54 protein-coding genes, 3 tRNA genes and 1 pseudogene (1 of these 58 cut by a window edge) are annotated in these 55,291 nt (G+C 67.1%); 28 read left to right on the top strand and 30 right to left on the bottom strand.

All coding sequences use genetic code 11. The features are described 5' to 3' along the window. The 3 genes from ACODSL_RS19285 to ACODSL_RS19275 form a co-directional block, all read left to right on the top strand. Nucleotides 1–789, top strand: partial view of an AbgT family transporter gene (locus ACODSL_RS19285; protein ID WP_488902357.1) — the 3' portion only. 744 nt of this gene lie to the left of the window's left edge; only the last 789 of its 1,533 coding nucleotides appear in the window; its start codon lies off the left edge, out of view; it ends in the stop codon at nt 787–789. Between the two features lie 62 nt (nt 790–851). Continuing rightward, nucleotides 852–928 (top strand) — tRNA-Asp (locus ACODSL_RS19280). A gap of 115 nt (nt 929–1,043) precedes the next feature. Continuing rightward, a complete protein-coding gene (locus tag ACODSL_RS19275) occupies nt 1,044–1,544 on the top strand; it encodes an NUDIX hydrolase (RefSeq protein ID WP_488902356.1) in 501 nt (166 codons plus the stop codon). A 2-nt stretch (nt 1,545–1,546) separates the two neighbouring features. Here the strand turns inward: ACODSL_RS19275 and ACODSL_RS19270 are convergent, their stop codons facing one another. Next, nucleotides 1,547–1,720, bottom strand: coding sequence for a type II toxin-antitoxin system antitoxin (locus ACODSL_RS19270; RefSeq protein WP_488902355.1), 174 nt, complete (start codon nt 1,718–1,720; stop codon nt 1,547–1,549). A gap of 3 nt (nt 1,721–1,723) precedes the next feature. Continuing rightward, the gene (locus tag ACODSL_RS19265) at nt 1,724–2,617 is read right to left on the bottom strand and encodes an SPFH domain-containing protein (RefSeq protein WP_488902354.1); all 894 of its coding nucleotides are present in this window, start codon (nt 2,615–2,617) and stop codon (nt 1,724–1,726) included. A gap of 106 nt (nt 2,618–2,723) precedes the next feature. On the opposite strand from ACODSL_RS19265, the gene ACODSL_RS19260 reads away from it, so the two are divergent. After that, nucleotides 2,724–3,983, top strand: coding sequence for a glycosyltransferase (locus ACODSL_RS19260; protein WP_488902353.1), 1,260 nt, complete (start codon nt 2,724–2,726; stop codon nt 3,981–3,983). Here ACODSL_RS19260 and ACODSL_RS19255 read toward each other — a convergent pair. From ACODSL_RS19255 to ACODSL_RS19230, 6 genes are all read right to left on the bottom strand, one after another. Further along, nucleotides 3,980–5,002 (bottom strand): SAM-dependent methyltransferase, encoded by a 1,023-nt coding sequence (locus ACODSL_RS19255; RefSeq protein WP_488902352.1) that lies wholly within the window; start codon nt 5,000–5,002, stop codon nt 3,980–3,982. The genes ACODSL_RS19260 and ACODSL_RS19255 overlap by 4 nt on opposite strands. Beyond that, entirely contained in the window at nt 4,999–5,796 is a 798-nt protein-coding gene (locus ACODSL_RS19250) for a DUF1295 domain-containing protein (RefSeq protein WP_488902351.1), read from the bottom strand. The genes ACODSL_RS19255 and ACODSL_RS19250 overlap by 4 nt, the downstream gene beginning before the upstream one ends. Nucleotides 5,797–5,935: 139 nt before the next feature. Then, nucleotides 5,936–6,012: transfer RNA gene (locus tag ACODSL_RS19245), tRNA-Val, on the bottom strand. A 100-nt stretch (nt 6,013–6,112) separates the two neighbouring features. Then, nucleotides 6,113–6,388, bottom strand: a complete 276-nt coding sequence (locus ACODSL_RS19240; RefSeq protein WP_488902350.1) for an HU family DNA-binding protein — start codon at nt 6,386–6,388, stop codon at nt 6,113–6,115. Nucleotides 6,389–6,542: 154 nt separating this feature from the next. Then, the gene (lon, locus tag ACODSL_RS19235) at nt 6,543–8,942 is read right to left on the bottom strand and encodes an endopeptidase La (protein WP_488902349.1); all 2,400 of its coding nucleotides are present in this window, start codon (nt 8,940–8,942) and stop codon (nt 6,543–6,545) included. Between the two features lie 177 nt (nt 8,943–9,119). Beyond that, nucleotides 9,120–9,302, bottom strand: a complete 183-nt coding sequence (locus ACODSL_RS19230; protein ID WP_488902348.1) for a DUF3606 domain-containing protein — start codon at nt 9,300–9,302, stop codon at nt 9,120–9,122. Nucleotides 9,303–9,517: 215 nt separating this feature from the next. On the opposite strand from ACODSL_RS19230, the gene ACODSL_RS19225 reads away from it, so the two are divergent. Then, on the top strand, nt 9,518–9,940 hold the full coding sequence (locus ACODSL_RS19225; RefSeq protein ID WP_488902347.1) for a hypothetical protein: 423 nt from the start codon (nt 9,518–9,520) through the stop codon (nt 9,938–9,940). Between the two features lie 177 nt (nt 9,941–10,117). Further along, complete coding sequence (locus ACODSL_RS19220) at nt 10,118–11,155, top strand: fatty acid desaturase (RefSeq protein ID WP_488902346.1); 1,038 nt, start codon at nt 10,118–10,120, stop codon at nt 11,153–11,155. Nucleotides 11,156–11,219: 64 nt separating this feature from the next. On the opposite strand, the gene ACODSL_RS19215 is transcribed toward ACODSL_RS19220, so the two are convergent. Continuing rightward, nucleotides 11,220–12,752, bottom strand: coding sequence for a YMGG-like glycine zipper-containing protein (locus tag ACODSL_RS19215; RefSeq protein WP_488902345.1), 1,533 nt, complete (start codon nt 12,750–12,752; stop codon nt 11,220–11,222). A 168-nt stretch (nt 12,753–12,920) separates the two neighbouring features. Here ACODSL_RS19215 and ACODSL_RS19210 point away from each other — a divergent pair, with 168 nt between their 5' ends. The 6 genes from ACODSL_RS19210 (at nt 12,921) to ACODSL_RS19185 (ending at nt 16,848) form a co-directional block, all read left to right on the top strand. Continuing rightward, on the top strand, nt 12,921–13,286 hold the full coding sequence (locus ACODSL_RS19210) for a YciI family protein (RefSeq protein ID WP_488902344.1): 366 nt from the start codon (nt 12,921–12,923) through the stop codon (nt 13,284–13,286). Beyond that, a complete protein-coding gene (locus tag ACODSL_RS19205; protein WP_488902343.1) occupies nt 13,283–14,533 on the top strand; it encodes an RNA polymerase sigma factor in 1,251 nt (416 codons plus the stop codon). Before ACODSL_RS19210 ends, ACODSL_RS19205 begins: the two co-directional genes overlap by 4 nt. 79 nt (nt 14,534–14,612) lie before the next feature. Continuing rightward, nucleotides 14,613–15,074 carry an SRPBCC family protein gene (locus ACODSL_RS19200; RefSeq protein ID WP_488902342.1) on the top strand — a complete coding sequence of 154 codons (462 nt, stop codon included), beginning with the start codon at nt 14,613–14,615 and terminating at the stop codon, nt 15,072–15,074. A 23-nt stretch (nt 15,075–15,097) separates the two neighbouring features. Then, nucleotides 15,098–15,502, top strand: a complete 405-nt coding sequence (locus tag ACODSL_RS19195) for a VOC family protein (protein ID WP_488902341.1) — start codon at nt 15,098–15,100, stop codon at nt 15,500–15,502. A 13-nt stretch (nt 15,503–15,515) separates the two neighbouring features. Beyond that, entirely contained in the window at nt 15,516–16,055 is a 540-nt protein-coding gene (locus ACODSL_RS19190; RefSeq protein ID WP_488902340.1) for an SRPBCC family protein, read from the top strand. A gap of 31 nt (nt 16,056–16,086) precedes the next feature. Then, entirely contained in the window at nt 16,087–16,848 is a 762-nt protein-coding gene (locus ACODSL_RS19185) for a pseudouridine synthase (protein ID WP_488902339.1), read from the top strand. Between the two features lie 117 nt (nt 16,849–16,965). On the opposite strand, the gene ACODSL_RS19180 is transcribed toward ACODSL_RS19185, so the two are convergent. The 5 genes from ACODSL_RS19180 to ACODSL_RS19160 form a co-directional block, all read right to left on the bottom strand. Beyond that, entirely contained in the window at nt 16,966–18,354 is a 1,389-nt protein-coding gene (locus ACODSL_RS19180; protein WP_488902338.1) for an amidase family protein, read from the bottom strand. A 741-nt stretch (nt 18,355–19,095) separates the two neighbouring features. Beyond that, complete coding sequence (locus ACODSL_RS19175; RefSeq protein ID WP_488902337.1) at nt 19,096–19,683, bottom strand: 2-hydroxychromene-2-carboxylate isomerase; 588 nt, start codon at nt 19,681–19,683, stop codon at nt 19,096–19,098. Beyond that, nucleotides 19,683–20,408, bottom strand: a complete 726-nt coding sequence (locus tag ACODSL_RS19170; RefSeq protein WP_488902336.1) for an SDR family oxidoreductase — start codon at nt 20,406–20,408, stop codon at nt 19,683–19,685. Before ACODSL_RS19170 ends, ACODSL_RS19175 begins: the two co-directional genes overlap by 1 nt. Before the next feature lie 34 nt (nt 20,409–20,442). Further along, nucleotides 20,443–21,957: a malonate--CoA ligase gene (locus tag ACODSL_RS19165; RefSeq protein WP_488902335.1), complete on the bottom strand. Its 1,515-nt coding sequence runs from the start codon at nt 21,955–21,957 to the stop codon at nt 20,443–20,445. A 135-nt stretch (nt 21,958–22,092) separates the two neighbouring features. Next, complete coding sequence (locus ACODSL_RS19160; RefSeq protein WP_488902334.1) at nt 22,093–22,758, bottom strand: Crp/Fnr family transcriptional regulator; 666 nt, start codon at nt 22,756–22,758, stop codon at nt 22,093–22,095. Between the two features lie 76 nt (nt 22,759–22,834). Between ACODSL_RS19160 and ACODSL_RS19155 the strand changes: the two genes are divergently transcribed. After that, nucleotides 22,835–23,677: a TauD/TfdA dioxygenase family protein gene (locus tag ACODSL_RS19155; protein WP_488902333.1), complete on the top strand. Its 843-nt coding sequence runs from the start codon at nt 22,835–22,837 to the stop codon at nt 23,675–23,677. A gap of 87 nt (nt 23,678–23,764) precedes the next feature. Here ACODSL_RS19155 and ACODSL_RS19150 read toward each other — a convergent pair whose 3' ends face one another. The 4 genes from ACODSL_RS19150 to clpX all read right to left on the bottom strand — a co-directional run bounded on the left by ACODSL_RS19150 (nt 23,765) and on the right by clpX (nt 26,758). Next, nucleotides 23,765–24,343: a 3-keto-disaccharide hydrolase gene (locus ACODSL_RS19150; protein ID WP_488902332.1), complete on the bottom strand. Its 579-nt coding sequence runs from the start codon at nt 24,341–24,343 to the stop codon at nt 23,765–23,767. 50 nt (nt 24,344–24,393) lie between these two features. Further along, nucleotides 24,394–24,699: a hypothetical protein gene (locus ACODSL_RS19145; protein WP_488902331.1), complete on the bottom strand. Its 306-nt coding sequence runs from the start codon at nt 24,697–24,699 to the stop codon at nt 24,394–24,396. Nucleotides 24,700–24,931: 232 nt separating this feature from the next. After that, nucleotides 24,932–25,372: a hypothetical protein gene (locus ACODSL_RS19140; RefSeq protein WP_488902330.1), complete on the bottom strand. Its 441-nt coding sequence runs from the start codon at nt 25,370–25,372 to the stop codon at nt 24,932–24,934. Nucleotides 25,373–25,495: 123 nt separating this feature from the next. Then, a complete protein-coding gene (gene clpX, locus ACODSL_RS19135) occupies nt 25,496–26,758 on the bottom strand; it encodes an ATP-dependent Clp protease ATP-binding subunit ClpX (protein WP_488902329.1) in 1,263 nt (420 codons plus the stop codon). A 354-nt stretch (nt 26,759–27,112) separates the two neighbouring features. Here clpX and ACODSL_RS19130 point away from each other — a divergent pair, with 354 nt between their 5' ends. Next, nucleotides 27,113–27,781 carry an HAD-IB family hydrolase gene (locus ACODSL_RS19130; RefSeq protein WP_488902328.1) on the top strand — a complete coding sequence of 223 codons (669 nt, stop codon included), beginning with the start codon at nt 27,113–27,115 and terminating at the stop codon, nt 27,779–27,781. 14 nt (nt 27,782–27,795) lie between these two features. Further along, nucleotides 27,796–28,047 (top strand): hypothetical protein, encoded by a 252-nt coding sequence (locus ACODSL_RS19125; protein ID WP_488902327.1) that lies wholly within the window; start codon nt 27,796–27,798, stop codon nt 28,045–28,047. A gap of 57 nt (nt 28,048–28,104) precedes the next feature. Here the strand turns inward: ACODSL_RS19125 and ACODSL_RS19120 are convergent, their stop codons facing one another. Next, complete coding sequence (locus ACODSL_RS19120; protein WP_488902411.1) at nt 28,105–28,740, bottom strand: ATP-dependent Clp protease proteolytic subunit; 636 nt, start codon at nt 28,738–28,740, stop codon at nt 28,105–28,107. Nucleotides 28,741–29,693: 953 nt separating this feature from the next. Here ACODSL_RS19120 and ACODSL_RS19115 point away from each other — a divergent pair. Further along, nucleotides 29,694–29,768, top strand: a pseudogene (locus tag ACODSL_RS19115) (hypothetical protein); the annotation flags it as partial. A 156-nt stretch (nt 29,769–29,924) separates the two neighbouring features. Here ACODSL_RS19115 and tig read toward each other — a convergent pair. The 3 genes from tig to ACODSL_RS19100 form a co-directional block, all read right to left on the bottom strand. After that, nucleotides 29,925–31,277, bottom strand: coding sequence for a trigger factor (gene tig, locus ACODSL_RS19110; protein WP_488902410.1), 1,353 nt, complete (start codon nt 31,275–31,277; stop codon nt 29,925–29,927). 246 nt (nt 31,278–31,523) lie between these two features. Then, nucleotides 31,524–31,608 (bottom strand) — tRNA-Leu (locus tag ACODSL_RS19105). 16 nt (nt 31,609–31,624) lie between these two features. After that, the gene (locus ACODSL_RS19100; protein WP_488902326.1) at nt 31,625–32,551 is read right to left on the bottom strand and encodes a LysR family transcriptional regulator; all 927 of its coding nucleotides are present in this window, start codon (nt 32,549–32,551) and stop codon (nt 31,625–31,627) included. Between the two features lie 131 nt (nt 32,552–32,682). Between ACODSL_RS19100 and ACODSL_RS19095 the strand changes: the two genes are divergently transcribed. Both ACODSL_RS19095 and ACODSL_RS19090 read left to right on the top strand, forming a co-directional pair. After that, nucleotides 32,683–33,228 carry a hypothetical protein gene (locus tag ACODSL_RS19095; protein ID WP_488902325.1) on the top strand — a complete coding sequence of 182 codons (546 nt, stop codon included), beginning with the start codon at nt 32,683–32,685 and terminating at the stop codon, nt 33,226–33,228. Beyond that, the gene (locus ACODSL_RS19090) at nt 33,225–34,613 is read left to right on the top strand and encodes an MFS transporter (protein ID WP_488902324.1); all 1,389 of its coding nucleotides are present in this window, start codon (nt 33,225–33,227) and stop codon (nt 34,611–34,613) included. Before ACODSL_RS19095 ends, ACODSL_RS19090 begins: the two co-directional genes overlap by 4 nt. Here the strand turns inward: ACODSL_RS19090 and ACODSL_RS19085 are convergent. Continuing rightward, nucleotides 34,610–35,212: a hypothetical protein gene (locus tag ACODSL_RS19085; protein WP_488902323.1), complete on the bottom strand. Its 603-nt coding sequence runs from the start codon at nt 35,210–35,212 to the stop codon at nt 34,610–34,612. The genes ACODSL_RS19090 and ACODSL_RS19085 overlap by 4 nt on opposite strands. Before the next feature lie 187 nt (nt 35,213–35,399). Here ACODSL_RS19085 and ACODSL_RS19080 point away from each other — a divergent pair, with 187 nt between their 5' ends. Beyond that, a complete protein-coding gene (locus tag ACODSL_RS19080) occupies nt 35,400–36,446 on the top strand; it encodes an amidohydrolase family protein (RefSeq protein WP_488902322.1) in 1,047 nt (348 codons plus the stop codon). Between the two features lie 106 nt (nt 36,447–36,552). Next, the gene (locus tag ACODSL_RS19075) at nt 36,553–36,855 is read left to right on the top strand and encodes a PadR family transcriptional regulator (protein ID WP_488902321.1); all 303 of its coding nucleotides are present in this window, start codon (nt 36,553–36,555) and stop codon (nt 36,853–36,855) included. A gap of 565 nt (nt 36,856–37,420) precedes the next feature. On the opposite strand, the gene ACODSL_RS19070 is transcribed toward ACODSL_RS19075, so the two are convergent. The 3 genes from ACODSL_RS19070 to ACODSL_RS19060 form a co-directional block, all read right to left on the bottom strand. Continuing rightward, nucleotides 37,421–38,839 (bottom strand): NAD(P)H-hydrate dehydratase, encoded by a 1,419-nt coding sequence (locus ACODSL_RS19070; protein WP_488902409.1) that lies wholly within the window; start codon nt 38,837–38,839, stop codon nt 37,421–37,423. 46 nt (nt 38,840–38,885) lie between these two features. Next, nucleotides 38,886–39,452: a histidine phosphatase family protein gene (locus ACODSL_RS19065; RefSeq protein WP_488902320.1), complete on the bottom strand. Its 567-nt coding sequence runs from the start codon at nt 39,450–39,452 to the stop codon at nt 38,886–38,888. A 144-nt stretch (nt 39,453–39,596) separates the two neighbouring features. Then, the gene (locus ACODSL_RS19060) at nt 39,597–41,141 is read right to left on the bottom strand and encodes an acetyl-CoA acetyltransferase (protein ID WP_488902319.1); all 1,545 of its coding nucleotides are present in this window, start codon (nt 41,139–41,141) and stop codon (nt 39,597–39,599) included. A 217-nt stretch (nt 41,142–41,358) separates the two neighbouring features. Here ACODSL_RS19060 and ACODSL_RS19055 point away from each other — a divergent pair, with 217 nt between their 5' ends. From ACODSL_RS19055 to ACODSL_RS19045, 3 genes are all read left to right on the top strand, one after another. Then, entirely contained in the window at nt 41,359–41,697 is a 339-nt protein-coding gene (locus tag ACODSL_RS19055; RefSeq protein ID WP_488902318.1) for a P-II family nitrogen regulator, read from the top strand. Nucleotides 41,698–41,747: 50 nt separating this feature from the next. After that, complete coding sequence (gene glnA, locus ACODSL_RS19050; protein ID WP_488902317.1) at nt 41,748–43,157, top strand: type I glutamate--ammonia ligase; 1,410 nt, start codon at nt 41,748–41,750, stop codon at nt 43,155–43,157. A 160-nt stretch (nt 43,158–43,317) separates the two neighbouring features. Further along, on the top strand, nt 43,318–44,133 hold the full coding sequence (locus ACODSL_RS19045; protein ID WP_488902316.1) for a hypothetical protein: 816 nt from the start codon (nt 43,318–43,320) through the stop codon (nt 44,131–44,133). A gap of 17 nt (nt 44,134–44,150) precedes the next feature. Here ACODSL_RS19045 and ACODSL_RS19040 read toward each other — a convergent pair whose 3' ends face one another. After that, nucleotides 44,151–45,254 (bottom strand): SEL1-like repeat protein, encoded by a 1,104-nt coding sequence (locus tag ACODSL_RS19040; RefSeq protein WP_488902315.1) that lies wholly within the window; start codon nt 45,252–45,254, stop codon nt 44,151–44,153. Nucleotides 45,255–45,308: 54 nt separating this feature from the next. After that, nucleotides 45,309–45,671 (bottom strand): Kazal-type serine protease inhibitor family protein, encoded by a 363-nt coding sequence (locus ACODSL_RS19035; protein ID WP_488902314.1) that lies wholly within the window; start codon nt 45,669–45,671, stop codon nt 45,309–45,311. Nucleotides 45,672–45,802: 131 nt separating this feature from the next. Between ACODSL_RS19035 and ACODSL_RS19030 the strand changes: the two genes are divergently transcribed. The 4 genes from ACODSL_RS19030 to parE all read left to right on the top strand — a co-directional run bounded on the left by ACODSL_RS19030 (nt 45,803) and on the right by parE (nt 52,271). Then, nucleotides 45,803–47,266, top strand: a complete 1,464-nt coding sequence (locus tag ACODSL_RS19030) for an amidohydrolase (protein ID WP_488902313.1) — start codon at nt 45,803–45,805, stop codon at nt 47,264–47,266. Next, complete coding sequence (locus tag ACODSL_RS19025) at nt 47,263–48,606, top strand: amidohydrolase family protein (RefSeq protein WP_488902312.1); 1,344 nt, start codon at nt 47,263–47,265, stop codon at nt 48,604–48,606. The genes ACODSL_RS19030 and ACODSL_RS19025 overlap by 4 nt, the downstream gene beginning before the upstream one ends. 117 nt (nt 48,607–48,723) lie before the next feature. Further along, nucleotides 48,724–50,130, top strand: a complete 1,407-nt coding sequence (locus ACODSL_RS19020) for a peptide MFS transporter (RefSeq protein WP_488902311.1) — start codon at nt 48,724–48,726, stop codon at nt 50,128–50,130. Nucleotides 50,131–50,198: 68 nt separating this feature from the next. Further along, nucleotides 50,199–52,271, top strand: a complete 2,073-nt coding sequence (gene parE / locus ACODSL_RS19015; protein WP_488902310.1) for a DNA topoisomerase IV subunit B — start codon at nt 50,199–50,201, stop codon at nt 52,269–52,271. 132 nt (nt 52,272–52,403) lie between these two features. Here parE and ACODSL_RS19010 read toward each other — a convergent pair whose 3' ends face one another. After that, nucleotides 52,404–52,760, bottom strand: a complete 357-nt coding sequence (locus ACODSL_RS19010; RefSeq protein WP_488902309.1) for a hypothetical protein — start codon at nt 52,758–52,760, stop codon at nt 52,404–52,406. An 82-nt stretch (nt 52,761–52,842) separates the two neighbouring features. After that, nucleotides 52,843–53,208, bottom strand: a complete 366-nt coding sequence (locus ACODSL_RS19005; RefSeq protein ID WP_488902308.1) for a hypothetical protein — start codon at nt 53,206–53,208, stop codon at nt 52,843–52,845. Between the two features lie 229 nt (nt 53,209–53,437). On the opposite strand from ACODSL_RS19005, the gene ACODSL_RS19000 reads away from it, so the two are divergent. Further along, nucleotides 53,438–55,240: a DEAD/DEAH box helicase gene (locus tag ACODSL_RS19000; protein ID WP_488902307.1), complete on the top strand. Its 1,803-nt coding sequence runs from the start codon at nt 53,438–53,440 to the stop codon at nt 55,238–55,240. The last annotated feature ends 51 nt before the right edge of the window (nt 55,241–55,291 follow it).

Genomic DNA, 55,291 nt, shown 5'->3' with positions numbered 1-55,291 from the left:
AGCGCTCCGCCGCCCGCCGCTCCGCGCGGCGCGCTCCTGTGGTCTGGCCTGGCGGCGCTGGCGGTCATTCTGCTCTGGGCGACGCTGGCGCTGGCGCCGGGCGCGCCGCTGCAGGACATGACCGCCGAAGGTCCCGCCCGCTGGACGCCGTTCTTCCGTTCGCTGGTCGCCGGCTTCTTCCTGCTGTTCCTGCTCAGCGGCTGTGTCTACGGCTTCAGGACCGGCCTGATCCGCAGGGACAGCGACGTGGTCCGCTACATGGGCGAGTCGATCGCGGCGATGGCGCCCTACATCGTGCTGGCCTTCGTCGCCTCGCACTTCATCGCCATGTTCAACTGGTCGAACCTCGGGGCCATCTCCGCCATCGGCGGAGCAGACGCGCTCAAGTCCGCCGGCCTGCCGCTGGCGCTGATCCTGATGGGGGTGACGATTCTCGGCGCCGGGCTGGACATGTTCATCGCCTCGGCGTCCGCCAAGTGGGCGGCGCTCGGGCCGGTGCTGGTGCCGATGCTCATGCTGCTGGGCGTCAGCCCGTGGATGACAACCGCCGCCTATCGGATGGGCGATTCGAGCCTCGTCATCATGTCGCCGATGAACCCCTATTTTATTCTGGTGCTGGGATTTGCCCAGCGCTGGCGGCCGGGCCTTGGCGTGGGGGGCCTGCTGTCGACCCTCCTCCCCTACGCTATCGCCTTCTTCGTCGCGGGCCTCGCGATTACGGGGATCTGGGGCGCGCTCGGCCTCGCCACCGGACCGGCGGCTCCGTTTCACTATCTGATCCCGTCCTGACCGGTTGACAGGTCCAAGGGACGCACCTATCAGACGCCCCTCGCCGCGAGGCGGGCATCTATGCGGATGTAGCTCAGTTGGTTAGAGCGCCGGCCTGTCACGCCGGAGGTCGCGGGTTCGAGTCCCGTCATTCGCGCCATTTCCCTCCGAAATTGCCATCCCGCACGCCCGCGCCCGCGGCTCTGTCATCTATGGACCAACGACGAAGCGGGGCCGATCCTTGCCGGCTAACGTGTTGATTCGAAGGAAATCGATTGCTCCAGACCCTCCGGTCCCGTGTGCGACAGGGACGCACCTTCTTCGGGCGCGTTCGTCAGCGGCTGCGTGGACTGGACTGGGTCGGTCACCGCCAGCAGTACGCCGCCCTGCCCTGGCGACAGGGCAAGGACGGCCTCGAGATACTGCTGATCACCTCGCGGGAGACGCGGCGCTGGGTCATCCCGAAGGGCTGGCCGATGATCACCCTGGCCGCCCATGACGCCGCCGCCCAGGAGGCGTGGGAAGAGGCCGGGGTTCGGGGCGCGGTGCTGGACACCCCGATCGGCGCGTTCCGTTATCACAAGCGCATGAAATCCGGCCCGCCGCAGCGTTGCCGGGTCGACGTCTACCCGCTGGCTGTCGAGGACGAGTCCAAAGACTGGCCAGAGCGTCGGCAGCGCCAGCGTCGCTGGGTTCCCGCCCTCGAAGCCGCGCGCATGGTTGAGGAGCCGGGTCTGCGCCTGTTGATCGACCGGTTCGCCGAGACCCGCGGCTAGACTCAGCGCGGCTCAGGATCCTTGCGAACGCCGCCGCGCCGGGCCAGAGCCTCGCGCAACAGCACTTCGAGCTGCGCATTGACGCTGCGCAGCTCGGCCGCCGCGAGGCGCTCGACCGCGTCGAGCACCTCGGGCTTCACCCGCAAAAGAAAGTTACGCTTGCCGGGACTGGCCACGCGTCACCCGTAGAGCGTGCCGGTATTGACCACGGGCTGGGCGTCGCGGTCCCCGCAGAGCACGACCAGCAGGTTGGAGACCATGGTCGCCTTGCGCTCGTCATCCAGATGCACGACGCCGCGCTCACTCAGCTGCTGCAGCGCGCTCTCGACCATGCTGACCGCGCCCATGACGATGGTGCGCCGCGCCGACAGAACGGCTTCCGCCTGCTGGCGCCGCAGCATGGCCCCGGCGATCTCCGGCGCGTAGGCCAGGTGCATCAGGTGGGTCTCGTCGACCGCGATGCCGGCGACCGACACGCGGGCCTGCAGATCTTCCCTGAGCTTGTCGCCGACGATCTCGGCGTCCGCCCGCAGGGTCGGCTCGTCGTCCTCGGCGTGGTCGTAGGCGTAGTGCCGGGCCGTCTCGCGCAGGGCCGTCTCGATCTGGATATTGATGAAGGCGGCATAGTCGTCGACGTCGAACAGCGCTTGGGCGGAGTCCTCGACCCGCCAGACGACGTTGGCGGCGATCTCGATCGGGTTGCCGCGCTTGTCGTTCACCTTGAGCATCTCGCTGGTGACGTTGCGCACCCGCAGGCTGATCTTCTTGCGGCCGAACCACGGAAGGACCCAGCGCAGGCCGGTGGTCCGGTCGGTGCCCTTGTAGCTGCCGAACAGGGTAATGGCCGCGCCCTCGTTGGGCTGCAGCGAATAGAAGCCGGCGAAGCCGAACGCAGCCAGGCCGACGGTGATGATGCCGAGCACGCCCAGCGGCGCGCCGCCGTCCTGTTCAATGTGGCTGAGAAGCCAGACGCCGAGCGCCAGCAGACCCAGCATGGCGAGCAGGATCAGCCCGCCGTTGACGCCGCCGCCGACCCGTTCGCCGGTGCGATTGATGCTTCCATGTTCGGCCATCGGCCCCTCCAGAGTTGGTATCAAAGTGATATCACTTTTCGGAACTCCGTCAACGGCCTTGCCGAAGCCCCGCCTGACCCGCTAGGCCAGAGACAGCGAGGGACCCATGGCGCGATATCTGTTCACCACCTGGGAAGGCGGCGGCCACGTCCAGCCGATGATGCTGGTCGCGCGCGGCCTGCAAGATCGTGGACATCAGGTGCTGCTGATCAGCGACTCGTGCAACGCGTCGGAGGCCGAAGCGTTCGGTCTGCCATTCCGGCCGTGGCGACACGCGCCCTCCCGCGCCGACAAGACGGCCGCCAGCGATCTTTTGCGCGATTGGGAGGCCGATAATCCGGCCGCCGGCATCCAGAACCTCTGCGGCCGGTTGATCGCCGGTCCTGCGGCCCTCTATGCCCGGGATGTGCTCGAGGCCCTCGACTCGGCGGCTTTCGATGCGGTGGTGACGCAGGAGCTTCTGTTCGGCGCGATGATGGCGGCCGAGGCGAGCGGTGTTCCCCTGGCCCTGTTCTGCGCCAATGTCTGGCCCTTCCCCACCCTGCCCGGCCTGCCGCCGTTCGGGGCCGGCATGGCGCCCGCCGCGGGCGATCAGGACGTCATGCTGCACCAGATGGTCACCCAGACCACGCGCATGCTCTTCCAGGCCGGGCTGCCCGACCTCAACGCCGCGCGCGACGGGCTCGGCCTGCCGCCGCTGGCCGACCTGTTCGACCAGATCGGTGTGGCCCGGCGTATCCTGCTGGGGACAAGTCGGGCGTTCGACTTCGCGCCCGAGCCGTTGGCCGAGCCGTTCCGCTATGTCGGTCCCTATGTCGGCGATCCCGTCCATGCCGGAACGTGGGAGTCACCCTGGTCTGACTACGATGCGCGTCCGCTGGTCGTGGTCACCTCATCCGGCCTTTACGAAGCCCAGGAAGGCCTGCTGGGCCGGATCATCGAGGCCCTTGGGACGCTGAGTGTGCGCGCCCTAGTGACCGTCGGCCCCGCGTTGGATCCCGCGGATTTTCCAGCGCCGGATAACGTCCATGTGGTTACTCACGCGCCGCATGGAGCATTGTTCGACAAGGCGGCGCTGTTCATCACCCACGGCGGCCACGGTTCGGTGATCCGGCCCCTGATGGCAGGACTGCCGCTGCTGGTGACGCCGGGTCTGCGCGACCAGCGTGACAACGCCCAGCGGGTGACAGCCAGAGGGGCCGGCCTGATGCTCGAACGCGATGCGAAGCCGGAGAAGATCGCCGAAGCCGTGACGCGACTGCTGGCCGAACCGGCCTTCCGCGACGCAGCCACCCAGCTGGGGGCGGCGATCAGCGCCGACATGGCCAGCCGCTCCGCCGAAGCCGAAGTGGAAGCGATGCTCTAGGCGGGTTTGAGCCGATAGTGGCTGACACCCCATTCTTCTCCGCCGCGATGGCCGAACAGGCCGGCCGTCGCGAGGAAGAACAGACGCCAGCGCCGCCGCCACAGGTCGGCGTCCTCGCCATAGACGTCGCGCATGATGCGGCGGATCTCGAGATCGTGGCGATCCATGTTGGCCAGCCAGTCCAGAGCAGTCTTCTCGTAGTGGCGACCGTTCCAGCGCCAGTCCGCCTCGACGGTGAAGATGTCGCCGAAATCACGGATCAGGTCATGACTGGGCATGAAGCCGCCGGTGAAGAAGTATTTCCCGATCCAGTCCGACGGATCCTCATGCGTGAAGCGATAGGGCGCGGTCTGGCTGGAGAAGACATGCAGGAACAGCCGCCCCTCCGGCTCCAGCCAGGTCCGGGCCCGACCCAGGAGCTGGTCCCAGTTGGCCATGTGCTCGAACATCTCCACCGAGACGATACGGTCGAACTTCCCGGCCGGCTCAAACAGGTTGGCGTCACAGGTGATGACCGTGAGGTTGGTCAGGCCACGCTCCCGGGCCTGGGCCTCGATGTGGCGGCGTTGACCGTGGGAATTGGATACGGCCGTGATCGTGGCCTGCGGATAGCGCTCCGCCATCCACAGACTTAGCGAGCCCCAGCCGCAGCCCAGTTCGAGAATCCGGTGGCCGTCCGCGATATCGGCGTGCGCGCAGGTTTCCGCCAGACCGATCTCTTCTGCTTCGGCGAGGGTGGAGCCCGTGCGGTACAGGCAGCTCGAATATTTCAGGCGCGGCCCCAGAACGAGGCGGAAGAACGCCGGCGGCAGTTCGTAGTGCTGGTCGTTGGCGGCCTCGACGTGTTCTGCGATCGGCCGGGCCCGCATGTCGCGCGCAAAGTCGGCGGCCGCGCCCTCCGGGAGCGCCAGCAGCTCGCGTCGCTGCCCCTCGACCAGCCAGGAGATAGCCGCGCGACGCAGGGCGTCAGGCGCAGGCAGCCCTTCAGCGGCGTGAATGGCGGCGGACAGCAGGCTCATGGACGATCCCTTTTCGGTGGCAACGGGACGAAGGCGGAAACGCGCCGCCGGTAGTCGCGCCAGGCATCGCCGCGGGAGCGCAGCATGGCGGCTTCCAGAGGCGGCAGACCCGACACCTTCAGAAGCAACAGCAGAATGAACGCGGGGCCGATCAGCGCGCTCCAGCCCCAGGGGTGACCCGGCGCGATAGCGATCAGCGGCCAGGCCAGCCAGACGAGCCATTCGAAGAAGTAGTTGGGATGCCGAGACCAGCTCCACAGGCCGTCCTCGCAGATGCCGCCCCGGTTGGCCGGGTCGCGTTTCCAGCGGGCCAGCTGTGCGTCGGCGAGGGTCTCCCCGAGGATGCCCAGCAACATCAGCCCGGCCCCGGCGGCGTCCTGCCAGCCAAGACCCGGAGAGGGGTTCCGCGCGGCGGCCAGCACGGCCAGCGCCAGAAGCGCGCCGGCGACCGCCTGGGTCTGCAGGAAGCTGAACATCCGCGCCTGGAAGCGTGGACCCCAGTCCTTGCGGAACCGGACGTAACGGGCGTCCTCGTGCGGGGATCCGCCCACCCGGCGAGCGAGATGGATGCCGAGGCGCAGCGACCAGAGCGCGATCAGGCCCGCGCAAAGCATCTGTCGGGACGAGACGACGCCATCCAGCGGCCATAGCGCGTAGGCGACGCCCGCGGCCCCGGTGACGAAGGTCCAGCCCACGTCGGTCCAGCCGCCGTTGTTGACGGCCCGCTGGAAGGCCCAGACGAGCATCATGGCCACCGACAGGCCGAGCGAAACGAGAAGGATCAGCGCGATCATGGGAGAAATACGCGCGGGCGCCGCGATTGGATCGCCGTGACGCGGAGACAGTCCCCTTTCGCCAGGGCTTCGGGCGACACGCCTTCGCCCAGGATGCGGTTCCCGGTGGTTTGCCGCCCGAAGCCCGCAGGGCGAAGGGTGGTGGGCGGCGAGGGGTTCGAACCCCCGACCCTCTCGGTGTAAACGAGATGCTCTGACCAGCTGAGCTAGCCGCCCTCAGGGGCCTTCTAAACGCACTCGGCGATCCGGAAAAGCAAAGAGGCGGCCGCCATGTCGGCGACCGCCTCTCGCGATCTTCAGGACCTTGAAGCGGCGGTTAGCCGTTCAGGGTGGTCTTCAGGCCTTCGCCGACCTGGAAACGGGCGGTCTTGGAGGCCGGACGCGAGACGGTCTCGCCGGTGCGCGGGTTACGCGCGGTGCCGGCGGCCCGGTTCACGGCCTTGAAGGTGCCGAAGCCCACCAGGCGAACGTCGTCGCCCTTCTTGAGCGATGCGGTCACCGAGTCGACGAACGCCTGCAGCGCCGCGGCGGCCTGCGTTTTATTGAGACCCGCGCCATCGGCGATAGCGGCGACCAGTTCGGCCTTGGTCATTGATTTCTCCCAGCCATGTGTTGTGCGGCGCGGCGTTCCCCCCAAGGGTGAGCCGTTCGCCTGCAAGGGATTATGGCGGATGGCGCCCCTGCGTCAAACGAAAGGCCGCCCGGGATTCACCCGGGCGGCCCACATTATCGTTGATAACTCAGTTTCAGTGGGTGATCACGGCGTCGTCGGCGGCCTCATCGACCTTCGCAGGTGCAGCAATCGATTCGTCCGCATCCGTCCATTCTATCGGCGTGAGCGGGCCAATCAGGGCCAGCGCAAGCACCTGATCGATCGTAGAGACCGGGATGATTTCCAGATCCCGCTTCACGTTTTCGGGGACGTCGGCCAGGTCCTTCTCGTTCTCCTGGGGGATCAGCACCGTCTTCACGCCCGACCGCAGCGCGGCCAGCAGCTTTTCCTTCAGCCCGCCGATGGCCGTCACGCGGCCGCGCAGGGTGATCTCGCCGGTCATGGCGATCTCCTTGCGGATCGGAATGCCGGTCAGGACCGAGACCATGGCCGTGGCCATGGCCGCACCGGCAGACGGACCGTCCTTGGGTGTGGCGCCGTCCGGAACGTGGACGTGGATATCGGTCTTCTCGAACACCGAAGGCTTGATGCCGAACGCCGGGGCCCGTGAGCGAACATAGCTGTTCGCCGCCGAGATCGACTCCTTCATCACGTCCTTGAGGTTGCCGGTGATCGACATCCGTCCCTTGCCGGCCATGCGGATGGCTTCGATGGTCAGGATGTCGCCGCCGAACTCGGTCCAGGCCAGTCCGGTGACGATGCCGACCTGGTCCTCCTCGTCCGTCTCGCCGTAGCGGTACTTCTTGACCCCGGCGTACTTCGCCAGGCGCTCGTCATCGATGGTGATCGACTCGACGCCCTCGCGCGCGAGATCGCGGACGACCTTGCGGGCCAGGTTGCCCAGTTCCCGCTCCAGCGACCGCACGCCGGCTTCCCGGGTGTAGTAACGGATAAGGTCCTTGATCGCGTCCTCGGGCACCACGAATTCGGCCGGCGTCAGACCGTGGTCCTTCGTCAGCTTCGGCAGGACGTGACGCAGGGCGATCTGGACCTTCTCATCCTCAGTGTAGCCGGGGATACGGATGATCTCCATCCGGTCCATCAGCGGCTGAGGCATGTTCAGGCTGTTGGCCGTGGTGACGAACATCGTCTGGCTCAGGTCGTAATCCACCTCCAGATAATGGTCGGCAAAGGTCGAGTTCTGCGCCGGGTCGAGCACTTCCAGCAGGGCCGAGGACGGGTCGCCGCGATAGTCGCTGCCCATCTTGTCGATCTCGTCGAGCAGGAAGAACGGATCGACCGCCTTGGCCTTCTTCATCGACTGAATGACCTTGCCGGGCATCGAGCCGATGTAGGTGCGGCGGTGACCGCGGATCTCGGCCTCATCGCGCACGCCGCCGAGCGACAGGCGCACGAATTCACGCCCGGTCGCCTTGGCGATCGACTTTCCGAGCGAGGTCTTGCCGACGCCCGGAGGGCCGACGAGACAGAGGATCGGGCCCTTGAGCGAGTTGGTCCGGGCCTGAACGGCCAGATACTCGAGGATGCGCTCCTTCACCTTCTCCAGACCGTAGTGATCCTCTTCCAGGATCGCTTCGGCGCGGGCGAGGTCGATCTTTTTCGGCTTGGCCTTGCCCCACGGGATGGACAGCAGCCAGTCGAGGTAGTTGCGCACCACCGTGCTCTCGGCCGACATCGGGCTCATGTTGCGCAGCTTCTTCAGCTCCGCCTCGGCCTTGACGCGGGCTTCCTTGCTCAGACGCGTCTTCTTGATGCGCTTTTCGAGCTCGATGAGTTCGTCGCGACCGTCGTCCTGGTCGCCCAGCTCGCGCTGGATCGCCTTCATCTGCTCGTTGAGATAATATTCGCGCTGGGTCTTCTCCATCTGGCGCTTCACGCGCGAGCGGATCTTCTTCTCGACCTGCAGGACGGAAATCTCGCCCTCCATAAGGGCGAAAACCTTCTCCAGGCGCTTCACGACATTGAAGATTTCCAGCAGCTGCTGCTTGTCGCCGATCTTGACGGACAGGTGCGCGGAGATGCTGTCGGCCAGCTTGCCGGGCTCGGTGATCTGCGGGATCGACGCGAGGGCTTCAGGCGGAATCTTCTTGTTTAGCTTGACGTAGTTCTCGAACTGCTCGGCCACGGCGCGCGACAGGGCTTCCGCCTCGTGCTCCTCGCCGCCGTCCTCTTCGATGAGAGCGGTTTCGGCCTCGTAGTAGTCCTCGCGATCGGTGAAGCGGATCACCGCGGCGCGATGCTTGCCCTCGACCAGGACCTTGACGGTGCCGTCCGGCAGCTTGAGCAGCTGGAGCACGGTGGCCACCACGCCGACATCGTAGATGTCATCCGTGACGGGATCGTCGTCAGCCGAGTTCTTCTGGGTGGCCAGCAGGATCTGCTTGTCGCCGCGCATCACCTCTTCGAGGGCGCGCACCGACTTGTCGCGCCCGACGAACAGGGGAACGACCATGTGGGGAAACACCACGATGTCCCGAAGCGGCAACACCGGAAGCGTACGGATGTCGGTCATACCATTCTCCTCAGCGCGGCCCTGCAACAGTGGCGCCGCGCAGGACGCCCTACACTGGGCGGCCTTTGTGAATGATATGTGGCCGCTTCGCCGCGCCGTTCAAGCGCAAGGGCCGTCGCGCGTCCGAGGGACGCAGGGAAATAGCGGGTTTTCCCCAGCAAACGCCCTCTGATCGCCCTATCGCTTCTTTCCCAGATGGGCGGCGATGTCCTTGGTCATGCGGCCGGCGGCGCGGTGGGCGGCGGTGATCTGCTCCCGGGTCACGCCCCAGCGCTTCATCCAGTATTCGACGGCCTGACGCTCGGAGAGGTCCAGCCGGTCCTTGTCGATGAAACCGCGTTTGTCTTTCAGGCCGGCCATGGGCGCCTCCGGGGGGTATGCGGGCTCTGGATACCGGCAAATCGCCGGGAGCGACAGGGTTGCATCCTTCGAGACGTGATCCTGATGGATCGCTCCTCGGGATGACGGGCAGTGTATGATCGTACCTCTGTTCGTCATGGTGAAGAGCGAGCCTCAAGCGAGCGTCTCCAACCACGCACATTGGCGACGCCCGCCTCGACCGCTACCCTGCCCGCATGACCCAGCCCTTGCGCCGCCTGATCGACCTGCCTGGCATCGCCGACCTCGAGACCCGCGCCCTGATGAAGCCGTCGCTGGCCGAACCAGATGCCCGCGCCGGAATCCCCGAGATCGACGAGACCTGTCGCGCGAATTTCGGCCTGACCGTCGACGAAGCCGAAGCGACCGATCTGCCCGCGGACTGGGACGGCATCGATCGGAAGCCGCCGGCGCAGCAGGTATTCGCCTTCGAGGACGCGGGCTGGGACGTGACGGACAAGCGCCGGCCGCTACGGATGCTGGGCCACTACGCCCTGCCCCTGTGGCTGGCGATCCGGGGCGTCGCGGGAAGTCTGCCGTTCGAGGCTCCGCCCGCCGAGGCGAGTGACGACTGGGCCGCCGGCATGGCGGCCGACGCCAAGGCCTTCCGCAAACGCTAAGGCGCCCGGAATAAGCCGCACTCGCGGCGTATCCGGAAGGCCACACAGCCCTCGGTCCGCAGGCGCGCGTCACAACGGCGCCTCGCGCGACTCGATACGCGGGCTTAAACATCTCCGTCGCATTGTCGGGCTAGATCGTTCGCACAAGAAACGGTCGGCGCGAGTCGGGAAGAAACAGTGACCTCTACGCCCTCCGAACCGCGCCGCTGGCGCAAGATCCTCGCGGCTTATCAGCAGCCCAGCCACGGTCGCTCGATCCTCGAGATCGTGCTGAGCGCCGCGCCGCTGGCGGCCATCTGGACCGTCGCCTGGGTGGCGGCGATCTTCGGCCTCTGGTGGCTGGCCCTGCTGCTGTCGATCCCGGCGGCGGCCTTCCTCGTGCGACTGTTCATGGTCCAGCACGACTGCAGCCATCAATCCTTCTTCCGCAGCCCGGCCGCCAACGACTGGACCGGACGGCTGATCGGCGTGCTGACCATGACGCCGTATCACTGCTGGCGCCGGTCGCACGCGATCCACCACGCCACGTCCGGGGACCTCGACCGCCGCGGACTGGGCGACATCGCGACCCTGACCGTCGCCGAGTACCGCGCCCTGCCCTTTCTCAAGCGTGTCGGCTACCGCCTGTACCGCAATCCGATCGTGCTGTTCGTCATTGGCCCGGCCTGGGTGTTCGTGATCGAGCAGCGCATGCCGATGGGACTGATGAAGGAAGGCTGGAAGCCCTGGCTCAGCGCCATGGGCACCAACGTGACGATCGCGGTGATCGTCACGGCGGTCGTCTTGCTGGGCGGCTGGAAGGGACTCCTGCTGATCCATCTGCCGACCATCCTGCTGGCGGCCTCGATCGGAGTCTGGCTGTTCTACGTTCAGCACCAGTTCGAGGGGGCCTACTGGGCCCGCAAGGGTGAGTGGGAACAGACGGAAGCGGCGCTGCACGGCAGCTCGCACTACGACCTTCCCGCCCCGCTGCGCTGGATGACCGCCAACATCGGCGTCCACCACGTGCATCACGTGAACAGCCGCATTCCCTACTACCGCCTGACCAAGGTGCTGAAGGACCACCCGGAGCTTCGGGACGTCAGCCGGCTGGGTCTGCTGGAGAGCTTCAAGACGGTGTCCCTGTCGCTGTGGGATGAGGGCAGCCGCCGGCTGATCTCTTTCCGCCAGCTGCAACAGCTTCGCCGCGCGGAGCGGGCCGCGGTCCAGGCCTGACACGGCAACGCCCGCCGGACAGGGTCCGACGGGCGCGCCTTTGGTCGTTCAATTCAGCCGGAAGCTAGTAGCCGCGCGGGCCGCCGTCGCGGCGCATCCAGTGCAGGCCGTTCGCCAGCGTATCGAGGCGCGCCTGGATCCGCATCGTGTCGGCGCGGTTCAGCTGCCCGTTCCGGTGCGGAAGGCGCAGTTCCTGACGACGGATCAGATCGAGCGTCCGCAGGGCCTGATTGCCTTCGGTGGTGCTCAGCGTGCCCTGGCGGATACCGGCGCGGATCTTGAGATCGAGCCAGCGTTCGCGGCCCCGCAGATCGGCCGGCGCTCCAGCCCACGGATTGGTGGACATATCCGGGCCGCGCGATGAAGAGGTGGCGATCCAGCGCCCGGACACGTCGTAGTAGCCGTAGGCTTCGCCCGCATGCCAGCGGCCGTTGGAGTCGTAGTAACCAGGCTGCGCATCGGGGACCCAGACGCCATCGGCATTCGGACGCCCCTGGGCCTGGCCGGCGATCCAGCGGCCATCACGGTCATAGCGACCCGTGGCCGGACCTGCGACCCACTGGCCACGCATGTTGTAGTAGCCGCTGGCCGCGCCCGCGACCCATTGCCCGCGGCCATCGTAATATCCGGTCGAGGACGCCGGAACCCAGCGGTTGTTGCCGTCATAGTAGCCGTTCGCGGTGTTGCCTGGCTGACCCGCGACCCAGCGGCCGGAGGCGTCGTAGTAGCCGTTCGGCGCGCCCTGAACCCAGGCGCCGCTGCGATCATAGTAGCCGGCCGCGTTCGTGACCGCCGCGTCGCTGGCGTGCCAGACGCCGTTGCTGTCGTATCGGCCATAGGCCTGACGGTCGCTGACGGGGGTCGCGCGGGTCGCGGTCCAGCGCCCCATGGTGTCGTAGTAGCCGTAGGTCTCGCCGGCGTGCCAACGGCCGTTCGAGTCGTAGTAGCCCGGCTGGGCGTCGGCGACCCAGACGCCATCGGCGTTCATGCGGCCCGAAGCCTGGCCGGCCATCCAGCGACCGTCACGATCGTAGCGACCGGTGGCCGGACCGGCGATCCATTGTCCGCGCGTGTTGTAGTAGCCGCTCGCCGCGCTCGCGACCCATTGGCCACGGCTGTCGTAATAGCCGTTCGATGACGCCGGCACCCAGCGGTTGTTGCTGTCGTAGTAGCCATTCGACGACGCCGTAGACGTCGCGGCGACCCAGCGGCCGTTCGCGTCGTAGTAGCCGTTCGGGGCGCCCTGGACCCAGTCGCCGTTGCGATCGTAGTAGCCGGCGGCCTGCGCCTGGCTGACGTCGCTGGCGTGCCAGAGGCCCTTGCTGTCGTAGTAGCCGTAGGCGTGGGCGCAGTCGCCGTTCGACTTGGCGACCTGGGCGCCGATGATGGCTCCGGCGATGCCGCCGACCACCGCGCCGGCGGCGCGGTCATCCTTGCCGGCCACGGCTCCGCCCACGACGGCCCCGATGCCGGCGCCGGCGATCGTGCCGGCCACGCGGTTGCTGCGCTGTTGCTCGCAGGTCTGTTGCTGGGCCATCGCAAACGACGGCATCAGCGCGACCGCGGCGATGCCGGCGGCCAGAATATGTTTTCGCATTGGGGGCAGGCTCCTGGACGGGCGCTTCGCCCTGTCCTCTGATCCAAGAACACTTCGCCACCGCCGAGGTTCCATTTCCGATCCAGGGCGGCCGGCCCTGAAAATTCCCAACAGGTCTGTCGGAGCGCGGCATACTGGTTCGTCCTTGGATGGAACGGAGACCCGCTGATGCTCTATGCCCTGCTCTGCTACAACGACGAGGCCGAGGTCTTTGCCTGGGACAAGGCGCAGGACGCGGCGGTGATGGCGCGGCTAGAGGCGGTCCAGCAGAAGCTGGATGTGACCGGCAAGCTGGGCCCCTCGCTACGCCTGCTGCCGACCACCGCGGCCACGACGCTGCGCAAGGACCAGGACCTCGTCATCGACGGTCCCTATGCCGAGACCAAGGAACAGCTGCTCGGCTTCTATCTGCTGGACATCGATGGTTTGGAGGAGGGTCTGGAAATCGCCCGCGAGCTGGCGGCGGCCAATCCGGGCGGTGCCTACGAAATCCGTCCAATCGGATATTTCCGGCCGGGCAAGGCGCTCGGGTGACGGACCCCGCCTGGATCGACGCCGCCCTGACCAGCGCGCGGCCCCAGGCGGTCGGAGCGCTGCTGCGCTATTTCCGCGACCTGGACATGGCCGAGGAGGCCTTCCAGGACGCCTGCCTGCGGGCGCTGAAGACCTGGCCCGTCAACGGCCCGCCGCGCGATCCGGCCGCCTGGCTGATCATGGTCGGCCGCAACGCCGGCATCGACGGCGCACGCCGACGGGCGAAGCAGACGAGCCTCCCCGACGAGGCTGAATTGTCCGACAGGGAAGACGCGGAGACACCGCTCGCCGAACGACTCGACGGGGCGGACTATCGCGACGATGTGCTGCGATTGATGTTCATCTGCTGCCATCCCGACCTGCCCGCGACGCAGCAGATCGCGCTGGCGCTGCGGGTCGTCTCGGGCCTTTCCGTGAAACAGATCGCCAGGGCGTTTCTGGTCGGCGAGAGCGCCATGGAGCAGCGGATTACCCGGGCCAAGGGCAGGATCGCAGGCGCGGGCGTGCCGTTCGAGACCCCGGGGCCCGCCGAACGCGCTGAACGCGTCGCGGCGGTGGCGGCGATGATCTATCTCGTGTTCAACGAAGGCTATTCCGCCGGCGGCCGGCAGGACGACCGCGCGCGGCTGGCGGACGAGGCCATTCGTCTGGCCAGACTGCTGCTTCGGCTCTACCGGACCGACCCGGAGATCATGGGCCTGACCGCCCTGCTGTTGTTGCAGCACGCCCGTGCCGGGGCCCGTTTCGACGCCGACGGAGAAATTGTCCTGCTGGACGACCAGAACCGGTCGCTGTGGGACCAGCGATTGATCCGCGAAGGCCTGGCGCTGGTCGACAAGGCGATGCGCCACCGTCGTCCCGGGCCCTACCAGATACAGGCCGCGATCGCCGCCCTGCATGCCCGCGCAACGACGGCAGGAGACACGGACTGGGCCGAGATCGCCGCCCTCTATGGCGCCCTGGAAAGGCTCGTCCCCTCTCCGGTTGTGACGCTCAATCGGGCGGTGGCCGTCAGCAAGACCGAGGGGCCACAAGCGGCCCTGGACCTGATCGCGCCGCTGGAGTCCCGGCTGGCGGGCTATTTTCATTTCTTCGGCGTGCGCGGCGCCTTGCTGCAGCAACTGGGCGATGACGCCGGTGCGCGCGTCGCGTTCAACCAGGCCATAGCTCTGGCCAACACACCGGCTGAGGCGGCCCATATCCGCCGCCACCTCGACCGGCTCCTCCAAAGCGCCGAGACTGACTGAAAATCTTCGCCCCGGGCTGTCGGATACGGCCTTGCCCGTTCGTCCTCCGGACAACACCCAGCCAAGACAGGACCCGCCCATGGCGCCCGAGCATGAACTGGTCATTGAACGCATATTCGACGCGCCCGTTGCCAAGGTCTTCAGGGCCTGGACCACCCCGGACATCCTCATGCAGTGGTGGTGCCCCAAACCCTGGCGAGTGACAGCCTGTGAGATGGACCTGCGCTCGGGCGGGCGGTTCGACACCGTCATGCAGGGCCCCGAGGGCGAGGTGGTGGACAGCAAGGGGTCTATTCTCGAGGTCGAGCCCAATCGCCGCCTGGTGTTCACCGACGCCTTCGCGGCCGACTGGGTCCCGGTCGGCAAGCCGTTCATGGTTGGCTACATCGAATTCGAGGATCTCGGCGACGGTCGCACCCGCTACATCGGCAAGGCCCGCCACTGGAGCGCCGAGGACAAGGCGACCCACGAACAGATGGGCTTCACCGACGGCTGGGGGGCCGCTGCCGACCAGCTGGCCGCCCTGCTGCCGACCCTCTGACCAGCGCACCCGGGAGACACCCCATGACCGAACAGACCCCGCCTATGAAGGGCGTTATCCCCTATCTGAACGTGATCGGCGCGGCCGAGGCGGCCGAGCTCTACAAAGTCGCCTTCGGCGCGGTCGAACACCGCCGGCTGCCGACTGACGACGGCACACGCCTGATGCACTGCCATCTGGAGATCAACGGAGGCTCGCTCATGCTCAGCGACTGCTTCCCGGAGAGCGGCTACGAATTCCAGCCCTCGCACAGCTTCACCATGCAGCTGGTGGTCGACGACATAGACGCCTGGTTCCAGCGGGCGGTCGACGCAGGCCTGGAGGTCCTGAACCCGGTGGCGCTGATGTTCTGGGGAGACCGCTGGGGTTCCCTCAAGGACAGATTTGGCGTCCACTGGGCGATGAACCAGCCGGCCGAGCAGGCCTGATCGGAGAGACCCCATGAGCCTGCCCATCATTATCCTTCTGGTCGTCGGCGTTCTCGTCGTCGCCCTGCTGGCGTTCGTGGCCAGCCGGCCCAACAGTTTTCGGCTCGAGCGCAGCACGGTCATCAATGCCCCGGCGGCCACGATTGACCCCCTGATCAGCGACTTTCACCGATGGACCGTCTGGTCGCCGTTCGAGAAGATGGACGCCGAAGGCTCCCTCAAGCGCAGCTACGGCGGCGCGGCCAGCGGTCTTGGCGCGACCTACGCCTGGGACGGCCCGAAAACCGGAACCGGCGGCATGGAAATCACCGCAGCCGAGCCCGGCCAACGCGTGCTGATCAAGCTCGACTTCATGAAGCCGTTCGAAGCCCACAATACCGCCGAGTTCACCCTGGCCCCCGAGGCCGGCGGCACGCGGGTCACCTGGGCGATGTACGGTCCGCAGCCCTTCATGGCGAAGCTGATGAGCCTGGTCTTCAATTCCGAGAAGATGATGGGCCCGGTGTTCGAGGAAGGCCTTCGCGACATGAAGACGGCGGCGGAAGCGGGTTGACCCGCCCGGGCGCTGGCCTAGACACAGCGCCATGGCCTGGACCCGCACCTACGACGAAGCCGAACCGCAGCGCGTGAATCGCTGGCTGGCCCAGAGCGGCGTCTGTTCTCGCCGCGAGGCCGAGGCGCTGATCGGACGCGGGCTGGTAACCATCGACGGCGAGATCGTGGAGGACGCGGGCCGCAAGATTCTGCCCGGCCAGACCCTGACCCTCGCCGACAAGGCGACGGGCGAGTTGTCGTCAAGCCTGACCCTGATGTTCCACAAGCCGGTCGGCATCGTCTCGTCCCAGCCTGAAGGCGAGCAGATTCCGGCCGTGCGGCTGATCAACCGCAGCACCCTGTGGGGTCCGGGCACGGCCATCCCCGGCCGGGACAGCCGACTGGCCCCGATCGGCCGGCTCGACATGGACAGCCGCGGCCTGCTGATCCTCTCCGAGGACGGCGTGGTGGCCAAGGCCGTCATCGGCCCCGACTCCGATCTGGAGAAGGAATATCGTGTCCAGGTGATCGGCGAGATCACCACCGACAAGCTGGAACTGCTGCGCTACGGCCTCGAACTCGACGGCCGCCAGCTGAAACAGGCCCAGGTCAATCTGTCCGGCAAGCAGACGCTGAGCTTCGTGCTCAAGGAAGGCCGCAACCGCCAGATCCGCCGCATGTGCGACCTCGTCGAACTGCGCGTCGTCGACCTGCTGCGCACCCGCATCGGACCGATCACCCTGGGCGCCCTGCCCGAAGGCCGCTGGCGACCACTGGCGCCGGAGGAGCGGGCGGCGTTGATCGCCGGCTGATGCTCCCCCATCGGGGGAGCTGTCAGGCCGCAGGCCTGACTGAGGGGGTCACCCGCGATCTGAGCGGACCCCCTCCGTCTCGCCTGACGGCGATCCACCTCCCCCGATGGAGGAGGATCAGTAGCCCGGCGGCTTCACGAACCCGCCAAACTCCCTTTCCAGCAGCTCGGCGAAGGCGATGGTCGTTCGGTCCTCGAGATAGGGTCCGATGATCTGCACGCCTATCGGGAGCCCCGCATTGCTCAGGCCCATTGGCGCGGCCGTGGCGGGCAGGTGCGCGAGGGTGGCCACCCCTGACCAGGCGAGCTGACTGTAGTAGGCGGTCTGTTCGCCGTTGATCAGCAGTTTCCGCGCGCCGAGGTCCGGACTGTCGTCATGCGGAAAGGCCAGCGTGCCCAGCGTCGGCGCCAGCACCACGTCGAAGCCTTCGAACAGCCGCGTCCATTGGCGCCGAATGGCCAGCTGGGCGTCGAGCAGGCCCATCCAGTCATGGGCGCTGGGCGGCCGAGCGCCGGGCTGACCGCGGGTCATGGCGACATTGAGGATCGCGCCATAGACGCCTTGCGCCTCGACGAGGTCGGGCAGCAGGTCGGTCTGGCGGTCGACCCGGGCCCCGAGGTCCTCCAGTCTGTCGCCGAGACCGTTCAGCGCCGCGACGATCTCCAAGTCCGTCGCCGCCAACGGGTGCTGATCAAGGATGAGCACGCGGAAGTCGGCCAGTCGTTCATGGCGCGGCGGCCGAAACCGCAGGCTGTAGCCAGCCGCCTCCATGTCGTCTGGTCCGGCCAGAACGCTGAGGGCCAGATCGAGGTCCGCCGCCGTCCTGGCCATCGGCCCGATCACCGCGACCGGCACGTCGACACCCTCCAGCCCGGGAGGGGTATGTCCTCGCAGGGGCACCGCGCCGTAGCTGGGCTTGTGCCCGTAGACGCCGCAAAAGCCCGCCGGAATGCGGATCGAACCGCCGATGTCGGAGCCGAACTCCAGCGGAACCATACCGGCCGCCAGGGCCGCGGCGCTGCCGCCCGACGAGCCGCCGGGGCCGCGCGTCAGGTCCCAGGGGTTGTTGGTGCGGCCATAGACCGGGTTGTCGCTCTGGAAGTCGGCCAACATCTGAGGCACGTTGGTCTTGCCGAGAATAATCGCGCCGGCCGCTCTGAGCCGCGCGATCCCTACGCCATCGACCGGCGCCTTCCAGTCCTTCCAGTGTTCCATGCCCCAGGTTGTCGGCAGACCGGCGACCCAGTTCGCTTCCTTGACGGTCATCGGCACGCCCAGCAGCGGCCTCCGCTCACCTCGGGCTACGGCAGCATCGGCCTCCTTCGCCGCCTTGCGAGCCCGGTCGAAATCGCGCACGACCACGGCGTTGACCGGCCCGTCTCGCGCCTCGATGCGGGCGATAGCCGCGTCTGTCGCCTCCAGCGCGCTGATCCGGCCCGCCGCAATCGCCCGCACGGTTTCACCGGCCGTTGCATCGGCGAGATCTGAGGTGAGCGTGTCGGTCATGACTGTCTCCTTTGTCGCTGAACCAGCGTCGCAAGGCGGACGCGGCTGTGTCCAGCCTGTCGTGACAGCGTGCTGACGGAACGCTGACAACAGCGGCGCCTTGGACCCCTGCCCCCAAGACGTCACGAGAACACCATGCCCCTCAGGGCGCATTGCCATCGCGGCGCGATACAGCTCGAGACCGACCACGATCATTTGGGTCAGCTGCTCAGGCCTGGCGACCGGCCTTCTGACGGCGCCCGGGTCGCGGTCACGTCCGCAACCGTCGGCCAACGAACGGATCGAGGGATTGAAGGGGATCGCGAGTCGCAGCACCTAACGATTGCGGGTTACCCTGCGAATTGTATCTTGGGGGTTTACGGCCAGCGAAGTGTTCGGCCGGTGGACGCTTATTCGGGGGGATAAGTGGTGTCAGGATTTCGATCGGGTCTGAAATGCATCGGGCGCGAACATGTTTGGCGGACCAGCCGGTCGAAGCCAGGGTTCAGGACGTGTAGCCGCTGCGGCATCAGGTCGGCGGCGCCTGTTTCGACGGTCGCCCCGCCACCTCCGCCGGCGGCGCCCCCCAAAGCAGACACAATACCAGGACAAGGGACGCCGAAGCGCTCGGAAGCCTTCCGGTTCCGGCGCTTCCTTGGCTGCCTGAACACCGGTCACGACTATACCAACAGTCATGCCAAACGCGGGTACATGACCTGCAAACGCTGCGGCTGGCGTCGGCGATACTAGGGTGAGGAGCGCTCAGGCGCTGAGCGCCTCTTCCACCCAGTCCAGCCGGTCCTGGCCGAAGAACATCTCGTCGTCGACAAAGAAGGTCGGTGCGCCAAAGGCGCCGCGGGCGATCGCGGCTTCGGTATTGGCCTTCAGGGCGTCCTTGGCCTGCTGCGTTTCGGCCACGGCCAGCAGAGCGACGGCGTCGAACCCTGCCTTGGTCAAGACCTCAGCCACCACGGCCGGATCGCCCATCTGCTTGCGGCCCCTCCACATGGCGTCGAAAAGCACGTCCACAACCCGGGGGAACGGGTCCTCGCCGACCAGCCCTGCCAACATCCGCATCATCGGCAGGGTGTTGATCGGGAAGTGCGGGTTCATATTGAGGCTGATGCCGTGGCGCTTCGCGAACCGCGCCATGTCCGCGCCCATGTAGACCCCCTTGGCCGGCACCATCACGGGCGACGAATTGCCCGTGGCCTTGAAGATGCCACCCAGCAGCACCGGCACATAGATTACCTCCGCGCCCGTGCGCTCGATCAGGCCGGGCATGCGCTTGTGGGCGAGGTAGGTGGTCGGACTGCCCACGTCGAACAGGAATTCCACGGTCTTGGTCATCAGAAGCTCTCCATCCAGGGCCGCAGGTCGAGTTCGTGGGTCCAGGCGTCGCGCGGCTGGCTGTGCAGCATCCAGTAGAGGTCGGCGATGTGGCCTGGGTTGAGGATGCCGTCCTGGTCCTTCAGCGCGTAGCGCTGCGGGAAGTTCTCCGCGATCCAGGCCGTGTCGATGGCCCCATCGATGATCGGGTGAGCAACATGGATGCCCTGCGGTCCCAGCTCGCGGGCCATCGACTGCGCCAGCGCGCGCAGCGCGAACTTGGCCCCTGCGAAGGCTGAGAAACCCTTGCCGCCACGCAGGGACGCCGTCGCCCCCGTGAACAGGATGGTCCCCCGGCCGCGCGGCAGCATGTGTTTCGCCGCTTCCCGGCCAGTGAGGAAGCCGGCGAAGGCGGCCATCTCCCAGACCTTGGTGTAGACGCGGGCGGTGGTCTCCACGATGGAGAAGTTCACATTCGCGCCGATGTTGAAGACAACCACTTCGAGCGGGCCGATCTCGGCTTCGACCTTCGCGAACAGCTCGACGATCCGGTCTTCCTTGCGGGCGTCGACGCCAAAGGGATGGACCTCGCCGCCCTCGGCGGTGATCTGCTCGGTCAAGGCCGTCAGGTTCTCCGCGTCGCGGCGGACGATGACCGTGGCGAAGCCTTCCCGGGCGAACCGTCGGGCTATCGCCCCGCCGGTGGCGTCCCCCGCGCCGATGACCAGCGCGACCTTTTTGGACATGTCAGCTCCTCCGCATTACGTTGCGAATAGAAACTCACTTGCCGTCCTTGTAAAGCGCTGCATGCTGGGTCCGCAGGAGAGCCTTCTGCACCTTGCCCATCGCGTTGCGCGGCAGGTCGTCAACGAACAGGACCCGTTTGGGCTGCTTGAACCGGGCCAGCCGGTCCTTCAGCGCAGCGATGACGGCCGCCTCGCTGAACGCGCCCTTCCCGCCGGTAGCAACCACGGCCGTGACACCCTCGCCCAGGTCCGGATGCGGCAGGCCGATGACGGCGCTTTCGACCACACCCGGCAGGGCGTCGAGCTCTTCCTCGACCTCCTTGGGATAGACGTTGAATCCCCCGGAAATGATCAGATCCTTGCCCCGCCCCACGATGTGGACGTAGCCGGCGTCGTCGATCTTCCCCAGGTCCCCGGTGATGAAGAAGCCGTCCGGGCGGAACTCAGCGGCGGTCTTCTCGGGCATGTTCCAGTAGCCGGCGAAGACGTTGGGGCCCTTCACCTCGATCATGCCGATCTCGCCGGGTGGCAGGATCGCGCCGGTCTCGGGATCGGCGATGCGCAGAGCGACGTCCGGCAGCGGCGGGCCGACTGTCCCGGCTACCCGGTCGCCGTCGTAGGGGTTGGAGGTGTTCATCCCCGTCTCGGTCATGCCGTAGCGCTCGAGGATCGCCGTGCCCGTCCGCTGGCGCCACTGATCGTGGACCTCGGCCAGAAGCGGCGCCGAGCCGCTGATGAACAGTCGCGTGCCGGTGACGGCGTCGCGGGTCAGGCCGGGCTGTGCCAGCAGCCGGGTGTAGAAGGTCGGCACGCCCATCAGACTGGTAGCGCGTGGCAGCAGCGACAGGACCTCGGCGGCGTCGAACTTCGGCCGGAAGATCATCGAGGCCCCGGCCATCAGGGTCACATTGGTCGCCACGAACAGCCCGTGCACATGATAGATCGGCAGGGCGTGGATCAGTCGGTCATCAGCCGTGAACCGCCACAGCTTCACCAGCGTCGCGGCGTTGCTGGCCAGGTTGCCATGGGTCAGCATGGCGCCCTTGGACCGTCCCGTGGTGCCCGACGTGTAGCAGATGGCCGCCAGGTCGCTCGCCTCACGCGGCTCGGTCGGGAAAGTGGTCGGCCGGGTGGCGGCGATGTCGGCGAGACTGCCCTCCCCGTTTGCGTCGAGCGTCACGACCCGGGCGTCGAGCGTATCGATGAGGCCGCCGACGTCCTCCTCAACCAAAGGGTCGCAGACTACCAGCGAGGGCCCGGCGTCGCTGATGAAGTAGTCCAGCTCGTTCAGCGTGTAGGCCGTGTTCAACGGCAGGAAGACGGCGCCCGCGCGCACGACGGCCAGATAGAGATAGAGGTTCTCCGGGCTCTTCTCGATCTGCACCGCCACCCGGTCGCCGGGTTTGACGCCGAGTGCGCGCAAGGCGTGGGCGTAACGGGCGGTATGGGCCTGCAGGTCGGCGTAGCTGTCGACCGTGCCCGAGAGACGTTCGAGGAAGGGGGCGTCGGGTGCGCCGCTGGCCGTCAGGGTGTCGAAGAGGTTGGTCATGGGTCTCTGCGGGGTTCGAGACGCTCGCCTGATGGCTCGCTCCTCACCCTGACGAGCTTTAGTGCAAGCCACCCCCGTTCGTCATCCTGAGGAGCAGCGAAGCGGCGTCTCGAAGGACGCACACTGCGAATGCCGTCAGCCCACCAGCATCCGCTCCAGTTTTCCCACATCCAGCACCCGGATCACGCCATACCCGCGCCCAACCAACCCCGCGCCCTCAAGCTCACCCAGCCAGCCGTTCACCGCCTTGCGGGTCACGCCGATCATCTCTGCGAGGTCGGCCTGGGCGATGGCGATCTCGCCCCCGGAGGCGGCGGCAAGCTGCACAAGTCGGGCGACCAGCCGTTCGCGCGGCTTGAGGGCGATCAGTTCGGCGACGGCCTGCACATTCGCGCGCAGCTGGCCGTAGACCAACGCGCCAAGCGCCTCCCAGAGGCCTGGATGACCCGCCGCAACGCGCCGCAGGGCGCCGTCGGACAGGGTGAAAACCAGCGACGGCGAGGCGGTGATCGCGGTGACGATACGGGGACCGCCGCCAAAGGCCGCGCTCTGGCCTATCACCGTGCCGGCCGGAAGCAGCCCGATGAGCGCCTCGCGCCCGCCTGGCGCCTGGCCGTAGAGCCTGAGGCCACCCTCGACGACGGCCAGAACGCCCGTTTCTTCATCGCCCTCGCCATGCATCCATTCGCCGGTCTGGCGGCGCGACAGTCGGCCCTCGCGCAACAGGGCCTCGCGACGGTCAAGCGGCTGGCGAGCGAACCAGGGAATGGCCGCCACGCGATCGAGGGGATCGTTGCTCATGCCGCACTGTAACTTCAGTGACATTCAATATGCCAGACCTGTGGCCCACTCTCGCCAACGAACAGGGAGCCCCGCCATGATCACGACCGCCCTTCGCATCGAGCGCCTGCCCGGCTGCGGCGCCCAGGTCAGGGATGTCGACCTCGCCCAGCTGACGCCGGCCGAAGTCGACACGCTTCGTCAGGCGCTGTTCGACCACGGCGTGCTGATCTTTCGCGGCCAGAGTCTGACGCCGGAGCAGCATATCGCCCTTGCCGAGAGCCTCGCGCCGATCGATGTGAACCGCTTCTTCCCGGCCGCACCGGGCTACCCGATGATCGCCAAGGTCGAGAAGACCGCCGAGCAGACTACCAACATCGGCGGCGGCTGGCATACCGACCACAGCTACGACATCGAACCGGCCATGGGCTCGGTGCTGGTCGCCCGCGAGCTGCCCCCCGGCGGGGGCGACACCCTGTTCGCGGATATGTACGCGGCCTTCGATACGCTCGACGCGGAGACGAAGGCGCAAATCGCCGGCCTGCGCGCCGTGCACGGGTCCGACCATGTGTTCGGCGAGAAGGGCGTCTACGCGACGACCGACCAGCCGGAACTGGCCAAGGGCGGCGTTGAAACGCCTGAAACCACCCATCCCGTGGTGATCAGACACCCTGGCAGCGGCAAGCCGGTGCTCTACGTGAATCCCAGCTTCACCCTGCGCTTCGAAGGCATGACCCGCGAAGAAAGCATGCCGCTGCTGATGAAGCTCTATGCCCACGCCATGAACATGGATCGCGTCCATACCCTGGTCTGGGAGCCCGGCACGGTGGCGATCTGGGACAACCGGGCGACCTGGCATTTCGCGAAGAACGACTACCACGGCCACTACCGGCTGATGCACCGCATCACCCTGGCCGGCTGCGCACTGGAAGCAGCGTAGGACCCGGGGACATGTGCCGCAGGTACGTGTCCCCCAATCGAGCGGCGCGGGTTTAGGGGACACGTACCTTCGGTACATGTCCCCGGATCAGGCGATCCGAACCTCGACCTTGCGGAATCTCACCACCCCCGCCCCGTACTGCAGGGCGATCGGCCCTTCGGGGTGGGCGGTGTCGCGGACGGCGTCGACGGTCGTCTGGCCATTGAACACCACGGAGAGCCGGTCCCCGCGCGCGCTGATCTCCATCAGGTTCCAGCGCCCGCCGGCCTTCGGCATGGGTGAGACCTTCGCGATGTTGACGATCGCTCCGGTGCCGTAGGTCGGGTCGGGCCTCTGGTCGAAGACGTTGACCTCATAGGCGGTCGCCGGCGTGATCTGCGTTCGGTCGGCGCAGCGGATGAAGATCCCCGAGTTGGCGTCGGCGCTGACCCAGATGGCCGCCCGCAGGTCGAAGTCGCGAAAGCTGTCGCGCGAGACCAGAAAGCTCATTGCGCCCCTGTCGGCTGACAGGACTGCGTCGTCGACCGACCAGTTCGCATCGCCCACCGGCGTCCAGCCGTCGAGATCGCGGCCGTTGAACAGCGGCCGGAAGCGAGGCTTTGCGATAGCCGGCGTTGCCACGGCGGCGGCGGCCAGACCCAGAACGAAGGTTCGGCGATTGCTCATGATCCCCCCGAAGATGGCGCGACCGCGCAACTAGGGGGCAGGACCGTCACTCAGGCAATGGGCAGTCGGTCAAACAGGCCGACGGCGCCCTGCGCCCAGACCAGCAAAAGGACCACGAGGATCGCGACTCCCGCGCCGACCCGCCAGAGCGGCTTGCGCAACAGCCGGACGGCCAGCTCGAACGCGCCGCAGGCGACGGCCAGCATGAGCCCGAACGCCGCGAAGTCGAAGCCGGTCCAGGTCACCTCGCGGGTGAACTGCATGGCCAGGAGGGGCAGCAGGAACAGCATCGCCGCCCCACCCCAAAGGGCGATCCGCCAGCGTTTCGCGCCGTGTCGAGTTCTGCCGTCCGTCATTCTCGCTGCCCCGTTTTCATTGCGGCCCCATCGTGGCGGGCGCCCGTCATAGGCCGATGAGCAGGGTGTGCTGCTTCCGTGCAGGACGTCATCAGACGCTCAGCCAGCGGAAGCTGCGGCGAAGAAACGCCAGCCCGTCCGCCTCGACCGGCGGCGCACGGGTCATGAGCCGGTCCTGAAGCGAGTCTCGACGCGCGGGCCCAAATTGTTGAGGCGCTATCTGTGCGAGGTGTCATTCTGTCGAGGCGGCAGTTCCTCGTCCGAGCGCGGCTCGCGCCTCATCCACGATCTCCTCGACCAGATGCTCGGTATTTGTTTCGACATAGGCATCCATTCGCCAACGCGCCTGCATGAAGCGGCGGCCGGCTTCACTTTCGAGAAAGCCGACAATCGACGCCAGTTCTTCGTCGTCGAACTCACCGTCTACATGGGATTCGTACTCCGCCTGCCAAACCGGTCGATGTTTCTCATAAGCCGCCATCACGGCGTCGATCGGGCCCGCAAAGAGCTCGCGAAAGGTAATCTGACCGCTCCGAAGATCGGACACCGGACCACCCGGCATGCCGAGACGGTGAAGGAAGCTTCCGGAGTCGATCTTCTCCTGCGTGCCGTTCAGGACCAGGAAGTGCCGGATGAGCGCTTGCTTCGAAGCGCTTGGCGTCTTGTCGGCCATTTCGGACGTGTCCTCCCACCCCCAAGATGGACGTTCAGGCGGCGAGAAGGAACCACGTAACCGCAAATGAAAAAGGGCGCGGATCACTCCGCGCCCCTTCCCAAATCAGTCCGGCAGAAAGCGTCAGGCGCTGGCGCCGCCCGCCTTCTTTTCGGCGTAGATGACCAGCGGCTGGGCGCGGCCTTCGACGACCTCGGCGTTGACCACCACTTCCTCGACGCCCTCGTAGCTGGGCAGTTCGAACATGGTCTCCAGCAGGATGCCTTCCATGATCGAGCGCAGGCCGCGCGCGCCGGTGCGGCGCAGGATGGCCTTGCGGGCGACCGCGTTGAGCGCGTCGTCGGTGAACTTCAGGCCGACGTTCTCCATCTCGAACAGACGGGCGTACTGCTTGATCAGGGCGTTCTTCGGCTCGGTGAGGATCTTGACCAGGGCTTCCTCGTCGAGGTCCTCCAGGGTCGCGATAACCGGCAGACGGCCGATGAATTCCGGGATCAGGCCGAAGCGGAGCATGTCTTCCGGTTCGACCTGGCGCAGGATCTCGCCCGTGCGGCGCTCGTCCGGATCAGCGACCTTGGCGCCGAAGCCGATCGAGGTGCCCTGGCCGCGGCCGGAGATGATCTTCTCCAGGCCGGCGAAGGCGCCGCCGACGATGAACAGGATGTTGGTCGTGTCGACCTGCAGGAACTCCTGCTGGGGATGCTTGCGCCCGCCCTGCGGCGGCACGGAGGCGACGGTGCCTTCCATGATCTTGAGCAGCGCCTGCTGGACGCCCTCGCCCGACACGTCGCGGGTGATCGAGGGGTTGTCCGACTTGCGGCTGATCTTGTCGATTTCGTCGATGTAGACGATGCCGCGCTGGGCCCGTTCGACGTTGTAGTCGGCGGCCTGGAGCAGCTTGAGGACGATATTTTCGACGTCTTCACCGACATAACCAGCTTCGGTCAGGGTCGTGGCGTCGGCCATCGTGAACGGAACGTCGATGATTCGGGCCAGGGTCTGGGCCAGCAGCGTCTTGCCCGAGCCCGTCGGGCCAACGAGCATGATGTTGGATTTCGACAGTTCGACGTCGTTGTTCTTCTGCGCGTGGTTCAACCGCTTGTAGTGGTTGTGCACCGCGACGGAGAGTACTTTCTTGGCGTGGCTCTGCCCGATGACGTAATCGTCGAGCACTTCCCTGATTTCCTTCGGGGTCGGAACGCCGTCCTTGGACTTCACGAAGGCGATCTTGTGTTCTTCGCGAATGATATCCATGCAGAGCTCGACGCATTCATCACAGATGAACACGGTCGGTCCGGCGATCAGCTTGCGCACCTCATGCTGGCTCTTTCCGCAGAAAGAACAGTACAGGGTGCTCTTCGAGTCGCCGCTGGCGGCCTTTGTCATTGCTCTTCTCACGCTCTGGCGGCCCCGGACCACGTCCGAATTCGCCCACCCCTGTGCGGCTCATCCCGCAATCGAACATGCAGGATACGCGCCGGGGGTTTTCCAATCCTTGACAATCCCCGATCCGGCGTTCCGGGACAAGCGTCCAGACGCCACAGACAGGGCGAAAGAGGCTCCGGACACGGCACGGTGATTGCGTCGCTCTCGGACGAACAGATGGGAATTGACCCGCTGTGGCACAAGCGAGGCCGGCGCTCGCATCGGTAGACCTCCTCTCGGGGCGCGTCACATCGGTGTCATATGTCCCGGAATCGTGATCGATACGGCCCTCAAGAAGGCCGGGGCTGGGAAAGTATGGGACGCAGATCACTCCTGGCGCAGGGACTTTCGTCCTCGCGGCCGGTCATGGCCGACCCGCTGGACGAACCTGCGCTGGTCGCCTTCGACTTCGACGGCACCCTGACGGTCGAGGACAGCTTCACCGCTTTCCTGAAATGGCGCGCCGGCCCCCTGCGCTGGGCCTGGGGCTGCTTCAGGCTGATGCCCGCAGGGATCGCCTATCTGATCCACAGCAACCGAGGCCGCATGAAGTCGGCCGCCATCCGCGAGTTTCTCAAGGGCGTGAAGCGCGAGACCCTCGAGGCCGAGGCGCGGACCTTCGCCGAGATCGCCGCCCCTCGCCTGTTCCGGCCTGACGCGATCATGGCCTGGCGGCGCTGGCGGGCCGGCGGCGCGAAGACCATCATCGTCAGCGCCTCGCCGGACCTGATCATCGCGCCGTTCGCCCGGGGGCTGGGCTGCGACAAGCTGATCGCCAGCGCCTTCGCCTTCGACAAGGACGACCGCGTGCTGGGCATGCTGGCCGGGCCCAACTGCCGTGGCCCCGAAAAGGTTCGCCGCCTGAAGGAAGTCTACGGCGAGGATGTGCGCCTGGCCGCGGCCTATGGCGACACTTCCGGCGACCGCGAGATGCTGCGCATCGCCGACGAGAAGGGCTATCGGGTGTTCAAGGGGCGGCCCTAGGGGACCCAAACCGCATGAAGCACGCCGGTGCGGCCGCCCTCGATCAGCTGGAACCGCTGCTTGCGGCCATTCGCCTGTTGCCGGGCCTCACGGAAAAGGGACGCGGCGTGTTTTATCGCAGGGGCAGGGCTTTCCTGCATTTCCATGAAGACGCTGCGGGTCTGTTCGCCGATGTCCGGCTGACGGGGGCCGAGTTTGAGCGGTTCCGGGTGGAGACCGGAAATGAGCGATCCGCGTTTCTCGCACGGGTGAGCGCGACGATCTGACGATGAAAAAAGGGCCCGGTGTGAACCGGGCCCTTTTCAATTCAAATTCCGAAGCGCCTAGGCGCCGGCCGCCGCCGCTTCAGCGCTCTCGCGGGTTTCGTAGACGTGGTCGACGATACCCCAGGCCTTGGCGTCTTCGGCGCTCATGAAGTGGTCGCGGTCGAGGGTCGTTTCGACTTCCTCATAGGTCCGGCCGGTGTGTTTCACATAGATTTCGTTCAGCCGCTTCTTGGTCGCCAGGATGTCCTCGGCGTGGCGCATGATGTCGGAGGCCTGGCCGCGGAAGCCGCCTGAGGGCTGGTGGACCATGATGCGGGCATTCGGCAGCGCGACGCGCTGGCCCGCGGCGCCGGCGCAGAGCAGCAGGCTGCCCATCGAGGCGGCCATGCCCATGCAGACCGTCGAAACCGGGCTCTTGATGTACTGCATGGTGTCGTAGATCGCGAGACCGCTGGTCACCACGCCGCCCGGCGAGTTGATGTACATGCTGATCTCTTTCTTGGGGTTCTCCGACTCCAGGAACAGCAGCTGCGAGCAGATCAGCGCGCTCATGCCATCTTCGACCGGCCCGGTCAGGAAGATGATCCGCTCCTTCAACAGGCGCGAGAAAATGTCGAACGCCCGCTCGCCGCGGCTGGTCTGCTCGACCACCATGGGCACGAGATTCATGGCGGTCTGGATCGGATCCGACATCGCCGACTGGAAGTAGTTGCTCATAGTGCCCTTCTCCAACTGGATCGGTCTGTCGCGAATCATGCCGCGCCATCCCCGCCCCCTCGGATATCGGGCGGAGGTTAAGGGGATGCAAGTGCGGCCAGCCGAACGGACGCAATTGCGCCGGTTACTTGTCCTCGGCGTCCTTCGCCGGAGCGGCGCCGAGACGCGCGGCCATGTCCCGGACGATCTGCCCTTCCTGCCGGCTGCCCTTGATGACGTTCGGATTGACGTTGTAGAGCGCCTGCAGATAGGCGACGTCCCAGCTGGTCAGTCCGATCGGCGGGGCCGCGCCCTTGTCGCGCGCGGCGAACAGGTTGAGCACCGACGGAACGTCGGTCGGATCGGTATCGGGATCGATCTGCGCGAGGCCGACCATGGCGATGTAGTCGGACAGCGCGCTGAACCGGATCACGCCGACGCGCGAGACGTCGATCATGACGAACACATGGTCGAAATTGTCGCGGGTGGTGCCACGCACACGGCCCATCGAGCGGACCAGAACCTGGGAGCCGCGGGTGTAGGTCCGGCCGTCAGCCATCGTTACATGCGTGACGTGCCACCAGCGCACCGGGCGAGGTGTCTCGACAAGGTCGGTCAGCGCCGCGCGACCGCGGGTGATGCCGTCTTCCCACCTGCCGAAGGCCGTGGGGTTCTTGTCGACGAGCATCTTGATCATCGTCTGGGAGTCGTCGGTGGCGACGATGATCAGGTTGGGCTTGCAGCCTGGATCGCCGATCTGCAGACCGACCGTCGTCGCGATCAGCGCGATCCGGTCGATCATCTGTTGGCCGTAAGGGTCCTTGAGGCCGATGACGCCCGGACAGATCTTGCGATCCCAGCGGGCGAGGCGGCGGTTGGCGCTCTGCGCCGACACGTCGGCGACGAACGCCGACACCGTGTCCACCGGCGGCGCGATCGGACGCGCCGTGATGACCAGGCCTTCCAGCTGGGTCGGCGGCGCGGGCGAAGCGGCCGGCGCGGCCGCGGCCTTCGCCGCGGGGTTCCCCTCGGGCGTCACGCCTGATCCGCCCGGAGCGGCGGCGGCGGGCTGGCCCGTCACAAGGAGAAGGGCAAGAGCCGAAAGCCCGACGATCAACCTCGACATGCCCTACTCCACGCTCAGCTTTCGACCGGGCCGTGCGGCCAGGCCGCCGGGTATCCTAGTAGCCGTCAGGCAGGTCGTCGTCGGCCTCGATCTCCTTTTTGGAGACCTTCTTGTCGGTGATGGTCGCCTTGCCGAAGATCAGCTCGACAACCTTGTCCTCATAGAGCGGCGCGCGCAGCTGGGCCTGGGCCTGGGGGTTCGAGCGGAAGAACTCGAAGACCTGCTGGGCCTGCTGACCATACTGCATGGCTTCACGCTGCATGGCCTGGGTCAGCTCCTGGTCAGTGACCTGGACGTTGTTGACGCGGCCGATCTCGGCCAGCACCAGACCAAGGCGCACCCGGCGCTCGGCGATCTTGCGATACTCGGTGCGCAGGTCGTCGTCGCTCTTGCCGGCATCTTCCGGCGGCAGGTTGCCCGCGGCCTTGTCACCCTCGACCTGTTGCCAGATCCCGGCGAACTCGGCGTCCACCATGCGCGGCGGCAGCGGGAAATCGTGACCCTTGTCCAGCTCGTCCAGCAGGGCGCGCTTCAGCTTGAAGCGCGACTGGTTGGCATAGCCCTGCTCGAGGTTCTTCGTGACGGTGTCGCGCAGCGTGGCCAGGTCCGACAGGCCGAGGCGCTGGGCCAGGGCGTCGTCCGCGTCCGCCTCGACCGGCGCGCGGACTTCGTGGACCTTCACGGCGAATTCGGCGGCCTTGCCGGCCAGATCGGCCGATTGGTACTGCTCGGGGAAGGTCACCTTGACGGTGACGTCATCGCCCGGCTTGGCGCCGACCAGTTGGGCTTCAAAGCCCGGAATGAACTGATTGGAGCCGAGGGTCAGCTCGAAGCCTTCGCCCTTGCCGCCGTCGAACGGAACGCCGTCGACGCTGCCGAGGAAGTCGATCAGCACCTGGTCGCCGTCCTTGGCCTTCAGGGACTTGCCGGTGCGCGGCGCGAACGTGCCGGCCTGCTTGGCCAGCTCGGCCAGGGCCTCATCCACTTCCTTGTCGGTCGGCGTGTAGATCGGGCGCTTCAGCTTCAGCGTCGAGGTGTCGATCGGCTCGAAATCCGGCATCAGCTCGACGGCGAGTTCGTAGGTCAGATCGGCCGAGCCCTTGAGCACCGCCTCCATGTCGGAACCGGGCACGAGGTCGGGCTGCGAGGCCGGACGTATCTTGTTGTCCTCGAGGACCTTCTGGGTCGTCTCGTTGAGTGCGTCCTGAATGACTTCCTGCATCAGCTGCTTGCCGTGCATGCGACGGACGTGGGCCGCGGGCACCTTGCCCTTGCGGAAACCCTTCACGTTCATCTGCGGAGCCAGTTCGGTGATCCGGGCGTCCAGACGCGCGGCGAGCTCGCCGGCGGGAACAGTGACGCCGTAAACACGGCTCAGGCCTTCAACAGACTTTTCAACGATTTGCATCGACATTCTCAAGAGTCTCGGACGAGCGGCCATGGCCGTTGTCATCCGCCAGGTATGGAAATGGGATCGCCGCCCGGATCAGGGGCGGCGCAAAGCGGGGGCCCTTATGTCATGCGGGCCTTTTCCGGCCAAGCCCCGTTTGGAACGCCGGCGGACGGCCCTTCCCCGCCAGGACTTCGAAGGGCGGGCGTTCGCCCGGGATGCGGCTCCGGGCGGCTCGCCACCCAAAGCCCGCAAGGCGAAGGGTGGTGCGGATGAGAGGACTCGAACCTCCACGCCTTGCGGCGCTGGAACCTAAATCCAGTGCGTCTACCAGTTCCGCCACATCCGCAGGTTCTGGGGGTCCCTTAAGGGATCGGGCGTTGCGCCGCTAGGGGGTCGCGACGCGGCGAGCAGGCCTCCCGGACGCAGGATCGCAGCCATCTGTGAGCGGGGTCCGCGTCCAGACGGGGGTGCCACAGCATGGCGACCGTGAACGCCGTGGTCGGCATGGGGAGGGAAACCGTGACCATCCCCTGGCGCAGACTCCCGGTGTGGCGATCCGGGACCGTCGCGACCAGATTGGAGGCGCGGGCCAGCGCCAGGGCGGCGGAGAAGCCGCTGACGAGGGTCGTGACCCGGCGTTTCAAGTCCGCGGGCAGGAACGGCCGATCGACCGCATCGACCTCAAGGCCGCTCCGCGAGACCGCGACATGCTCGGCATCAGCGTACCACGACCGGGGGAACCCGCCCTGATCGAGAGGATGCCCCTCCCGGACGACGCCGACCAGCCGGTCACGAAACAGGGCCAGGGTCCGCACCTCAGGTCCAAGCGACTCCTCGACCACCCCGGTTTCGAGGTCGATGCGGCCATCGCGCAGGGGCCCGCTGTCCTTGTCGGTCTTCTGAAGGAAGTTGAGGCGGACCGCCGGGGCGTCGGCGCGGACCCTTGCGATCAGGTCGGCCCCGAAATTCTCGACGAAACCGTCGCTGGTACGCAGGGTAAAGGTTCGCGCCAGGGACAACAGATCCAGGGTCTCGTCCGGGCGCAGGACGACTTCCGCCGCCTCGACGAGCTGCCGAACATGATCCCGCAACGCCTGGGCGCGGGGCGTCGGAGCGAGGCCGCGTCCTGCCCGGACGAGGAGCGGGTCGCCGGTCGTTTCGCGAAGGCGCGTCAGGGCGCGGCTCATGGCCGACGGGCTCAGACGCAGCCGCCGGGCGGCGCCCACGACGCTCCCTTCGGCCAGCAGCGCATCGAGCGTGATCAGCAGGTTGAGGTCCGGCGAGGCCATGCACGCAGCATAGCACGCTCTTGCCCCAATACAGAGCGTCAGATGCAGCATTGATGTGCAAATGCTGCGCGTTCCGCCGCTTATGGCGCCCCGCTAGCCTCAGGGAAGGATCACCAGACGGAGGCCAGGCAATGGCGAACACCGCACTCGAAACCTTCATAAATAACGTCAGGGCTGACTGGGGCCCGCTGACCAGCGAACTCGTCGCCGACTGTCGCGGCCACCTTGAGCGCCTCGTCCAGGCCCGTCCGGCGGAGGCCTGGCTCAGCGCCCTGCACCGGGACCGGCCCGTCAACGAGGAGCTCTATCGCGACCCCGACCACGGATTCGTCCTGCAGGCCCACACCGAACAGGCGGGCCTCTACCGCCCACCCCACGACCACGGTCGCGGCTGGGTGATCTACGCCCTTCAGGACGGCGAGATCGAGATGGGCACCTACACCCGGATCGAGGATCCGGCGGGCGAGGTTCGGCTGGTGAAACGGGACAGCACGCGGGTCCGCGCCGGCCAGGCGCAGGTTTATCTGCCCGGCGATATTCACGACACCCAGTGCCTGACGCGTTTGGCCCTGCTGTTTCGCTTCACCGAGCGGGACCTGCGGGTCGAGGACCGGCAGGAAGGCCGGGTCACGCGCTATCACGAGCGGAACGGCGTGTGGACCACGGGGGCGGAATGACCCGCGCTCCCGTCACGGGACAGGGCGTCGACAGCGGCCTGCCCCAACCGCAACGCGCCCTGGCCATCGTCGCCGTTCTGGCGGCCATGAGCCTGGTGGTGCTGGACGCGGGCATGGCCAACGTCGCCCTGCCGACGATGGCACGGACCCTGGCCGTTACGCCGGCGCGGGCCGTGCTGGTGATCACCGCCTACCAGACCGCGCTGGTGATGGCGCTTCTGCCCTGCGCCGCGCTCGGCGAGCGGTTCGGCAACCGCAGGGTCTTCCAGTTCGGCGTGGCCATTTTTCTGCTGGGGTCCCTTCTCTGCGCCCTGTCGCCCGCACTCCCTCTTCTTGTCGGCGCCCGTTTCGTTCAGGGCCTCGGCGGCGCGGCGGTGATGGCGCTCGGCGTGGCCTTGCTGCGGTTTGCGGTGGCGCGAGACAGACTGGGCGCCGCGGTCGGCTGGAACGCGCTGACGGTAGCCCTCGCCTCCGCTACCGCGCCGACGCTCGGTGCGCTGATCATCGCACGCCTCGATTGGCCGTGGCTGTTTCTCGTCAACCTGCCGATCGGCGCGGTCGTGCTGCTGTCGGCGCGGTCTCTTCCGCCAGTCCCCGGACGGCCCAAGAGGCTCGATCTTTTCAGCATGGCGCTAAACGGCGCCAGCTTCGCCTTGCTGGTGGTCGGCATCGAGGCCCTGACGACCGCGCCTCCGAGAGCCCTGGCGCTGCTCGGGCTGGCGGTCGTCGCATTCATCCTGCTCGTACGCCGCGAGGCTCCGAAAGCCGCGCCGCTGGTCCCGCTGGACCTGCTAAGGAGTCCGTCCTTCCGGCTGTCCGCGATCGCCTCGGTCTTCTGTTTCACCGGTCAAGCGGCGGGTATGGTCGCCCTGCCGTTCTACCTGCAGCATGGCCTCGGCCAGTCTACGCTGACGGCCGGACTATACATGTCGGCCTGGCCGCTCGGCGTCGCGGCGATGGCGAGCCTCGCCGGACGCCTTTCCGATCGTGTCCCGAGCGCCTGGCTTTGCGCCATCGGCGCGGGCTGCCTGGCCAGCGGACTGGCCGCCATGGCCGCCTGGCCACTGCGGGGCGATCCACGCCCGCTCATTCTGCTTTCGGCGATCTGCGGCCTGGGCTTCGGGCTGTTCCAGACGCCGAACAACCGGAACCTGTTCCTCTCCGCGCCGCCGGAGCGCAGCGGCGCGGCCGGCGGTCTGCAGGGCACGGCCCGCCTGACTGGACAGACGGCAGGCGCGGTGCTGATGACCTTGCTGTTCACCGTCGCCCCGCTCGCAGTCGCACCCCGCGCCGGGTTGGCGCTGGGCGCGGCGATGGCGCTCGCGTCGGGCCTGGTGAGCCTGGCCAGGGGGTCTGGAAGCGCGCTCGCCCCACGCGGCGCCTAGTCCGCCGTCGTGTCGTCCAGATTTCGCAGCCGTTCGCGCGCCTGTTTCAGCTCCTCGGCGTAGTGCTCGCCGTCGCCGTACTCGGCGAAATGGACATAGCGGGCGTGCGCCCCGAGAACGCGTCGGGCGTGCTTGATCGGGCACCAGTACTGTTCAGTGCGGGCGGCGACCTCGCGGACATAGGCGGCGACGCCGTTGGCATAGGAGCAGTAACCGCAGTTTAGCCTCTCGATCAGGTTCAGATAGGCGAGCCCTGAGCGGTCGAAGACGACGTAGCGGCCGCGTTTTACCTTTGGGATGCCGTAGATCGGAAAACAGATGGCTTGGTAGGCGGAGACCCAGAGATCCATGATCGCGAACGGGATGATCAGCGAATAGATCACCGGGGCGCTCAGTACGACCAGTGGACTGGCTCCCGCCAGGTACTTGCCCAACCCCTTGCGCAACGCCTCGTGGCGGCGCTTCACCTCTTCCTCGAAACGGGCTCTGCCGTGTTCCAGGCCATAGTTGAGCCCGGCCCGCGCCTTGGCGAACTCCACCTCGAGTTCCTGCTCCAGCGCCTGGATCTTCTCCAGGATGTCGTCGACCTGCTGCGTCAAGGGACCTGTCCGCGCAACGCTCCGTCCCCCCGGGGCGCGGTCTCGTGCGGCGCCAGCCTGCACGACGCGGTCCCGGCCCGCTTTGATGCAGTCGAGATTGCCCCGCGCGAGCCGGCATTTGCGCTTGTCGTCGCCGCCGGCGCTGGCGACGATGTCGGCAACGCGAAAAACGGGTCGAGGAAACGGAATGAGCCAGTCAGACACCGCGCCGGAGGCAATCCTCGAGCCCGACCTGCCGATCGTCGATCCGCATCATCACCTGTGGGACCGACCGTCCCTGCAGCCGCCCCGTCCGGACGGCCACCCCTTCGAGGATGTGGTGCGCCTGACGCCCAGGTATCTGCTCGACGAGCTGCGGGCCGACGCCGGGAGCGGCCATAACGTCACGGCCACGGTCTACGTCCAGTGCGGGGCCTTCTATCGGGCGGACGCCGCGCCGGGCGTGGCTCCGGTCGGCGAGGTCGAGTTCGTCAACGGCGTCGCGGCGATGAGCGCCAGCGGGATCTATGGACCCTTGCGTGCCTGTGACGGCATCGTCGGCCATGCCGACCTGCTGCTCGGCGACGGCGCGGCGGCGGTGCTGGAGGCCGAGATCGCCGCCGGCGGCGGGCGGTTCAAGGGCATCCGGCACGTCAACGCCTCCGATCCGGACCCTCGCGTGCTTGGCCCGATGAGCCACACGCCGGGCGGTCTTCTGGGCGATGCAGCCTTCCGCGCGGGGTTCTCCCGGCTCGCGCCGCTGGGCCTGTCGTTCGATGCCTGGATGCTCGAGCCCCAGCTGCCGGAGCTGATCGACCTGGCCCGCGCGTTCCCCGACACCGCGATCATTCTCGACCACGTGGGCACGCCGCTCGGCATCGGCGCCTACGCCGGCAAGCGGGACGATCGCTACGACGTCTGGTTGGCCAACATCCGCGAACTGGCGAAATCGACGGAGATCAGCGTCAAGCTGGGCGGTCTCGGAATGCCCTTCCCCGGCTTCCCGGGCCTCGACGGCGTGAACCGCCCCTCATCCGGGAGGCTGGCGGACCTCTGGCGCCCCTACATCGAGCCCTGCATCGAGGCTTTCGGCGCGGAACGCTGCATGTTCGAGAGCAACTTCCCCGTCGACCGCTGGGGCTGCGACTACGCCACTCTGTGGAACGCCTTCAAGCGCATCGCCGCCGGGGCCTCGGATGCGGAGAAGGCGGCGCTGTTCTCGGGCGCGGCGAAGCGGGTCTACCGGCTGGCGTGACCCGCTCCGCCCTAGTGACGTCGACACGTTCGTCAAAACAGGAGGCCAGTGAACGCATCGCCGACCATCCTTGACTTTCTACATAGCCCTATGTAGAGATTCTTCCATGAGCCGCGCGCCACAAATGACTCCGCACACCCTACGGGTGATCAGCACCATCATTGGTGGCAAGGAATTGGCCGGTGCCGAGATTGCGAAGTCCACCGGCCTCGCGACAGGAACACTTTATCCTATTTTGCTCCGACTGGAGCGGGCTGGCTGCTTGTCGAGCCGTTGGGAAGAAGGTGACCCGAAGGCACTCGGCAGGCCCCGTCGAAGATTTTATTCCGTCACAGCCGAAGGTGCACGCAGTGCACACTTGGCCGCCCGATCACTACAAGTCACGATTGGAGGTCTTTCGTGGGCTTGAAAGCAATCGGCCTTGCCATATTCGCAAGCTTCGTCGCTGCCATCATGAAACAAGAAGCAGAAGCGTGGCTCCCATGGCTCGCGGAACGTTGCCGGCGCCTAGCCGTGAGTTACTTTAAGGGCGAGTTGCGAGAACGGTACGACGAAGAGTGGGGAGCCCATATTCGAGAAGTTCCCGGCGGCATTGGCAAATTGGTCTGCGCATTAGGATTCATATTTGCAGCCCAAACCATCCGATTGGGCACAATACTTAGAGCTTTCCGGATCTTGATCCTAGCCGCCGAAACAATGACGATTTATCGCGTGAGCTCCGCGTTACTTCAGGGAGCCGCCGATACACTAGAGAGTGAACAACCATTGCGCCGCGGGGCTTGCAAGCTACAGCTAAAGTGCGGGTCGGCCCTTTCTAAAATTGGACTAAATAACACGCATAAAATATTGGAGATGGCCAAGAATCTAGAGGTACCCGGTAACGTGACCGCCAACCTTGAAAGAGAAGTTGGCGCGGCTGATGGCGCGCATGATTTCCTAGACTCACTGATCAGACGGCTGTCGTAATAACGGGCCTATTTTAAGTCGTAGAGCTCGGCCAGCACGGCCGGGGCGAGGCCCGGCAGGTCCTCGGCGATCAGGCCGGGACCGAAGCGGCGCGCGCAGGCGGCGTGTATCCACGCCCCCGCGCAGGCGGCCTCGAAACTGTCCATGCCCTGGGCGATCAGCCCGCCGATGAAGCCGGCCAGCACGTCGCCCGAACCGGCCGTGGCCAGCCAGGGCGCATCGTCGAGACAGACCGCCGTCCGGTCGTCCGGCGTGGCGATGACCGTATCCGGCCCCTTGAGCAGGACGATCGCCCCTGCCCGTTTCGCCGCCTCCTGCACGGCGGCGATGCGGTGCGGGCTGGAGGCCAGCAGCCCGGGAAACAGACGCTCGAACTCGCCGACATGCGGCGTCAGGACGTCGTCGCGATCGAGCGCGCTGAACAGGTCCGATGGCTTGTCCCTGAAGACGGTAAGCGCATCGGCGTCGACCACCAGCGCGGCGCCGGTCCGGGCCAGGGCGAACAGGTGAGCGCGCGTGGCGGGTGTGAGCCCGGCGGCCGGACCGATGACCACGACGTCAGCCCGACCCGCCGCCTCGGCCAGCGTCTGGTCATTGTCGAACAGGCCCAGCATCACCGCCTCCAAGTGCGCGGCATGGACCAGAGCGGCGGCGGGCGGAGAGAGCACCGTGACCAGCCCGGCGCCGATGCGTAGGCCGCCTCGGGCGGCCAGCCGCGCGGCGCCGGTGTGAAACTGGTCGCCGCTGACCACGGCCAGCGCCCCGCGCGCATGCTTGTGCGAAGCGGCCGTCGGCCACGGAAACCGGTCCATCCAGAGGGCGGGCCGATTCTCGACAACGCCGGACGCCGTCGGGCCAAGACCAATGTCCGCCACCACAAGTGCGCCGCAGGCCGACCGGCCGGGCTCCAGCGCATGACCGACCTTGCGCCGGTGGAAGGTTACGGTCAGATCGGCTCGGAAGGCCGTCTCGCCGACGACCTTGCCCGTGTCGCCGCTGATTCCGCTGGGCACGTCGATGGCGACGACCGGGACCTTTGACTGATGCGAGGCTCGCGCCTGGCTGAGCGCGGAGCCCTCCAGCGGGCGACTGAGGCCGGCCCCGAACAGGGCGTCGATGATCAGGTCGGCGGGCCGCTCCGTGGCTGAAAGAGGCAGGGTTTCACCGCGCCAGCGGGCGGCCACGGCGCGGGCGTCGGCCGTCGTCGGAGGCGCCAGGGCCTCGACCCAGACCGGCCAGCCGCGTCGCTTGAGCACGCGCGCGACCATGTAGCCGTCGCCGCCGTTGTTGCCGGGCCCGCACAGCACCACCGTGCGGCAGGGGCGATAGCGGTCGCGGATAGCCTCGGCCACCGCCCGGCCTGCACGCTCCATCAGTTTCACGCCGGAGGTTCCATCGGCGAGCGCGGCCTGATCGGCCCGCGTCATCGCCTCGACCGTGAGAATTTCCGGCGCCGAACCCAAGACCTGCCCTCTAGAGAACCTGGGTTGAAGCTTCGCGCCCCTTGGCGATCAGGATCAAGCGGTCATCGACGGCGTCGAACACCTGGATGGAGCAGTGGTCGGGCCGGAAACCCATGACCTGGTCATCGTTCAGGGCTGTCGAGACCGCCGCGTTGATCGCGACATAGTGACTGAACACGGCCGCGCCGGGATAGCCGGCGACCGCCTCCGCCACGCCGCGACGCCAGACGTCATAGTCGAGGTCGCCCTCGATCTCCTGCCAGCGACCGCCGAACGCCGCGCGCAGCCAGGCGCCGCGGTCGTCGTGGCTGACGGCCTTCGGCGTCGGGATCTCGCCGACCATGGGATCGATGACGAGGTCGACGCCGAGCGCTTCGGCGAACGGCATGGCGGTCTCGCGGCAACGGCGCAGGGGCGAGCTGATCACCCGGGTCGGCCGATCCGCTTCCGGCAACGCCAGCAGCGCCTCGGCCGCCGCCCGCGCCTGGGCCTGGCCCGTCTCGTCGAGGCCCGGATCGTCGTCGTGATCGCCCCAGGTGGCCGAGGGCTTGCCGTGGCGGATCATGTAGGTGCGCATTTCAACCCAACTCCGTCATGGCCCGGCTTGTCCGGGCCATCCAAGAACACCGCAGGATGCCGCCTTTGCGGCCAGTCGTCCCGCCTCGCCGCGCATGGGTGGCCCGGACAAGCCGGGCCATGACGGCAAAGGGGCAGGCTGAACCTAGTCCGGAACGAACAGGTTCCGCTTGCCGTCCGGATGCTTGCCGACCACGCCTGTCCGTCCCACGCCTTCGCGGGCCTCCAGATCCTTCAGGGTCGCCTCGTCCTCCGGGGTCACGGCGATGAAGCGGCGGTCGTGGCTGTCGCGGCCAAACACGATGCCCATGTGATAGCCGTCGCGGGTGTGGACCACGGTATAGGCCTCGATGGTCGCCGGGCCCTCCGGATGCTCGACGATCGTCGGGTGCGGCAGGGCGTCGATCTGGCGCTGGATGACGGCCGGATCTTCCCGCTCCCACACACCTTCCACCGGCGTCGTCGAGTAGATGCCGGTCGACTGCTTGGTCAGATACCAGCCGTTGGCCGTGCACAGGCCCCAGCTGCCGGGATGGTCGCGCAGCTTGCCGATCATCGTGGCGATCGAGTGCATGGCGTAGTTGTTGCCCGGCCCGCCCATGTAGGGCAGGCCGCCGGTGACCGTCAGGCCGCGGGGGTCATCGAGGGACAGGCCCAGCTCTTCCGCCCCGACCTCGACCGCGATCGGAAAGCAGGAATAGAGGTCGATGTAGTCCAGGTCGTCCGGGCCGATGCGGGCCATCTCGAACGCCCGCTTGCCGGTCAGCCGCATGGCCGGGCTGGAATGGAAGTCCTGCCGGTCAGACGGGTACCAGAGGTCGGACGCGTCAGCGCAGCCGTGCAGATAGACCCATTTGCTCTCGGGCACACCGAGCTCGCGCGCCTTGCGGACGCTGGCGATGATCACGCCGGCGGACTGGTCCACCTCCATGATGGCGTTGAGGTACTTCGGGTACGGAAAGCTGATCATCCGGTTCTGATCGGTGACGGTGATCAGCTCTGCTTCGCTGTGCTCGGTCGGGAACCAGGCGTAGGGATTGGTGGCGGCGACCTGGCTGAACGGCGCGAACAGCTTGCCCAGACGCTTCTGGTGATCCTCGATCGAGCGGCCGTCCCGGGCCCGCAGAGCATTCTCGAACATCGGATAGACGTTGATCGGCCGGTTCAGCCCGTGAGCGTTTTCCTGCGGCGTGGTGCCGGGGCGCGGATCGCCCATCCGCTTCGGCTCGCCCTCGATGGCATAGGGATCTTCCCAACCGGCGAAGCCCTTGCCGCCCTTGAGCCGCTTCATCAGCGATCCGAGGAACTCTGCGCCGAGCGCGATGGTCAGCTCATTCTCACCCCGCGCGATGCGCTCGCAGAGCGTGTTGATCACCTGCTGGGGGCTGTTGCCGCCCATGTGGGTGTAAATTTCAAAGGTCGGGTCCGCCCCGACCGACCGGGCGAAGCTGGCCGGCGGGTTCTTCAGGCGCGGGAACGGCAGCTGGGCGAACCCGCCCGGCGCATCGATGGTGAAGCCGACCACCGCCACGCCATCTAGCCCGGCGAGTGCGCCGTCCGGCAGCCCTGCGTCTGTGGCGGCGCGATCCGCCACGATCTTGAGCAGGTCGAGCGGCGCGGGCGATGTATCCGCCGGTCCCCGGTACGTGAATTGACCCACTCCGATGATCACCGGTGTGTCGTCGCGCATCGTTCGGCTCCCTTGAGCGTGGTTTTAAGTCTCGGTAGCGCCCTGCCGCGAGGTCATCCAAGGCCTTTGGCGCATTGCCCTTGTCTTGGGCGCCGGGCGCCTGTTTGATGGGCGCCCCATCCTTTACGCTGCGCTGCAACGCACGTGCGGAGCGACGGCCCTTGAACCGTCGCAAGGCCCCGTGCTCCGTCGCGCCAGATGCGCCACAGAGGCCCGCATGAAGAAGATTGAAGCGATCATCAAGCCGTTCAAGCTCGATGAGGTGAAGGAAGCGCTCCAGGAGCTCGGCGTGCAGGGCATGACCGTGCTTGAGGCCAAGGGCTACGGGCGCCAGAAGGGCCACACGGAGCTGTATCGCGGCGCCGAGTACGTCGTGGACTTCCTGCCTAAGATCAAGGTCGAGGTCGTGGTCTCCGATGACCAGCTGGCCGGCGCCCTCGAGGCCATTCAGACCGCGGCCCGCACCGGCCGCATCGGTGATGGCAAGATATTCGTGTCCGAAGTCACGGACGTCGTTCGCATCCGCACGGGTGAAAGCGGCGCGGCGGCGGTCTGATCACCTCAATCCAATAACGTTTCGCACCATCAGCTCAGGGGATAGGGCACATGGCCAAGGCCAAAGACATTCATGCGATGATCAAGGAGAAGGACGTCAAATACGTCGACGTCCGCTTCACCGACATTCGCGGCAAGATGCAGCACGTCACGTTCGACATCGACCTGGTCGATGACGACTTCCTGGAAGACGGCACCATGTTCGACGGCTCGTCGATCGCCGGCTGGAAGGCCATCAACGAGTCGGACATGAAGCTGCGTCCCGACCTGTCGACCGCCTACATCGACCCGTTCTACCAGCAGACCACGCTGTGCCTGTTCTGCGATGTGGTGAACCCGGACACGGGCACGCCCTACAACCGCGACCCGCGCTCGATGGCCAAGACCGCCCTCGCCTACGTGAAGGCCTCGGGCATCGGCGACACCGTCTACTTCGGCCCGGAAGCCGAGTTCTTCATCTTCGACGACGTGAAGTGGTCCACCGACCCGCACAACACCGGCTACAGCTACGACTCCACCGAACTGCCGGTGAACACGGGCAAGAGCTATGCCGAGGGCAACATGGGGCATCGTCCCGGTCCCAAAGGTGGGTATTTCCCGCTGAACCCGGTCGACAGCGCCCAGGACCTGCGCGGCGAAATGCTGGCCGTGATGGGCGAGCTCGGCATGAAGCCGGAAAAGCACCACCACGAAGTGGCCCCCGCGCAGCATGAGCTGGGCCTGAAGTTCGACACCATGGTCACCATGGCCGACCGCCTGCAGCTCTACAAATACGTGATCCACAACGTGGCCCACGCCTACGGCAAGACGGCGACCTTCATGGCCAAGCCGATGTTCGCCGACAACGGCTCGGGCATGCACGTGCACCAGTCGATCTGGGGCGACGGCAAGCCGCTGTTCGCCGGCGACCAGTACGCCGGGCTGTCGGAAATGTGCCTCTGGTACATCGGCGGCATCATCAAACACGCCAAGGCGATCAACGCCTTCTCCAACTCCACGACCAACAGCTACAAGCGCCTGGTCCCGGGCTACGAAGCGCCGGTGAAGCTGGCCTACTCCAGCCGCAACCGCTCCGCCTCGATCCGCATCCCGCACGTCGACAGCCCCAAGGCCAAGCGTCTGGAATGCCGGTTCCCCGATCCCATGGGCAACCCGTACCTGACCTTCACGGCCCTGCTGATGGCCGGCCTCGACGGCATCGAGAACAAGATCGATCCCGGCGCGCCCGCCGACAAGAACCTCTACGACCTGCCGCCGCGCGAACAGAAGAAGATCCCGGAAGTCTGCGGCTCGCTCCGCGAGGCCCTCGAGAACCTCGACAAGGACCGCGCCTTCCTCAAGAAGGGCGGCGTCATGGATGACGACTTCATCGACAGCTACATCGAGCTGAAGATGGAAGAAGTGATGCGCCTGCAGCTGCACCCGCACCCCGTCGAATTCGACATGTATTACAAGTGCTAGTCAGCGAAAGCTGATTGAAAACACGAAGGGCCGGAGAGCGATCTCCGGCCCTTTTCGTATGTGTCATCCTCCGCTGAGCAGACACCGGACGAGCCCGATTCACGCGGAACGGAAACCTGCGGCATAGTCAGCGGCGCCTTGATTCCGGGGGAGATCGGACATGCGGACACTCTTGCCCTACCTGTCGGCCGCGCTCGTCGTCGCCATGCCCTTCGCCGGCCATGCGCAAACGCCGGCGCAGGTTGCAACTTCAAGCTTGCCCTACGCCGTGTCGGTGGAGCGGCTGAGCCTCGGAAAGGCCAAGGGCAAGTTTGGCGAGACCGTCTTCTCGGTAGCCGACTACGTATTCGCGGCCAGGACGGGCGTCTCGGACGTAAGCGGTCCCTTCTCGGTCGACGTGCTCGGCTCGTCCCGCAATGTGAAGCGCGTCACCGTCAGTTTCCGGTTCACGCGGGCGGACGGCGCGCCTGTCGCGACGGGTCTCTGCTCGATGAGAACAAAGATGTGGTCCGGCCTCTGGAACACCGCTGAAAACAGCCTCTATGCCTGCGATTTCAAGGACGTCCCTCCGGATACCTACACGCTTGAAGCCGTCGTGCCCGGCATAGAGGCCGAGTCTGACGCGATGATCTCCTTCACGACCATCAATCCGGACAAGTTCAAGGTCCTCAAGGCCCGGCTGCGGTACAAGGGCGTCCTCTACGAAGCCGTGCCGACCGGCTTCCACCCCGAGCGTGAATACGACCAGCGTCGCGTCGCGGACGGCTACACGATCTCCAGGGACGGCAAGCTCGTCGGGCGTATCGATTTCCCGGACTACAAGGGCACGATCGTCGACTTCGCCGGAAGCTATGACCGCAACGGGTCCTTTATCACCGCGCCTGTCGCTGACACCGATGGTCGTGAGGCGGTGATCTTCTTCGCGGGGCAACTGTTCAACCTGCCGGAGGCGAACGCGCCTGCGCTTATGCGGTAGAGCGAGCCTGCCGGCCGCTACATGACTTCCGCCGGGGCCACCACGCCGATGCCGCTCTGGCGCAGGACCCGGGCGGCCTCGACATTGCCGGCCTGGGCGGCCTGGCGCAGCCATTTGACAGCCTCGTCCTGGTTCTCGGGAACGCCCTCGTCGCCGTCCGAATAGAGCATGCCGAGGTAGTACATCGCATTGCCGTCGCCCTTGTCGGCGGCCGCCTTCCACCAGCGGCGGGCCTGCCGCGCGTCGCGGGTCACGCCTTTGCCGGAGATCGCCCGCACCCCCATGTTGACCATGGCGTTCGGGTCTTCCTTGTCGGCGGCCTTGCGGATCCACCGGAGCGCCTCGACGTCATCGGCGACGACGCCCTCGCCGGTCTCGTAGAGCAGGCCGATGAAGAACATCGCCGACGGTTCGCCCTTGTCCGCCGCCGCGCGCCACCAGCGCAGAGCCTGATTGATGTCCTTGTCGACGCCCTTGCCCCAGTAGGCCATGGAGCCCATCTGGGCCATGCTCTCGGGGTCTCCCAGATCAGCCGCTCGCTGCCACAGCCGGGCAGCTTCCTTCTCGTCCTTCTCTGGCCCGTCGCCTCGCAGGTAGAGGATCGCCAGGTTGTGCATGGCGTCCGTGTCACCCTGGGCGATGGCCGCACGGTACCAGCGGATCGCCTCGGCCTTGTCGGCCGCGACGCCAAGGCCGAGGTCATAGCTGACCCCGAGATTGAACAGCCCACGCACGTTGCCCTTTTCGGCCGCCGCCCGCGTCCAGCGCAGGGCCTCGACCGGGTCTTCCGCGACGCCGATCCCTTCGCCGTAGATGTAGCCCAGCGAGGCCATCGCGTCGGCCTGCCCCTGTCCGGCGGCGGCGATCCACAGCCGGGCCGCTTCCTCGGCGTCGTAGGGGACGCCGCAGGCCTCCGAGTAGAGGTAGCCCAGCGCCGCCATGGCTTCGACGTCCCCCGCGGAGGCCTTCGCCCTGGTCTTCTCGACGAAACTGTCGGACTTGCAGGACTCCAGAAGGCCCAACTGCCAGGGCGACTTCACGCCGGAGGCAGCCGCCTCCGCGGGCAGAGCCGCTATCGCGATTGCCGCCGCAACGACCAGTGGGAACAGGATCCGCTTCATGGCAAAAGTCTGCCTTGTCGCGAGGCCGCCTTCAACGGTTTCAGCGCGTCGCGATCAGCCCTTTGGACACTCGCCCTCGCCCGCGACACTGATCCCCGCGGCGGCGGCGGTGCAGGCGTTGCCGTAGGTCTTTCCGTCGGCGCCGCAGACCGGCCGGTACTCGCGGGTGCACATCTGGGGTCGCTTGCGGCAGGTCCCCGAGCCGTCGGCGATGCGCTGCATCTCCGGCGTCATCGAACAGTAGAGTCCGGCCTGGCACTGGAAGCCGGCGAAGCCGCCGCACATGCCGCCCTCGGCGACGGGCGTTCGGCCCGGCGGCGGCGGCGGGAGAGGGCCGCCATCGCCCGAAGATTCGCAGGCGGCGGCCAGACCCAGCAGCAGGGCTGCCGCCAGACCAATCCTGATGAAGCGCGTCATGATCTTCTCCGTCGGCGTCCCTCGCCGCAAATCTGTGCCTTGAACGTCAGACTGTCGAGAACGGTTCATGCACCCTTGATCAGCGCGCGCAATTGGTTTGATCTCTGCGCCTTCGCGTTTGGGACGGGGTCATGACATTCAGATTCGGGGCGGCCCTGGCCGCCACCGCGACGGCGGCGCTACTGGCCGCCTGCGCCACGACAGGGACGACGGCGGCCACAGCCAAACCGGTCGCCAGCACCGCGCCGGCCAAACCCATACCCGCGGGCCTCGACCCTGCGGCGCGACCCGATCCCTTCCATTCGACCTACGCCGCCTTCCCCTCGGCTCCGACGGCGATCCGGGGCGCGACGATCCTGACCGCGACGGGCCTGCGGATCGACAACGGGGTCATCGTGCTGCAGGCCGGCAAGATTCTCGCCGTTGGCGGCGCGGACACGGCCATTCCCGACGGAGTCACGATCATCGACGGCCGCGGCAAGTGGGTCACGCCCGGCATCATCGACGCGCACAGCCACCTGGGCGTCTACCCCTCCCCCGGCGTCGCCTCGCGCTCGGACGGCAACGAGGCGACCGATCCGGTGACGGCCAATGTCTGGGCCGAGCACAGCGTCTGGCCGCAGGACCCCGGCTTCAACCGGGCCCGCGCCGGCGGGGTCACGACCCTGCAGATCCTCCCGGGCTCGGCCAACCTGTTCGGCGGTCGTTCCGTCACCCTGCGCAATGTGCCTTCGGTGACGATGCAGGGCATGAAGATGCCCGGCGCGCCCTACGGCCTGAAGATGGCCTGCGGCGAGAACCCCAAGCGCGTCTACGGCGGCAAGGGCCGCTCGCCCTCGACGGCCATGGGCAACGTGGCCGGCTATCGGCGCGCCTGGATCGACGCGGCGGAGTATGGCCGCAAATGGGACGACTACCGCGCCAAGATCGCCAAGGGCGAAAAGGCCGACCCACCCAAGCGCGACCTCGGGCTGGACACCCTGGTCGGCGTCCTGCACGGCGAAATCCTCGTTCAGAACCACTGCTATCGCGCCGACGAAATGGCCGTGATGATCGATATCGCCAGGGAATTCGGCTACAAGATCAGCATGTTCCACCACGCCTCGGAGGCCTACAAGATCGGCCCCCTGCTGGCGAAGGAGGGCATCTGCTTCGCCACCTGGGCGGACTGGGCGGGCTTCAAGATGGAGTCCTACGACGGCATCGAGGCCAACGCCGCGATCGCCTACCGGGCCGGGGCCTGCACGGTGATCCACTCCGATGACGCGACGATCACCCAGCGGCTGAACCAGGAAGCCGCGATCGCCATGGCGGCCGGCAACCGCATCGGTCTGAACATCACGGAAGCTGAAGCGATCGCCTGGATCACCGCCAACCCGGCCAAGGCCATGGGCATCGATGGCCAGACCGGTTCGCTGGTCGCCGGAAAGCGGGCGGATGTGGTGCTGTGGAGCGCCGATCCCTTCAGCATCTACGCCCAGGCCGAAAAGGTCTTCATCGACGGGGCGCTGATCTACGATCGGCACGATCCCCGCTATCAGCCCAAATCCGATTTCGAACTCGGCCAGCCCGGCGAAGGGGCCTTCCACCCATGAAACGCGCCCTTTTCGTCTTCGCCGCCCTGGCGCTCGCCACGCCGGCCGCCGCCGAGACCGTGGCCATCGTCAACGCCCGCATCGAGACCGCCGGCCCGGCCGGAACGATCCCGAGTGGCACGCTCGTGCTCAAGGACGGCAAGATCATCGCCGTCGGCGCCGGGGTCGCGGCCCCGGCCGGCGCCCGTGTCATCGACGCCAACGGCGGCGTCGTCACGCCTGGCCTGATCGCCCCGTCGTCCAGCCTGACCGTCACCGAAGTCGAGCAGGTAACGCCCACCCGCGATGACCGCTCCGGCAAGCTCTCGGCCGGCTTTGACATCAGCTACGGCGTCAATCCCAACAGCACCATGATCCCGCTGGCCCGCCAGACAGGCCTGACCCGCGTCGTGGCCACCCCCGTGCTGTCGCGCGGCGGCGGTGACGGCCACAAAGACGACAGTGGGGCCGAGGATTTCGCCGGCGGCGGCGGCGGGGACGAGGGTGATCCCGCCATGTTCGCCGGCCAGGCCGCCATCGTCAGCCTCGCGGCCGGCGATCAGGACCCGGTCGTGCGCGCCCGTGTGGCGGTGACGCTGGATCTCGGCGAAACCGGCGCCCGCAATGCCGGCGGCTCGCGCGGCGCGGCGCTGGTGCTGGTGAAAGGCGCTTTCGAGGATGCCCGCGCCTTCGCCCGCAACCGCTCGGCCTATGACCGGGGCGAAAGCCGTGAGTTCGGCCTGTCGCGCATCGATCTGGAAGCCCTGATTCCCGTGGTTCGGGGCGAGACGCCCCTGCTCGTCCGCGTCCATCGCGCCAGCGACATCCTCCAGGTCCTGCGTCTGGCCCGGGAGGAGAAGATCAAGGTGATCCTCGAGGGCGCCGAGGAAGGCTGGCTCGTCGCCCAGCAGATCGCCGCCGCCGGCGTCGGTGTCATCGTCGACAGCCAGGCCGACCTGCCTGACAGCTTCGAAAGCCTGGCGGCGCGCCTGGACAACGCAGCCCGCCTGCAGGCCGCCGGCGTGACCGTGGCCATCATGGGGAGCCGCGACCTCAACAACATGCGCCAGCAGCGCTTCAACGCCGGCCTGGCCGTCGCCAACGGCCTGCCCCGCGATCAGGCCATGGCTGCCATCACCGCCAACGTGGCGAAGATCTGGGGCATGACCGGCGTCGGAACCCTGGCCGCCGGTCAGGAAGCCGACGTGGTGCTGTGGACCGGCGATCCGCTGGAAACCACGACCTGGCCTGTGACGGTGTTCATCGACGGCGTCGAGCAACCCCGGAGCACCCGAGGGTTTGAACTCCGTGACCGCTACCTCAAGTCGGCGGCCAGCGGGTATCCGCCAGCCTATCAGTAGGCGCCCGCCACACAGGCGTCAGCCAATTCGGCCGGCGCCCGCTGGTCAACCGCTTGTGACGGCCTAGCTGCCCTGTCAGGTTCAGGTTGGCGGCGGGGGCCGCCCGGGGGGACGACCATGCAGGCGGGTTCTGAATCGGCCGACACGCCGGCGAGCGCTGGCGGCATTGGCGGCCCGCAGTTGCTGGGCCACCCGCGCGGCCTCGCGGTCCTGACCCTGACCGAGATCTGGGAGCGGTTTTCCTACTACGGCATGATGGGGCTGCTGACGCTCTACATGACCAAGCAGCTGCTGCTGCCCGGCCACGTGGAGAACGTCTGGGGCTTTCCAGCCTTCCGCGGCGTGGTCGAGGGCGCGTTCGGACCCCTGACGCCGCTGGCGCTCGCCTCACAGATTTTCGGCCTCTACACCGGCTTCATCTATGTCACGCCGATCCTCGGCGGGCTGGTCGGCGACCGGCTGCTGGGCCAGCGCCGCACCGTGGTGCTCGGCACCCTGCTGATGGCCGCCGGCCACGCGATGATGGTCTCCGAGCACCTGTTTCTGCTGGCCTTGCTGAGCCTGATCCTCGGCGCCGGCTGCATCAAGGGCAACATGGCCGTGCAGGTCGGGCGGCTCTATGCGCCGAACGACACCCGGCGCACGCGGGCCTTCGGCATCTATCTGATCGGCCTGAACGTCGGCGCGTTTTCGGCGCCTCTGGTCTGCGGAACGCTGGGCGAGAAGGTCGGCTTTCACTGGGGCTTCGGCGCGGCCGGCATCGGCATGCTGATCTCGCTGGCCACCTATCTGATCGGGCAGAAACACCTGCCGCCGGACGCTCTCCACCGCAAGGCCGACGGCCACACGGCGGCGCCCCGCCTTCAGCCCGGCGATGGGCGGATCATCCTCGGCCTGATGCTGCTGCTGGTCCCCTACATCCTGGTTTTCAGCGCCTACAACCAGGCCTGGAACATCTTCACCATCTGGGCCGACGCCCACGTCGACCTGAACATCCTCGGCTTCCGCGCGCCGGTGACCTGGTTCGCCACGCTCGACGGCGTCCTGACCATCCTGGCGGTGTTCACGGCGGTGCGGGTCTGGGCCTGGCAGGCCAAACGCGGCCGCGAGCCTGGCGATATCGGCAAGATCAACTTCGGCCTGTTCCTCGGCGCGACCGGCTTCGGCATTCTGACGCTCGGGACCTGGCTGGCCGGCGCCCATCCGGTCGCACTGATCTTCCCGGTCGTCTTCTTCGTCTTCCAGGACCTGATGATCCCGTTCGTCGACACGGTGACCATGTCGGCCTTCTCGCGATCCGCGCCGGCGGCGGTCAACACGACCATGATGGGGGTCTTCTATCTCGCCTCGGCGATCTGCCAGTTCGTGCTGGGCTGGCTGGGGCGGTTCTACGAAGTCATGACTCCGGCGCAGTTCTGGCTGCTGCATACGGCCGTGGCCGGGGCGGCCCTGGTCATACTGATGCTCTTCGGCCGGCCGCTGGCCCGCATCCTCACGCCCCGGACGGAGCCCGCGACCATCTGATCCTTGCCGCGCGGGGACCAACGCCGCATACCTCACGGTCCCCGAATCGACCGAAACTCCCCAGCGTCATGTCTGCTTCCCCCGTGCAATCCTCCCTGTTCGACGACGCGCTGAACCCGGCGCCGGCCGCGCCGCTGGCGCAGGCCAGCGAGCCGATGGCCGCCCGGCCCGCGCCGCCCCCCGCCCCTGCGGCGAAGGCCGCGCCCGGCGGGGGCTACACGGCCAGCGACATCGAGGTGCTCGAGGGCCTGGAGCCGGTGCGCAAGCGGCCGGGCATGTACATCGGCGGCACCGACGAGCGCGCCCTGCACCACCTGTTCGCCGAAGTGCTGGACAACGCCATGGACGAGGCCGTCGCCGGCCACGCCAAACTGATCGAGGTCGTCTTCGACGCCGACGGCGCTCTGACGGTCAAGGACGACGGCCGGGGCATTCCGGTTGACGCCCACCCCAAACATCCGGGCATGTCGGCGCTCGAGGTCATCATGACCGTGCTGCACTCGGGCGGGAAATTCTCGGGCAAGGCCTACGAGACGTCAGGTGGCCTGCACGGCGTCGGCGTTTCGGTGGTCAACGCGCTGTCCGAGCGGGTCGAGGTCACGGTCTGGCGTGACGGCTTCGAGCACCGCCAGATCTTCTCCCGCGGCAAACCGCTCGGTCCGCTGGAGAAGCTGGGCCCCTCGAAGAAGCGCGGGACGGCGATCAAATTCCTGCCCGACCCGATCATCTTCGGCGAGGGCGCGGTATTCAAACCCGCGCGCCTGTACCGCATGGCCCGGTCCAAGGCCTATCTGTTCCGCGGCGTGCAGATCAAATGGACCTGTCACCCCGGCCGCATCCAGGACCAGACACCGCCGGAAGCAGTGTTCCACTTCCCCAATGGCCTGGCCGACTTCCTCGCCGAGCGGATCAAATCCGTCGCCACCGTGACGCCGGAGGCCTTCAGCGGCCGCATCGAGCGCACCGGCGAGGCCGGCGCCGTCGAATGGGCCGTCACCTGGACGCCGCAGGGCTTTGGCGAGGCCGACGGCTTCATGCAGTCGTACTGCAACACCGTGCCCACGCCCGAGGGCGGCACGCACGAGGCCGGCTTCCGCGCGGCGCTGACGCGGGGACTCAAGGCCCACGCGGAGATGATCAACGAGAAGCGGGCCGGCATAATCACCGCCGACGACGTGATCGCCAATGCCGGCGCCCTGATCAGCGTGTTCATCCGCAATCCGGAGTTCCAGGGCCAGACCAAGGAGCGGCTGAGCTCGTCCGACGCCCAGAAGCTGGTGGAAGCGGCCCTGCGCGACCCGTTCGACCACTGGCTGACCGCCTCGCCCAAGGCCGCCCGCGCCCTGCTCGACTTCGTCATCGAGCGGGCCGAGGACCGCCTCAAGCGCCGCAAGGACCGCGAAGTCGCCCGCGCTTCGGCCACCCGCAAGCTGCGCCTGCCCGGCAAGCTGGCCGATTGCTCGGCCAACGCCATCGATGGCGCCGAGCTGTTCATCGTCGAAGGCGACAGCGCCGGCGGCTCGGCCAAACAGGCGCGCGACCGCAAGACCCAGGCGATCCTGCCCCTGCGCGGCAAGATCCTCAACGTCGCCAGCGCCACCGGCGACAAGCTGATGGGCAACAAGGAACTGTCCGACCTGATGCTGGCCCTCGGCGTTCAGGGCGGGAGCAAGTACCGGGACGAGGATCTGCGCTACGAGCGGATCGTCATCATGACCGACGCCGACGTCGACGGCGCGCACATCGCCAGCCTGCTGATCACCTTCTTTTACCGCCAGATGCCGGAGATGATCCGCGGCGGCCGGCTGTACCTCGCCCTCCCCCCGCTTTATCGCATCAGCCACGGCGGCAAGGCCGTCTACGCTCGTGACGACGCCCATAAGGACGAGCTGCTGGAGACGCAGTTCAAGGGAAAGAAGCCCGAGATCGGCCGCTTCAAGGGCCTGGGCGAGATGATGCCGGCCCAGCTCAAGGAGACGACCATGGACCCGTCCAAGCGGACGCTGGCCCGGGTCACCCTGCCGCGCGACGAAAGCCACGTCATCGAGCTGGTCGAGAACCTGATGGGCCGCAAACCCGAACAGCGCTTCCGCTTCATCCAGGACAACGCCGAGTTCGCCGCGGCGGACGTGGATATCTGACCTTTGGCGGATGCTCCCCTTCGGGGGAGCTGTCAGTCCGCAGGACTGACTGAGGGGGTCACCCGAAATCTGAGCGGACCCCCTCCGTCTCGCCTTGCGGCGATCCACCTCCCCCGAAGGGGAGGACCAGTCCTACCGACCCGCCACGATGCTGATGGTCACCGGCGCACCGCCCTGGCCCGTGCCCGACCAGCTGTCGCCGACATTCTTGCTGACCGTGGGGCCGCAGGACGGCGGCGCGGCTTGCGGAGACTGCTGGGTGAAGCAGGTCTGGCCGCCGGAGATCGACCAGGCGCCCGAGGTCGCGCCGGCGGGGCTTTCGCCGGTGTAGGAGCCGCCTTCGTCGATGAACAGTTTCACGGTGGTGCCGTCGCCGTAGGTGATGAGCACCGTATTGCCGTAGGCCGTCGACATCGGATCGGCCGCCAGGGCCGGCCCGGCCGCCATGAAGATCGCCGCGGCGATTGCCGCCTTCGCCAGGAATTTCATCTCTGTTTCCGCCCGTTTTCTGCGTTGCGTCTCGCTCGCCTCGCAGGCGAGCCAGGCACCGTAACCGGGAAAACGACGTTCGTTAACCCTGCCGTCCGGGCACGAGAAGGTTTCGGACCGGTTCACCCATAAGCCCCTTGGCCGACCAGCTCGTGCCCACTCCGCCCGGCACAATCTGCGTACAGAAGGTCAGGGGCACGTAGACCGGCGCCTTCTGGGTGATGCAAAGCTCGCCGCCCTTCACCTTCCAGACCCCTGCGGTGTGGTCGCCGTTGGCGCGCAGCGCTTCGTAGGTGCCATCGCGATGCAGCCAGGTCTTCGTCGACTTGCCGTTCGGATAGGTCGTCACGATGGTGTTGCCGAACGCCGGCTCGAGACTGACGGCCGGCGCGGTCGCGACGATCGTGGCGGAGGCCAGCAGGCCGAGGGCAAATCCGCTCGCGGACATTCAGGGCGTCTCCCGTTCCGTTGGGACCATAGAACAACAACACACCCGGTCTTGCCAAGTTGTCACCTTGTCTCTCCCGTTGCGTGCGCACGCGGACCCCAATCCCAAGCAAACATTGACTTTATTGGGCTTGGGCCTATGTATCCGCGCGAGTTCGGGGCAGGTCAGGCGATTCCGCGCCGCCCGCTCGCCCAAACACGGGCGGCTCTGAATCTTCCTTTAGTGAGACATGACCGAATTTTCCCAGCTGGGGCTGAGCGCCCTCACCCTTCAGGCGGTGGCTGACACCGGCTACACCACGGCCACCCCGATCCAGGAACAGGCGATCCCCGTCGCCCTCGCCGGACAGGATGTTCTGGGCATCGCCCAGACCGGCACCGGCAAGACCGCAGCCTTCACCCTGCCGATGATCGACCGCCTGGCCTCGGGCCGCGCCCGGGCTCGCATGCCCCGCGCCCTGGTGCTGGCGCCGACCCGCGAGCTGGCCGACCAGGTCGCCAGCAGCTTCGAGAAATACGCCAAGGGCCAGCGTCTGAGCTGGGCTCTGCTGATCGGCGGCGTCTCGATGGGCGACCAGGTCGCCGCGCTCGACAAGGGCGTGGATGTGCTGATCGCCACCCCCGGCCGCCTGCTCGACCTGTTTGAGCGCGGCAAGATCATGCTCACCGGCGTGCAGCTGATGGTCATCGACGAAGCCGACCGGATGCTCGACATGGGCTTCATCCCGGACATCGAGCGCATCTTCAAGCTGACCCCGCCCAAGCGTCAGACCCTGTTCTTCAGCGCCACCATGCCGCCGGAAATCACCCGGCTGACGCAGCAGTTCCTGAAGAACCCGGTCCGCATCGAGGTCAGCCGCGCCGCGACCACCGGCGAGAACATCGCCCAGTTCGTCGCCCGCATCCCGAGCAACGATCCCAAGGCCAAGCGGGTCGCGCTGCGCAGCCTGATCGACCGCAGCGAAATCAAGAACGGCATCGTCTTCTGCAACCGCAAGAGCGAGGTCGACATCGTCGCCAAGTCGCTGCGCACGCACGGCCATGACGCCGCCGCCATTCACGGCGACCTCGACCAGGCGACGCGCATGCGCACCCTGGAAGGCTTCCGCAAGGGCGAGCTGAAGCTGTTGGTGGCCTCCGACGTGGCCGCACGCGGCCTCGACATCCCGGATGTCAGCCACGTGTTCAACTACGACGTCCCGCACCACGCCGACGACTATGTCCACCGCATCGGCCGGACCGGCCGCGCTGGACGCTCGGGCGAGACCTTCATGATCGTCACGCCCGCCGACGACCGCAATTATGACAAGGTCATCAAGCTGACGGGCAAGGTTCCGGCCGAAGCGACCTTCGAAGGCATCGACTGGGCCAGCCTGAAGAGCGAGCCGCGCGCCAAACGCGATGGCGACAAGCGCGGCGGGCCGCGCGCCGGAGGCCGGGATCGCGATCGTGATCGCAGCCGTGGTCGTCCCGCCTCGGAAACCTCGACCGTGTCGATGGAAGCCATCTCGCCGGGCGCGCCCGTCGCCGAGGCGACTGATAAGCCCGCCCGCCGTCCGCGCGGCCGCAAGACCGAGGCCGACACGACGCCGATCGCCCAGGTCGAAGCCGTGGTCGCTGAAACGCCGGTCGTCGCCATGGCGGCGCCGGGCGAAGACGTTGCTCCGACCGAACGGTCCGAGCGTGAACCGCGTCGTGGCCGCAGTCGGGGCCGTGGCCGCGATCGCGACGCCACGCCGCGCACGGAAGCGGTGGTTGCTGAAGCCGCCGCTCCCCCCGTTCGCGAAGAGCGGGTTCGCGAAGAACGCGCGCCGCGGCAGGAAGAACCCCGCCGCGACCGCGAACCGCGCCGCGCCGACGCCCGTCCGGAGGGCCGCGACCGCGGTCCGCGCCGCGATGAGCAACGCCGGGATCACGCCCCGCGTGGTCGCGATCGTGACGATGACGGCGCGCGCGTCGTGGGCTTCGGCTCTGAAACGCCCGCCTTCCTGATGCGCGCAGCCCCGATCAGCCGGACGACCGCGGAAGACTAGCTGTCGAAGCTATGAAGGTTGTTCACCCGGGGTTGGGTTGAGAGAGTGGGG

Source organism: Caulobacter sp. FG121, assembly GCF_057809815.1.
This window is presented reverse-complemented; position numbering and strand designations above follow the sequence as displayed.

Coding starts and splice junctions, on each gene's coding strand:
- ACODSL_RS19265 (WP_488902354.1), bottom strand. CDS start 2,617: ATGGCCGAACATGGAAGCATCAATCGCACCGGCGAACGGGTCGGCGGC.
- ACODSL_RS19260 (WP_488902353.1), top strand. CDS start 2,724: ATGGCGCGATATCTGTTCACCACCTGGGAAGGCGGCGGCCACGTCCAG.
- ACODSL_RS19255 (WP_488902352.1), bottom strand. CDS start 5,002: ATGAGCCTGCTGTCCGCCGCCATTCACGCCGCTGAAGGGCTGCCTGCG.
- ACODSL_RS19250 (WP_488902351.1), bottom strand. CDS start 5,796: ATGATCGCGCTGATCCTTCTCGTTTCGCTCGGCCTGTCGGTGGCCATG.
- ACODSL_RS19240 (WP_488902350.1), bottom strand. CDS start 6,388: ATGACCAAGGCCGAACTGGTCGCCGCTATCGCCGATGGCGCGGGTCTC.
- lon (WP_488902349.1), bottom strand. CDS start 8,942: ATGACCGACATCCGTACGCTTCCGGTGTTGCCGCTTCGGGACATCGTG.
- ACODSL_RS19230 (WP_488902348.1), bottom strand. CDS start 9,302: ATGGCCGGCCTGAAAGACAAACGCGGTTTCATCGACAAGGACCGGCTG.
- ACODSL_RS19225 (WP_488902347.1), top strand. CDS start 9,518: ATGACCCAGCCCTTGCGCCGCCTGATCGACCTGCCTGGCATCGCCGAC.
- ACODSL_RS19215 (WP_488902345.1), bottom strand. CDS start 12,752: ATGCGAAAACATATTCTGGCCGCCGGCATCGCCGCGGTCGCGCTGATG.
- ACODSL_RS19210 (WP_488902344.1), top strand. CDS start 12,921: ATGCTCTATGCCCTGCTCTGCTACAACGACGAGGCCGAGGTCTTTGCC.
- ACODSL_RS19200 (WP_488902342.1), top strand. CDS start 14,613: ATGGCGCCCGAGCATGAACTGGTCATTGAACGCATATTCGACGCGCCC.
- ACODSL_RS19195 (WP_488902341.1), top strand. CDS start 15,098: ATGACCGAACAGACCCCGCCTATGAAGGGCGTTATCCCCTATCTGAAC.
- ACODSL_RS19190 (WP_488902340.1), top strand. CDS start 15,516: ATGAGCCTGCCCATCATTATCCTTCTGGTCGTCGGCGTTCTCGTCGTC.
- ACODSL_RS19185 (WP_488902339.1), top strand. CDS start 16,087: ATGGCCTGGACCCGCACCTACGACGAAGCCGAACCGCAGCGCGTGAAT.
- ACODSL_RS19180 (WP_488902338.1), bottom strand. CDS start 18,354: ATGACCGACACGCTCACCTCAGATCTCGCCGATGCAACGGCCGGTGAA.
- ACODSL_RS19175 (WP_488902337.1), bottom strand. CDS start 19,683: ATGACCAAGACCGTGGAATTCCTGTTCGACGTGGGCAGTCCGACCACC.
- ACODSL_RS19170 (WP_488902336.1), bottom strand. CDS start 20,408: ATGTCCAAAAAGGTCGCGCTGGTCATCGGCGCGGGGGACGCCACCGGC.
- ACODSL_RS19165 (WP_488902335.1), bottom strand. CDS start 21,957: ATGACCAACCTCTTCGACACCCTGACGGCCAGCGGCGCACCCGACGCC.
- ACODSL_RS19160 (WP_488902334.1), bottom strand. CDS start 22,758: ATGAGCAACGATCCCCTCGATCGCGTGGCGGCCATTCCCTGGTTCGCT.
- ACODSL_RS19155 (WP_488902333.1), top strand. CDS start 22,835: ATGATCACGACCGCCCTTCGCATCGAGCGCCTGCCCGGCTGCGGCGCC.
- ACODSL_RS19150 (WP_488902332.1), bottom strand. CDS start 24,343: ATGAGCAATCGCCGAACCTTCGTTCTGGGTCTGGCCGCCGCCGCCGTG.
- ACODSL_RS19145 (WP_488902331.1), bottom strand. CDS start 24,699: ATGACGGACGGCAGAACTCGACACGGCGCGAAACGCTGGCGGATCGCC.
- ACODSL_RS19140 (WP_488902330.1), bottom strand. CDS start 25,372: ATGGCCGACAAGACGCCAAGCGCTTCGAAGCAAGCGCTCATCCGGCAC.
- clpX (WP_488902329.1), bottom strand. CDS start 26,758: ATGACAAAGGCCGCCAGCGGCGACTCGAAGAGCACCCTGTACTGTTCT.
- ACODSL_RS19130 (WP_488902328.1), top strand. CDS start 27,113: ATGGGACGCAGATCACTCCTGGCGCAGGGACTTTCGTCCTCGCGGCCG.
- ACODSL_RS19125 (WP_488902327.1), top strand. CDS start 27,796: ATGAAGCACGCCGGTGCGGCCGCCCTCGATCAGCTGGAACCGCTGCTT.
- ACODSL_RS19120 (WP_488902411.1), bottom strand. CDS start 28,740: ATGTCGGATCCGATCCAGACCGCCATGAATCTCGTGCCCATGGTGGTC.
- tig (WP_488902410.1), bottom strand. CDS start 31,277: ATGCAAATCGTTGAAAAGTCTGTTGAAGGCCTGAGCCGTGTTTACGGC.
- ACODSL_RS19100 (WP_488902326.1), bottom strand. CDS start 32,551: ATGGCCTCGCCGGACCTCAACCTGCTGATCACGCTCGATGCGCTGCTG.
- ACODSL_RS19095 (WP_488902325.1), top strand. CDS start 32,683: ATGGCGAACACCGCACTCGAAACCTTCATAAATAACGTCAGGGCTGAC.
- ACODSL_RS19090 (WP_488902324.1), top strand. CDS start 33,225: ATGACCCGCGCTCCCGTCACGGGACAGGGCGTCGACAGCGGCCTGCCC.
- ACODSL_RS19080 (WP_488902322.1), top strand. CDS start 35,400: ATGAGCCAGTCAGACACCGCGCCGGAGGCAATCCTCGAGCCCGACCTG.
- ACODSL_RS19075 (WP_488902321.1), top strand. CDS start 36,553: ATGAGCCGCGCGCCACAAATGACTCCGCACACCCTACGGGTGATCAGC.
- ACODSL_RS19070 (WP_488902409.1), bottom strand. CDS start 38,839: ATGACGCGGGCCGATCAGGCCGCGCTCGCCGATGGAACCTCCGGCGTG.
- ACODSL_RS19065 (WP_488902320.1), bottom strand. CDS start 39,452: ATGCGCACCTACATGATCCGCCACGGCAAGCCCTCGGCCACCTGGGGC.
- ACODSL_RS19060 (WP_488902319.1), bottom strand. CDS start 41,141: ATGCGCGACGACACACCGGTGATCATCGGAGTGGGTCAATTCACGTAC.
- ACODSL_RS19055 (WP_488902318.1), top strand. CDS start 41,359: ATGAAGAAGATTGAAGCGATCATCAAGCCGTTCAAGCTCGATGAGGTG.
- glnA (WP_488902317.1), top strand. CDS start 41,748: ATGGCCAAGGCCAAAGACATTCATGCGATGATCAAGGAGAAGGACGTC.
- ACODSL_RS19045 (WP_488902316.1), top strand. CDS start 43,318: ATGCGGACACTCTTGCCCTACCTGTCGGCCGCGCTCGTCGTCGCCATG.
- ACODSL_RS19040 (WP_488902315.1), bottom strand. CDS start 45,254: ATGAAGCGGATCCTGTTCCCACTGGTCGTTGCGGCGGCAATCGCGATA.
- ACODSL_RS19035 (WP_488902314.1), bottom strand. CDS start 45,671: ATGACGCGCTTCATCAGGATTGGTCTGGCGGCAGCCCTGCTGCTGGGT.
- ACODSL_RS19030 (WP_488902313.1), top strand. CDS start 45,803: ATGACATTCAGATTCGGGGCGGCCCTGGCCGCCACCGCGACGGCGGCG.
- ACODSL_RS19025 (WP_488902312.1), top strand. CDS start 47,263: ATGAAACGCGCCCTTTTCGTCTTCGCCGCCCTGGCGCTCGCCACGCCG.
- ACODSL_RS19020 (WP_488902311.1), top strand. CDS start 48,724: ATGCAGGCGGGTTCTGAATCGGCCGACACGCCGGCGAGCGCTGGCGGC.
- parE (WP_488902310.1), top strand. CDS start 50,199: ATGTCTGCTTCCCCCGTGCAATCCTCCCTGTTCGACGACGCGCTGAAC.
- ACODSL_RS19010 (WP_488902309.1), bottom strand. CDS start 52,760: ATGAAATTCCTGGCGAAGGCGGCAATCGCCGCGGCGATCTTCATGGCG.
- ACODSL_RS19005 (WP_488902308.1), bottom strand. CDS start 53,208: ATGTCCGCGAGCGGATTTGCCCTCGGCCTGCTGGCCTCCGCCACGATC.
- ACODSL_RS19000 (WP_488902307.1), top strand. CDS start 53,438: ATGACCGAATTTTCCCAGCTGGGGCTGAGCGCCCTCACCCTTCAGGCG.